43 protein-coding genes, 11 tRNA genes, 7 rRNA genes and 3 pseudogenes (1 of these 64 running past the window's edge) are annotated in these 57,671 nt (G+C 44.2%); 18 read left to right on the top strand and 46 right to left on the bottom strand.

The window, feature by feature from the left end:
* Positions 1-246 carry the 5' end (the start) of a fatty-acid peroxygenase gene (gene cypC / locus AC0OMA_RS01310; RefSeq protein WP_015382632.1) on the bottom strand. The gene continues 1,008 nt to the left of window position 1, outside the view, so only the first 246 of its 1,254 coding nucleotides appear in the window; it begins with the start codon at positions 244-246; its stop codon lies off the left edge, out of view.
* Between the two features lie 172 nt (positions 247-418).
* Between cypC and blaOXA the strand changes: the two genes are divergently transcribed.
* Positions 419-1,222: a class D beta-lactamase gene (gene blaOXA / locus AC0OMA_RS01305; protein ID WP_015382631.1), complete on the top strand. Its 804-nt coding sequence runs from the start codon at positions 419-421 to the stop codon at positions 1,220-1,222.
* 26 nt (positions 1,223-1,248) lie between these two features.
* Here blaOXA and AC0OMA_RS01300 read toward each other — a convergent pair whose 3' ends face one another.
* The 4 genes from AC0OMA_RS01300 to AC0OMA_RS01285 form a co-directional block, all read right to left on the bottom strand.
* Positions 1,249-1,440 (bottom strand): DUF5370 family protein, encoded by a 192-nt coding sequence (locus tag AC0OMA_RS01300; protein ID WP_003234886.1) that lies wholly within the window; start codon positions 1,438-1,440, stop codon positions 1,249-1,251.
* A 16-nt stretch (positions 1,441-1,456) separates the two neighbouring features.
* Positions 1,457-1,705 (bottom strand): sigma-G-dependent sporulation-specific acid-soluble spore protein CsgA, encoded by a 249-nt coding sequence (csgA, locus tag AC0OMA_RS01295; protein ID WP_003234887.1) that lies wholly within the window; start codon positions 1,703-1,705, stop codon positions 1,457-1,459.
* A 111-nt stretch (positions 1,706-1,816) separates the two neighbouring features.
* Positions 1,817-3,205 (bottom strand): amino acid permease, encoded by a 1,389-nt coding sequence (locus tag AC0OMA_RS01290; RefSeq protein ID WP_015482727.1) that lies wholly within the window; start codon positions 3,203-3,205, stop codon positions 1,817-1,819.
* 317 nt (positions 3,206-3,522) lie between these two features.
* Positions 3,523-4,707, bottom strand: coding sequence for a DUF4885 domain-containing protein (locus AC0OMA_RS01285; RefSeq protein WP_015382629.1), 1,185 nt, complete (start codon positions 4,705-4,707; stop codon positions 3,523-3,525).
* Positions 4,708-4,838: 131 nt separating this feature from the next.
* Here AC0OMA_RS01285 and AC0OMA_RS01280 point away from each other — a divergent pair, with 131 nt between their 5' ends.
* Positions 4,839-5,696: a hypothetical protein gene (locus AC0OMA_RS01280; protein WP_015382628.1), complete on the top strand. Its 858-nt coding sequence runs from the start codon at positions 4,839-4,841 to the stop codon at positions 5,694-5,696.
* Positions 5,697-5,781: 85 nt separating this feature from the next.
* Complete coding sequence (locus AC0OMA_RS01275) at positions 5,782-6,552, top strand: serine/threonine protein kinase (RefSeq protein WP_015382627.1); 771 nt, start codon at positions 5,782-5,784, stop codon at positions 6,550-6,552.
* Here the strand turns inward: AC0OMA_RS01275 and AC0OMA_RS01270 are convergent.
* The 4 genes from AC0OMA_RS01270 to AC0OMA_RS01255 are packed head-to-tail and all read right to left on the bottom strand — an operon-like array spanning position 6,537 to position 9,492.
* Positions 6,537-6,800 carry a hypothetical protein gene (locus tag AC0OMA_RS01270; protein ID WP_015482726.1) on the bottom strand — a complete coding sequence of 88 codons (264 nt, stop codon included), beginning with the start codon at positions 6,798-6,800 and terminating at the stop codon, positions 6,537-6,539. The two genes, AC0OMA_RS01275 and AC0OMA_RS01270, sit on opposite strands and share 16 nt — an antisense overlap.
* A 58-nt stretch (positions 6,801-6,858) precedes the next feature.
* Positions 6,859-7,845: a two-component system sensor histidine kinase YbdK gene (gene ybdK / locus AC0OMA_RS01265; RefSeq protein WP_015382625.1), complete on the bottom strand. Its 987-nt coding sequence runs from the start codon at positions 7,843-7,845 to the stop codon at positions 6,859-6,861.
* Positions 7,842-8,513 carry a two-component system response regulator YbdJ gene (ybdJ, locus tag AC0OMA_RS01260; RefSeq protein ID WP_015382624.1) on the bottom strand — a complete coding sequence of 224 codons (672 nt, stop codon included), beginning with the start codon at positions 8,511-8,513 and terminating at the stop codon, positions 7,842-7,844. The genes ybdK and ybdJ overlap by 4 nt, the downstream gene beginning before the upstream one ends.
* 1 nt (position 8,514) lies before the next feature.
* Entirely contained in the window at positions 8,515-9,492 is a 978-nt protein-coding gene (locus tag AC0OMA_RS01255) for an alpha/beta hydrolase (protein WP_015382623.1), read from the bottom strand.
* A 130-nt stretch (positions 9,493-9,622) separates the two neighbouring features.
* On the opposite strand from AC0OMA_RS01255, the pseudogene AC0OMA_RS01250 reads away from it, so the two are divergent.
* Positions 9,623-9,737 (top strand): annotated as a pseudogene (locus tag AC0OMA_RS01250) (MerR family DNA-binding transcriptional regulator); the annotation flags it as partial.
* A 156-nt stretch (positions 9,738-9,893) separates the two neighbouring features.
* Here AC0OMA_RS01250 and AC0OMA_RS01245 read toward each other — a convergent pair.
* From AC0OMA_RS01245 to adaA, 10 genes are all read right to left on the bottom strand, one after another.
* Entirely contained in the window at positions 9,894-10,145 is a 252-nt protein-coding gene (locus AC0OMA_RS01245) for a hypothetical protein (RefSeq protein ID WP_236822441.1), read from the bottom strand.
* A 300-nt stretch (positions 10,146-10,445) separates the two neighbouring features.
* Complete coding sequence (locus AC0OMA_RS01240) at positions 10,446-11,618, bottom strand: MFS transporter (protein WP_474221826.1); 1,173 nt, start codon at positions 11,616-11,618, stop codon at positions 10,446-10,448.
* 126 nt (positions 11,619-11,744) lie between these two features.
* Complete coding sequence (locus AC0OMA_RS01235) at positions 11,745-12,047, bottom strand: ArsR/SmtB family transcription factor (RefSeq protein WP_003234907.1); 303 nt, start codon at positions 12,045-12,047, stop codon at positions 11,745-11,747.
* A gap of 497 nt (positions 12,048-12,544) precedes the next feature.
* Positions 12,545-12,919, bottom strand: a complete 375-nt coding sequence (locus AC0OMA_RS01230; protein WP_063335968.1) for a Na-translocating system protein MpsC family protein — start codon at positions 12,917-12,919, stop codon at positions 12,545-12,547.
* Positions 12,920-12,976: 57 nt separating this feature from the next.
* Positions 12,977-13,267, bottom strand: a complete 291-nt coding sequence (locus AC0OMA_RS01225; RefSeq protein ID WP_474221825.1) for a DUF6407 family protein — start codon at positions 13,265-13,267, stop codon at positions 12,977-12,979.
* Positions 13,268-13,330: 63 nt separating this feature from the next.
* On the bottom strand, positions 13,331-13,858 hold the full coding sequence (locus AC0OMA_RS01220) for a carbonic anhydrase (protein ID WP_474221824.1): 528 nt from the start codon (positions 13,856-13,858) through the stop codon (positions 13,331-13,333).
* Positions 13,859-13,934: 76 nt separating this feature from the next.
* The gene (locus tag AC0OMA_RS01215) at positions 13,935-16,550 is read right to left on the bottom strand and encodes a DUF2309 domain-containing protein (RefSeq protein WP_474221823.1); all 2,616 of its coding nucleotides are present in this window, start codon (positions 16,548-16,550) and stop codon (positions 13,935-13,937) included.
* A 14-nt stretch (positions 16,551-16,564) separates the two neighbouring features.
* A complete protein-coding gene (locus AC0OMA_RS01210; RefSeq protein ID WP_047181998.1) occupies positions 16,565-18,082 on the bottom strand; it encodes an NADH dehydrogenase subunit 5 in 1,518 nt (505 codons plus the stop codon).
* 516 nt (positions 18,083-18,598) lie between these two features.
* Positions 18,599-19,141: a methylated-DNA--[protein]-cysteine S-methyltransferase gene (adaB, locus tag AC0OMA_RS01205; RefSeq protein WP_474221822.1), complete on the bottom strand. Its 543-nt coding sequence runs from the start codon at positions 19,139-19,141 to the stop codon at positions 18,599-18,601.
* The gene (gene adaA, locus AC0OMA_RS01200; protein WP_474221821.1) at positions 19,125-19,763 is read right to left on the bottom strand and encodes a bifunctional transcriptional activator/DNA repair enzyme AdaA; all 639 of its coding nucleotides are present in this window, start codon (positions 19,761-19,763) and stop codon (positions 19,125-19,127) included. The genes adaB and adaA overlap by 17 nt, the downstream gene beginning before the upstream one ends.
* Positions 19,764-20,035: 272 nt before the next feature.
* Between adaA and alkA the strand changes: the two genes are divergently transcribed.
* On the top strand, positions 20,036-20,947 hold the full coding sequence (gene alkA, locus AC0OMA_RS01195) for a DNA-3-methyladenine glycosidase II (RefSeq protein WP_474221820.1): 912 nt from the start codon (positions 20,036-20,038) through the stop codon (positions 20,945-20,947).
* Between the two features lie 276 nt (positions 20,948-21,223).
* On the opposite strand, the pseudogene AC0OMA_RS01190 reads toward alkA, so the two are convergent.
* The 12 genes and pseudogenes from AC0OMA_RS01190 to AC0OMA_RS01135 all read right to left on the bottom strand — a co-directional run bounded on the left by AC0OMA_RS01190 (position 21,224) and on the right by AC0OMA_RS01135 (position 29,289).
* Positions 21,224-21,365, bottom strand: a pseudogene (locus tag AC0OMA_RS01190) (hypothetical protein).
* Between the two features lie 46 nt (positions 21,366-21,411).
* Positions 21,412-23,214, bottom strand: a complete 1,803-nt coding sequence (gene glmS, locus AC0OMA_RS01185) for a glutamine--fructose-6-phosphate transaminase (isomerizing) (RefSeq protein WP_015252962.1) — start codon at positions 23,212-23,214, stop codon at positions 21,412-21,414.
* A gap of 433 nt (positions 23,215-23,647) precedes the next feature.
* Positions 23,648-24,994, bottom strand: coding sequence for a phosphoglucosamine mutase (gene glmM, locus AC0OMA_RS01180; protein WP_014112449.1), 1,347 nt, complete (start codon positions 24,992-24,994; stop codon positions 23,648-23,650).
* 18 nt (positions 24,995-25,012) lie between these two features.
* Positions 25,013-26,467, bottom strand: a complete 1,455-nt coding sequence (gene cdaR, locus AC0OMA_RS01175) for a CdaA regulatory protein CdaR (protein ID WP_474221819.1) — start codon at positions 26,465-26,467, stop codon at positions 25,013-25,015.
* Complete coding sequence (gene cdaA / locus AC0OMA_RS01170; RefSeq protein WP_003223651.1) at positions 26,460-27,281, bottom strand: diadenylate cyclase CdaA; 822 nt, start codon at positions 27,279-27,281, stop codon at positions 26,460-26,462. The genes cdaR and cdaA overlap by 8 nt, the downstream gene beginning before the upstream one ends.
* Before the next feature lie 160 nt (positions 27,282-27,441).
* Positions 27,442-28,068 carry an anti-sigma-W factor RsiW gene (gene rsiW / locus AC0OMA_RS01165; protein ID WP_015252964.1) on the bottom strand — a complete coding sequence of 209 codons (627 nt, stop codon included), beginning with the start codon at positions 28,066-28,068 and terminating at the stop codon, positions 27,442-27,444.
* 13 nt (positions 28,069-28,081) lie between these two features.
* Positions 28,082-28,645, bottom strand: a complete 564-nt coding sequence (gene sigW / locus AC0OMA_RS01160) for an RNA polymerase sigma factor SigW (RefSeq protein WP_003223646.1) — start codon at positions 28,643-28,645, stop codon at positions 28,082-28,084.
* Between the two features lie 230 nt (positions 28,646-28,875).
* Positions 28,876-28,947 (bottom strand) — tRNA-Gln (locus AC0OMA_RS01155).
* A gap of 4 nt (positions 28,948-28,951) precedes the next feature.
* A tRNA-Tyr gene (locus AC0OMA_RS01150) sits at positions 28,952-29,036 on the bottom strand.
* A 22-nt stretch (positions 29,037-29,058) separates the two neighbouring features.
* Positions 29,059-29,131: transfer RNA gene (locus AC0OMA_RS01145), tRNA-Thr, on the bottom strand.
* 4 nt (positions 29,132-29,135) lie between these two features.
* Positions 29,136-29,211 (bottom strand) — tRNA-Val (locus AC0OMA_RS01140).
* Between the two features lie 3 nt (positions 29,212-29,214).
* Positions 29,215-29,289 (bottom strand) — tRNA-Glu (locus AC0OMA_RS01135).
* Positions 29,290-29,468: 179 nt separating this feature from the next.
* On the opposite strand from AC0OMA_RS01135, the gene AC0OMA_RS01130 reads away from it, so the two are divergent.
* From AC0OMA_RS01130 to AC0OMA_RS01070, 13 genes and pseudogenes are all read left to right on the top strand, one after another.
* Entirely contained in the window at positions 29,469-29,924 is a 456-nt protein-coding gene (locus AC0OMA_RS01130) for a 2-thiouracil desulfurase family protein (RefSeq protein ID WP_047181996.1), read from the top strand.
* A 12-nt stretch (positions 29,925-29,936) separates the two neighbouring features.
* Positions 29,937-30,419: a GNAT family N-acetyltransferase gene (locus AC0OMA_RS01125; protein ID WP_174616577.1), complete on the top strand. Its 483-nt coding sequence runs from the start codon at positions 29,937-29,939 to the stop codon at positions 30,417-30,419.
* A 109-nt stretch (positions 30,420-30,528) separates the two neighbouring features.
* Positions 30,529-31,443, top strand: coding sequence for an N-acetylmuramic acid 6-phosphate etherase (gene murQ / locus AC0OMA_RS01120; RefSeq protein WP_047181994.1), 915 nt, complete (start codon positions 30,529-30,531; stop codon positions 31,441-31,443).
* 16 nt (positions 31,444-31,459) lie between these two features.
* Positions 31,460-32,311 (top strand): MurR/RpiR family transcriptional regulator, encoded by an 852-nt coding sequence (locus tag AC0OMA_RS01115; protein WP_015252968.1) that lies wholly within the window; start codon positions 31,460-31,462, stop codon positions 32,309-32,311.
* Positions 32,312-32,336: 25 nt separating this feature from the next.
* Positions 32,337-33,707, top strand: coding sequence for a PTS transporter subunit EIIC (locus tag AC0OMA_RS01110; protein ID WP_474221818.1), 1,371 nt, complete (start codon positions 32,337-32,339; stop codon positions 33,705-33,707).
* Positions 33,708-33,763: 56 nt separating this feature from the next.
* Positions 33,764-35,088: pseudogene (amiE, locus tag AC0OMA_RS01105) on the top strand (N-acetylmuramoyl-L-alanine amidase).
* A gap of 27 nt (positions 35,089-35,115) precedes the next feature.
* Complete coding sequence (gene nagZ / locus AC0OMA_RS01100) at positions 35,116-37,044, top strand: beta-N-acetylhexosaminidase (RefSeq protein WP_046340198.1); 1,929 nt, start codon at positions 35,116-35,118, stop codon at positions 37,042-37,044.
* A 13-nt stretch (positions 37,045-37,057) separates the two neighbouring features.
* The gene (locus AC0OMA_RS01095; RefSeq protein ID WP_015382609.1) at positions 37,058-38,302 is read left to right on the top strand and encodes an exo-beta-N-acetylmuramidase NamZ family protein; all 1,245 of its coding nucleotides are present in this window, start codon (positions 37,058-37,060) and stop codon (positions 38,300-38,302) included.
* Between the two features lie 189 nt (positions 38,303-38,491).
* The gene (btr, locus tag AC0OMA_RS01090) at positions 38,492-40,081 is read left to right on the top strand and encodes a bacillibactin transport transcriptional regulator Btr (protein ID WP_474221817.1); all 1,590 of its coding nucleotides are present in this window, start codon (positions 38,492-38,494) and stop codon (positions 40,079-40,081) included.
* A 90-nt stretch (positions 40,082-40,171) separates the two neighbouring features.
* Positions 40,172-41,125: an iron ABC transporter substrate-binding protein FeuA gene (gene feuA, locus AC0OMA_RS01085; RefSeq protein ID WP_014478641.1), complete on the top strand. Its 954-nt coding sequence runs from the start codon at positions 40,172-40,174 to the stop codon at positions 41,123-41,125.
* 18 nt (positions 41,126-41,143) lie between these two features.
* A complete protein-coding gene (locus AC0OMA_RS01080) occupies positions 41,144-42,148 on the top strand; it encodes a FecCD family ABC transporter permease (RefSeq protein WP_003234979.1) in 1,005 nt (334 codons plus the stop codon).
* Entirely contained in the window at positions 42,141-43,151 is a 1,011-nt protein-coding gene (feuC, locus tag AC0OMA_RS01075; protein ID WP_474221816.1) for an iron ABC transporter permease FeuC, read from the top strand. Before AC0OMA_RS01080 ends, feuC begins: the two co-directional genes overlap by 8 nt.
* Complete coding sequence (locus tag AC0OMA_RS01070) at positions 43,148-43,900, top strand: alpha/beta hydrolase (protein WP_063335958.1); 753 nt, start codon at positions 43,148-43,150, stop codon at positions 43,898-43,900. Before feuC ends, AC0OMA_RS01070 begins: the two co-directional genes overlap by 4 nt.
* Positions 43,901-43,909: 9 nt before the next feature.
* On the opposite strand, the gene AC0OMA_RS01065 is transcribed toward AC0OMA_RS01070, so the two are convergent.
* From AC0OMA_RS01065 to rrf (AC0OMA_RS00995), 15 genes are all read right to left on the bottom strand, one after another.
* The gene (locus tag AC0OMA_RS01065; RefSeq protein ID WP_181218379.1) at positions 43,910-44,830 is read right to left on the bottom strand and encodes a bile acid:sodium symporter family protein; all 921 of its coding nucleotides are present in this window, start codon (positions 44,828-44,830) and stop codon (positions 43,910-43,912) included.
* Positions 44,831-44,975: 145 nt separating this feature from the next.
* Positions 44,976-46,412 (bottom strand): SulP family inorganic anion transporter, encoded by a 1,437-nt coding sequence (locus AC0OMA_RS01060; RefSeq protein WP_046340197.1) that lies wholly within the window; start codon positions 46,410-46,412, stop codon positions 44,976-44,978.
* Positions 46,413-46,898: 486 nt separating this feature from the next.
* Positions 46,899-47,014 (bottom strand): 5S ribosomal RNA (rrf, locus tag AC0OMA_RS01055).
* 54 nt (positions 47,015-47,068) lie between these two features.
* Positions 47,069-49,996 (bottom strand): 23S ribosomal RNA (locus AC0OMA_RS01050).
* 170 nt (positions 49,997-50,166) lie between these two features.
* Positions 50,167-51,716, bottom strand: a 16S ribosomal RNA gene (locus AC0OMA_RS01045).
* Between the two features lie 186 nt (positions 51,717-51,902).
* Positions 51,903-52,018: ribosomal RNA gene (rrf, locus tag AC0OMA_RS01040) — 5S ribosomal RNA — on the bottom strand.
* A gap of 55 nt (positions 52,019-52,073) precedes the next feature.
* Positions 52,074-55,001: ribosomal RNA gene (locus AC0OMA_RS01035) — 23S ribosomal RNA — on the bottom strand.
* 170 nt (positions 55,002-55,171) lie between these two features.
* Positions 55,172-56,721 (bottom strand): 16S ribosomal RNA (locus tag AC0OMA_RS01030).
* 172 nt (positions 56,722-56,893) lie between these two features.
* Positions 56,894-56,969, bottom strand: a tRNA-Ala gene (locus AC0OMA_RS01025).
* A gap of 8 nt (positions 56,970-56,977) precedes the next feature.
* A tRNA-Pro gene (locus tag AC0OMA_RS01020) sits at positions 56,978-57,054 on the bottom strand.
* A gap of 27 nt (positions 57,055-57,081) precedes the next feature.
* A tRNA-Arg gene (locus AC0OMA_RS01015) sits at positions 57,082-57,158 on the bottom strand.
* Positions 57,159-57,189: 31 nt separating this feature from the next.
* Positions 57,190-57,264, bottom strand: a tRNA-Gly gene (locus tag AC0OMA_RS01010).
* A 60-nt stretch (positions 57,265-57,324) separates the two neighbouring features.
* Positions 57,325-57,397: transfer RNA gene (locus tag AC0OMA_RS01005), tRNA-Thr, on the bottom strand.
* A gap of 2 nt (positions 57,398-57,399) precedes the next feature.
* A tRNA-Asn gene (locus AC0OMA_RS01000) sits at positions 57,400-57,474 on the bottom strand.
* A 45-nt stretch (positions 57,475-57,519) separates the two neighbouring features.
* Positions 57,520-57,635 (bottom strand): 5S ribosomal RNA (rrf, locus tag AC0OMA_RS00995).
* The 16S, 23S and 5S rRNA genes sit together here with 6 tRNA genes alongside, the layout of an rRNA operon.
* Positions 57,636-57,671: the final 36 nt, after the last annotated feature.

The raw sequence follows: 57,671 nt of genomic DNA, 5'->3' as shown, positions 1-57,671 counted from the left end.
ATTAACACCAAACAGCGATTTCTGCACCCGCTTAGGCAAAGCGTTCTGCCGCTGGAATCGATCCGTATCATAAAACACCTTCGCCGCCTCAGCGCCAGTCATGCAAATAAAGTTTTTTCCCAACAAACGGGCCTGAAACAGATCTGAATTGTAGCGCTCTGTTCTGTTTTTAATAAATAAATACCCTTCCTTCAGCAGTGTCAGACTGTTATCGAGACTTTTGTCATGTGGAATCTGCTCATTCATCCGCTTACCCTGCCTTCCTTTTTACCCTCTATTTTCACGTTATCTTCCGAATATAAACCCAGTAACAGTATTTGTTTACAAAACCAAATTAAAGCGCTTTTTGATTATTTTTTAAAGGAAGAACAAACGAAATAGAGAAAAGGTAGTTAATCAAAACGAAGGGGAGAACAAAATGAAAAAATGGATATATGTTGTGCTTGTGCTGAGTATTGCAGGGATCGGCGGCTTCTCCGTCCACGCAGCATCATCTGCTCATGAAAAACACTTGAATGTCAGCAGAATGAATGTCGATGACGAATTCAAGGATACGGATGGAACCTTCATTCTTCACGATTTACAAAAGGAGCAGACATTTGTCTATAACAGAAAACGGGCAAATCAAAGACAAACTCCGCAATCCACCTTTAAAGTCGTGAACGCTTTAATCGGTTTGCAGGTCAAAGCTGTAAGAGATGAATACGATGTTAAACGATGGGACGGGGTCAAGCGTGAATTCGAATCATGGAACCGCGACCATACGCTTGGCTCGGCCATGCGCGAATCCGCAATCTGGTATTATCAGGCATTAGCGAGAGATATCGGCGAGGAAAGAATGAAAACATGGCTTCATACACTATCTTACGGCAACGAGGATATCAGCGGGGGAATCGACCAGTTTTGGCTGCAAAGCTCGCTCACAATATCTCCGCTGGAACAAGAAACCTTTTTGGAGAAACTATTTAAAGAGGAGCTTCCATTTGACAAGCCGGTAATGAAAACCGTCAAGCGCATGATGATTCAAGAGGAAGGCGATCATTACACGCTCTACGGGAAAACCGGAACCCGCCTGACAGATATGGGATTAGGATGGTTTGTCGGATTCATCAAAACAGAGCATGGCTCTTATGTCTTTGTCACCAATGTCGATGATTCCGGCACAAAAGCCAAAAACATCACCGTGGATATCCTGAAAAAGTATGGCCTGATCAGATCCTAAATAAAAGAGCCCTGCACGGCAGGGCTCTAAATCTCATGCTCAAAACAATAATGATTCACAAGCTCTTCAATCAAATCATGATCGGGATATTCCCCGTTAAATTCAAATTCGATTTCTTCCACAAATTCTCCTTGATGGTACACATGGATGGCTCCGTTTTGACGGACAACGCTAAACTCCGGCTGAAATGTATATCCGCTTCGTTCAATTGCTCCCATTTCTTACCCGCCTTTCTCAAAGCAGTAATTCATACACCTCGTTTAATTCCTTGGCCCGTTTTTGATCCTGTTCATTCTGGGCATACTTAATTTCTTTTTCTAATACATGATTCAAAAAAGACATTTCATTATCATCTAAGTCTTTTACAAATTCCTCTTCATTTGCATAACGCTTCGCCAGCATCTTCTTGCAAATACGCTGGCAGACTTCATTTTCTAGATGATTCGAAAGTGATTCGCGCAAATAACCGAGTGTAACATCCATTTTATGAACACCTTTCCTTCTGCTATCTTTACCCTATAGCTTGCTAAAATAGGGAAAATCCATACGTGAAAAATAAAAAAAGAGACATCCGTGAATGTCTCTTTTTTATCGTTATTCAGCTGCTTGTTCGCTTTTTATCAAATTGGCCTGCGTGCGTTTGCCAATCCCAAACACATAATAACTAATGACCACAAGCGCTAAGAAAATCACGCCTACAATCAGAGAGATACGAGTATCATCGTTAAACCACATGCCAACCAGAACCATCAGCAAGAAAGCAATCGTCAAATAGTTTGTAAAAGGAGCAAACGGCATTTTGAATGGATGTTTATCTAATGTAGCACCCTTCGCTTTTCTGAATCCGATATGGCTGATCAAAATGATAAACCAAGGAATCATCCCTGGGAGCACGCTTGCGCTGTATACATAGACAAAGATCTTCGGCGGCGCGATATAGTTCAGTACAACACCGACAGCCAAACCGATCAGCACCGCAATTGTGCCATACAGCGGCACACCATTGCGTGAAATCTTCTTAAAGAATTTCGGTGCTTGTCCATTGACACCCAGTGTATACAGCATGCGGCCCGCGCTGAAAATACCGCTGTTACAGCCGGACATTGCAGCAGTAATCACGACAAAGTTAATAATGCCGGCCGCTGCCGTAATTCCGATTTTCGAGAACGTAGACACAAACGGACTTCCGAGTGAGTTGAGCTCATCCCAAGGATACACCGTCACGATCACAAAAATAGCACCAATGTAGAAAATCAAAATACGCCAGATAATACTTTGAATCGCATTTCTTAGCGTGTTTTGCGGGTCCTTCGCTTCACCCGCTGTAATCCCGATCAGCTCAACTCCTTGATAGGCCGCAATGACAAGAGACAGTGCAAAGAAGAAACCTGAGAAACCTCCTGCAAAGAAGCCCCCGTGAGACCACAGGTTCGACAAACCGATCGCATCTCCGCCGTTGCCAAAACCGAAGAAAATAATTCCGATTCCCGCAATAATCATCAAGATAATCGTGACGATTTTAATCATCGCAAACCAAAACTCAAATTCCCCAAACGACTTAACAGAAATTAAATTCGCCGCACCAAGAATCACCATTGCCACGATACCAGGTATCCAAGCAGGCAAATCCGGGAACCAATACTTCATATAAGAACCGACAGCGATAATTTCTGACATGCCGACGATAATCCACTGGAACCAGTTGCTCCATGCTGTTATATAACCTGCCATCGGATGAATATATTGATGGCCGAACGTCGCAAAAGAACCTGTGCTCGGCTCGACATACAGCATTTCACCCATCGCACGCATAATAAAAAAGATAAAAATTCCGCATATTGCATAAGCCAGAAGGACAGATGGACCAGTCCATGAAATCGTGCTGGCAGAACCCATAAACAAGCCAACACCGATCGTACCGCCCAAGGCGATCATCTGAATATGGCGCGCACCCAGGCCCCTCTTTAATTCTTTATTTGCCACTCCTCTTCCTCCTCCTAACAAAATACTCATAAATGAGAAAACAGCAGACCTGCTTGCCTTCACATGAATCAGTGATAACAATCAGAAAATTCAAACTTAAAATTGTTATATAATCTCCTAAATTACTTATTTCATCATAATAAATTTCTCTGGAAAATACAATTGTTTTTTTCAGGTAAACACCTTTGTTCAGAGTTTTGAATCGTTCACTTCTTTTAAAATCTTTTATATAAAAATAATAAAATTGTTTGAATATTAAAATTAATACCCCCCTTAGATTCTCATAAAAAATAAGCTGTTCTACATGAACAGCTTACTTAATAATTCACACCCGTTTGACGCTTTAATGCTTCAAGCCACCCGGTATCTCCGGTCCCATAGCTCTTGCTTTGTCCCACATCTCTCAGAGATCCATTGCTGTAATCAATTGATAGGATGAAATCCGGAATGGCATTATACCCGGCTTCCGCGATTTTACTGAGCTCTGAACGATAGTAAGATATAGCATAAGAAGCCGTTTGTTTCTGCACTGGATCTTTTTCAAGCTCTTCCTTATATACATCTATTAAGTCACGTCCCTCAGGCGTGACGTACCGCCCATCAATCACTTCTAAATCCTTCAAATGGTAGCCTGTGACTTCGTACATCTCACGAGCTGCCTGATACTTTTGATAGGCCTTTTCGGAAAATTGTGTTGAATCACTGCTTTGGCTTTTCATGATGTGTAAAAATAGTTCTTTGCTGTTGTCTCCAGATTGCAGCACTTGCTCAATTTGCTTGATCAGATCCTGATCGTCTGACCCGCTCACCCGCACCTGATAGTCAATCGGCGTAATCGTAAACGTCAGCTCTGTCCCCTCTGGAATATGAATATGGTTTCGATTCAACAGCACTTGCAGCTGCTGGTTAACCTGTCCCCGCTGATACACCTTTTCATTCTCAGCTTCCACTTCCCCATGAAATGTGACATTCCGAAACGCAGCATCCTGAAGGTTATAGTTTTGCGCCTTCCCTTTGAATAACCATTCTGTTTCATTATCGTAAGCGGCCTGTCTTTCTGCAGCTGACAGATCACTTCTGAAATAAGGAGACTTTGAATTTTGGTACTTATCCTTAATATAGCCTAATGGATCAGACTTTGTTTTGTTAATCGCATTCATCCTGCTGTATTTTTCATCTAGTATTTTGATTCTGATATCACTCTCAGATTCATAGGGGTTTTGGGATTGAATCACTGTTTCTTCCCCTGTGTCTGTCACTGTTCGATCATTCACTGATTGATACACTTTGCTGAACGTCCCGCTGTTTCCCGACACGCTGGTTTTAGAATAATTGAACTGATTGATTCCCCCAGTTGAAGATTGTGACTTAAGCCTGCTGTATGCCTTTTCCAGAACTGCCGCTGGATTTTCAGTCGCATTCTCCCGTTTGGCAGGCGCATTCTTGCTCAATATGTTCTGTGCCATCAGCTGAGTGCGGATAAATTGCCGATTCAGACGCATTGAATTCCCTCCCGAGTATTCTCTCTTATTCTTTTTTATCGGCAAAGATAATGTATATATTAACCTCAAAAAACATTTATTTACACCTAAATCGTTATTATGTATGATGGAAATAAAAGGAGGTTGTTTGCATGGTGAAAAAATGGCTTATTCCATTCGCTGTTATGCTGTCTGTCTTATTCACCTTTACGTATTCGGCATCAGCTGTCGGAGTCACTGCTATCACAGGAAACAATTCATTTGATACCGCAATGCCGATCGGTTATTGGAAATATAAAAATATCGATACAACAATACTGGAAGCTGGTCAAGATGAAGCCTATTTCACTTTTACGGCTAATAAGGGAGAAAAAGTATACGTGAGGAGTACATACCAGAGCGCGTATACAGGGATGAAGATTGAAATTTATGATAAGAATAGAATACCTGTTTCTCAAGGGACAGAAGTCATTAACCCTAACACGTTTTCTTCTTTTATTTATGCAAATGCAGACGCCCAAAACACGACAGATACCTTTTATGTGAAAGTGTCACGAGGCACCTATACCGGAAACATGTATTTTACACTTTCAATTGAAGACCGAATCAAATCAGGCAGCGGAACATTCCAATTCAGCGGCGTTGCTGAAAATAAAGGAAATACAAGCCTTAGCCTCTCAGGTTCTGACTCCAGCGTGATCAAGGTTGATTTAACAAACCAATCTGGGATACCGCGTGATGCCATTGTAACCAGAGTTCAGACAACCGCCACTCAAACACCAAGCCAGGGAAATACACGCCACCTGATCATGACGAGCGAAAACAACGAATGGCGCCGTGCTCTTGTAAACAGCTCGACTTCAGGGTCTTATGATATCTCTTTGTCAGATCAACTCAGTGTGGCAAAGGTATGGAGTTTTAAATATAATACATTAGCGACTGCCAGATCGACGATGAGCAACGTAAAAGCAAAAATAGATTATGAATACGACGTGACAAAGCAGTTTTAACTTATACCGAGCCGGTTATCCGGCTCTTTTTTATTCTCCGTCTAGAAGGTAAACTATAATCAGTACAACCAAGGGAAGTGCAGACATGGCATTAAAACTTCTAAAAAAACTGCTTTTTGACCGCCCTCTAAAGAACGGCGTTATCTTAAATCATCAATACAAAATCGAAGAGTGCCTCGGTATGGGAGGCTACGGTTTGGTTTATTTGTGCACCGATATCCTAACTCAAACACCATATGTCTTAAAACAGCTTCGGAAGACAAAAGCGAAAAAGGAAAAAGAAAAAGTCCGGTTCCAGCAGGAAATAAAACTGCTCAAAAGCATTCACCACCCGCAAATTCCGGGCTTCATAGATGAGTTCATCATAGACGGACAGGCTTATTATGTCATGCAGTTCATTGAGGGAGAAAATATAGAAGAATTATTATTTTTTCGAAAACAGCCGTTCACAGAGCTTATGGCGTTACAACTGATTTCGCAGCTGCTTGAGATTATAGAATACCTGCATGATCGCCTTATTTTCCACAGCGACATCAGAACGCCTAATATCATCATCAATGACGGCAGGCTCTGCCTCATCGATTTCGGCCTTGCCAAACAATTGACGCCTGAAGAAATGGAGGAAATAAAGGTACGAAAACAGGATGACTTCTTCGATCTCGGAGAAACGCTGTTATTCCTGCTATACTCTCAATATAAAGGAAAAAAGAAGAAAAACGGCACTTGGCTGGAGGAATTAACACTGACAAAGGAAGTAACCCTGCTGCTGAAAAGATTATTGGGCATCGAGGAAGAGTATCAGCACACCGCTTCCATTCGCGAGGATCTAAACCGGGCCATTCAATCGGTCACATAAAAAAACCCTTGTCCCAAATAGCGGAACAAGAACTTTTTTCGATTAACTGCTGCTGTAGCTCCGGCGTTTGTAACGATGACTGCCGCCATAACGGTCGTAGTGTCTTCTTTTGCCTGAGCTGCTGCTGTAGCTGCGATAATGTCTGCGCCGGCTGCTGCTGTAATGCCGGTGTCTGCGATATCGGTCACTAGAACTGCTTGAGAGGTACTTAATCGTTTTGATGATTTTTTTAAACATATGATGTTCACCCCATTTCTTTCTCCCTATTATATAAATTTTATAGGAGAAAGAAAAACATCAGCAGGGTCACTCTTTTGAAAACAAGAACTCCGTTCCGTTATCATTTGTATGAAGCTCATAAGTAATCGCAAGCAGCCTGCATGTATCCTCAATAATCTTTAACCCAAGTCCCTCACTGCTCTCATTCCGATCAAATCCAATACCGTCATCACGAATAAAAACATCGCCATGTTCAATCGTGACTTCCATCTTTTCAGCTTTTGAATGCTTTAACGTATTTTGAAAAATATTATCAAACAGCCTTTGCATCCATAACGCGTTGCTCATCCATATCACATCTGAATCTGCCGGCTTATAGTGCAGCTCAATCCCACTCATACTGTATAAATAATCCCACTTTTTCACCGCTGTTTCTAATAGCTCGTTTAGACGCACTTCTTCATTTACAATATAAGAGCTTTCCAGCGTCTCAGCGGAATATAGATTGAATTCATTGGTTAATTCCGAGATATATTCGATTTGCTGATACAATGATTCGAATACAGCCTGACCATGACATTGATCTTCCAAATAAAATAACTGCAGCCTGAGAGCCGTTAAAGGTGTATTAATGTCATGCCGCAGTTTTTGCAAAAGCTCCTTTTTGATTTCCTCTTGCTGTCTCAGCTCCAGTTCACGATATGTCGTCCGTTCAATTAACAAATTGACCGACTTGATCAGTTCCCCGATTTCATCAGCACGCTTCACTTCAATTTTATCGGGCACCCTTTGATCACTCGCCAAATGCCGAATGGTTTGATTTAATAGATTGATTTTATGCAACAGAGAATGAATCGACTTTGAAAATAAAAAAGCTAACAATAAGAGCGATATCAAAAATACAACGATCATTGCCGGGTACGCAAACGACCTGTGAAAGGGCATACCATGATTCATCGTTTTAAACATGCTGTCATAAATCACAGACATCAAAACACTGACCGCCAGCAATAGCATCGGAACACTAATGACGGCCGTAAACAATAACAACTGATATTTTGTCTTGAGCTTCATTTCTTCACAACGGTATTCAGCCGATACCCTTCTCCATATATATTTTCAATCATCTCACCCGCTTGATCATTGATTTTAGCTCTGATTTTTTTAATATGCACATTGACAATATTCGGGTTTCTATCTTCGAGCTGCCATAGATATTCAAAGAAATGTTCCTTTGTCAGGATACTGTCTCTATTTTCATATAAATAAAAGAAAATTTTCCGCTCAATCGCAGTAAACAATACCTCATCATGCAGGCTTTCATTGAACACTTTTTTCGTTACCGCATCAATATACAAATGTTTGATTTGCGTAAAGGTGCCATAATGATGCTCAAGCATATTCCGCATTCTTAATAGCAGCTCTCTCGGATCAAAGGGCTTTACCATATAATCCTCGCCGATCTGCAAACCTTGAAGCTTGCTGTCCATGTCATTGCGGGCCGAGAGAAAAATAACCGGAATGCCCAGCCCCAGCTCTTTGATTTTTGCAGACATTTGATACCCGTCTTCACCCGGCAGCATCACATCCATAATGACCAAATCCACCTTCTGAATCACCGAAAGCACATCCGCTCCATCTGTTTTCCATATCACACGATATCCCTCACGCTGCAAAATCTTTTGCAGCAAATCACCAATCATCACATCGTCTTCAACGATTAAAATATGATAACCCTTCATCTTAGCGAACCTTTCTCATAAACTCCATGGACAGTTTATATATTTGATCAGGCTGATATAAATAAATACTGTGTGTTCCCCTCAGTTCCTTTATATCGGCAGTATTGAATTGAGCTGCAAACGCTTCATAGTCTTTTCGGTTTTGTATAGCATACTTTGAATGTCTATTTTGGTCAGAGACCGCATCTAAAATCAAGACGGGAGTTTCCTTTGGTGCCGGCAGATTCACAGATTTGCTGCCGTTTTGGTAAGACTGTAAAAGCTCATGCTCCATATCTGCATTAAAAAATTGCTTAAAGTTAATGGCTTTATAGATTTCTTTTTCTTCATCAGTTAAAAACGACTGCCGAATCGCCTCAGGATTATATACAGCGGAAGGCATAAACCGATGAAAACCAATCGAGGTTAACAGGTGGAACCCTCTCACTTTCAATCTGTCAACTCCGCTCAATTTATACGTGACGTACTGCTGGGGCAATCCAATATCCATCGCAATAATGGCCTTGATTTCCTTAGGATATTTCTGTGCCCAATACATCGCTTCAATCCCGGATATCGAATGAGGCATTAAAATATAAGGAGGCTTATTTCCGCTTTTCATAAGCGCTTTCCTCGTCTGTTCCAATACCGTATCAATATCTCTGTCATCGTGAGACACTTCACTGTATCCATAACCTGCCCGATCTACAACAGCAATCTTATTTTCTTTTGAAAACTTGCTGTACAGCCCCTTCATTTCATAAGCAGGCGCAGCAATCCCCGAACCGGACATAAACACAAACGTATCCTTCCCGCTTCCCTCTTGATACACATTCATCTTTTTACCGTCAACATCGACTAATGTGCCTTTACCTTTCAGCAGTGCCGCCTCCTTATTTAGCTGGAAATGGTGATAAATAAATACCGAGACGGATACAAGCAAAACCAAAGCAGCCAAGCTGACAAAAACAATTTTGAGGACTTTCCATAATGTTTTCATATAATGCTCCTTTCACGTGATACTGAAAGGATACGATATGAAAATAAATAACTGATTAACTTTGGAACAGTTTTATTTTCACATTTGACTTTGCCCTTACGGAAAGGTGTACATTTGGAGCATAGAGGTGATCACTCGGCTATCGATCGGCGAATTTTCAAAGATATGCAAAGTATCAACAAAAACACTGCGATACCATGATGAAATCGGACTCATCCACCCAGAAGACATTAATCCTGAAATGGATATCGGAGGGTCTATCCGCAAAGTCCGAGAATTTCTTATACGCAGCCTTCTCCAAGGAGAACGACATTGAGAAGGCTACCGCTTATATCAATCTTTCACAAAACATAATTCAGGGGTATTTAATCTATTTATTCCTATTTATTCACACAACAAAGTCACCACAAAGCTTTTTTCTCTTCTTCCTGCTCGATAAACAGATAATTTTCAGGACGTGCCAAAACAGAAAAAAGTGCCAAAAGCAACTTCCAACCTCGAAGCGGACTACCGCATCTAAACTTCAACACTTCTCCTTCCGCTAAAGTAAACCTCAAAGTTGGGCTTGTACACCAAGCAATCTTCACTTGAATAACATGCTCACCAGGCGGTAAATCAATTCGCAGCCTTCCTCCATCTTTGATAGTTCCCATCTCAGCCCCATCAATTAGCACTGAATACTCTCTCATTTTGTTGATGTACTGCGATATCCTCTAATTTCAATATACGTCTCTTGATTATTCACGATGACACATCCTCAAAGTAATGATCTTACAGGCGGGAAGCGCTAGAACCCTTCCGCCATACCGTTATTTCCCTTCCTAGTATATTATAACTTGCTGTGCTTCAGCTCTCTGTCGGCAAAAATCCCTTTCAGCTTCAGTGTGCCTTCTACTTGAGCTTTTTAAAAAAACACCCGCTTGTATAACGAGCGGATGTTAGATCTTTCGAAATTATTGATTGATATCTTTTAGCGCTTGTTTCGGTTGCGAATTGAAAATCAGCAATGATGCAATAATGGCAATCATAACCCCTAACGCACCAACCCAGGTAATCGAGGCCAATGATACGTTTTCCACAAAAACCCCTCCTATTCCTGCGCCGACCGCCATGGCGAATTGCATCATTGACTGATTCATGCTAAGTAAAACACCTGACATTTCCGGTTCTATTGTAGCCAGGTGAAATTGCTGTGTCGGACCGGTGGACCATGCGGCAAACGACCATAATATGAGAATCACCAACACTCCGATATAGAAATGAGTAACAAGTGACAGAAGAATCAGTGTGACGATATGCAACGTCATCCCGCCAACGAGTGTAAAGGACACTCCCCATTTATCGGTGCTATATCCCCCAAACTTTGATCCAACCAAACTGGCAATTCCAAATATAAGCAAAACACCACTGAGCAGCTTGCCATTTATACCTGAGATGTTCAAGAGATACGGTGACAAATAAGTGTAAGCAACAGAATATCCCCCGAGCCAGAAGAAAGTGATTGATAATCCCATAGCCACTTTCCGTTTTTTGAAAAGAGCAAGCTGTTGAAGCAAAGGCACAGGTTTATCCCCTTCAGTATGCGGAAGAGTAAAGAATATAACGACCATTGCGATCAATCCCAACAAAGCAATGGCACCAAATACAGACTTCCAGCCTAAAGCTACTGCTATCATTCTTCCAAGCGGAACACCTATGATTAAAGAAGCGGTAAAGCCCATCACGACCGTAGCGATGGCACTGCCTTGCTTCCCTTCCGATGCAATTTTAGCGGCAATCGTTAATGCGGTGACAACCACCACACCTGCTCCAATCGCCATAATGATCCGCGCTGCAATAAACCATCCATAACCAGGCAGTACAAAAGCCAGGACATTACCGAACACAAACAAACCTAGGGCATACATCATCAATTTGCGTCTATCCATACTTGCTGTCAACGCCATAAGTACGGGTGTAGAAAGAGCATATACAAGTGAGAAAATGGTAATAAGCTGGCCCGCGGCAGCCAAAGTGATCCCGAGAGTATGAGCAATTTGATCCAAAATTCCGGAAATGATGTACTCTGAGGTTCCAACTAAAAAGCTGACAATGGCTAAAATATAAATTTTCCAAGTGTTAGACATAAAACATTCACTCCTTAATTATTAATAAACATATCACGAATTATCGATATGTTATTATAAAAAATAAACACATCGTAATATGTCGATATGTATGGTGTAAAAATAAACATCTTTTGATGTTTATTTTTATATCTCTGTTTTAAGAAAGTCAGCAAGTTTCCCAATGGCTTCTTCATCTCTTTTGTAATACGTGTACTTTCCGATTCGCTCCGCCTTAATTAGGCCGGCTCTTAAAAGGATGGTAAGATATTGGGAAGCCGTCGATTGCGTCATTTTCAATTTGTCTGTTATTTGACTGACACATACCCCGATTGTGTTCATATCAATCCCTTCATGGGGTGCAAAATGACGATCCGGTTCTTTCAGCCATTGCAAAATTTGCAGCCTTGATTCATTTGATAAGGCTTTGAATACTTCAATTGGTTCCATATCGATTATTATATCGTTATATTTCGATATGTCAATCCGTTTTCTGGATATATTTAATTAAAGGTTTATCTCTGACTAATTCCGTGAAATGAAACTGAAGACAGCATATCAATTTTGTTCACCTCTTAAATTTATCATCAAGCTTTACGAAATTGGTCTCATAATCATGTCACTAAACACTTGGGGGAACCCGGCAGGTGACAAGGATGTTTTCAATTAAAATGAATTTAATATTGTTCAAGTGACTAATCACCAGCATCAAATTCATGTATTTAAAATAGATGTAAAAAAACATCCGCTCATAACAACAGCGGATGTTAGATCTTTCGACAGGAATAACAAGTCAGTGTACTATGAATTGACATCTCTTTATGTCCGCTTAGGTTATGAATAAAAGTTATCAATGATGCCATAATTGTAAAACAAAAGAAGCGGCAGTTCATTATGTTCAATTCACAACAGATTCCATACCGTCAAAACATTTTAATTTCTTTAGATTATAAGATCTTTTCCAAATTTTTCCCTAGATCATTACATAATTTAAATACCATCACTCGTTCACCTGTCCGGGAGCTTAAATCAGTATGAAAACTTTTCACTTTTTCTCCAGTTATTTTAAGGATAATATCCTTAAGGCCTTCTATACCTGATTCGACTAACTCCGAACGAGTTTGTTTGATAGATAACATACCCTCTTTTGATCCACAAACTACATATTCGGCTGGTGTTAAAATCCCTTTTAAATTGACGATGATCATGTCCCGCAGTATATCAGTCTTAACAGATACAGACCCCCGCCCAAGATAATCCTTCTCCCATTGAGTAATGGACTTACTGATCTCTGATTCAATAGAACCCTTCGACTTTTTCATATCTAATACATCTCCTGAGCAAAAAAATTGGCATATTCTATTTTTGATTTCGTCTCATTAATATTCTCTTACAACATATCCTTCATATACACCTTCAATATCCAAATCAGTTTTACCGTTTCTTGTGACCACTATCATTTTGGATAACATATTTTCTTCCATCATAGAGTGGACATGCAAAAATCGAACGTTTCCTGAATGGGTTTCCTCAACTTCTTCATAAGACTTTAGATGATAAAAATCAATTGCTTTTCTAATTAGTTTTTTCATACATTCCATATTTTCACGATCAAACGAGTTCATTTCCTTTATTGTTTTCGTGACAAAATCAGTTAAATTAGCGCTCATACAATCTCCTTAGAACTGCTTTCTCCATATATGGGTGCGTTTAGAAGTTGAACCTGTATTTCATCATGACAAGCAATGATCAGGTAAGGCTTGACCTGTTTTAACATCAGGAACCTCCACGATTGAGGGTTTTCCATCCTTATGATGAACGAATAAACCTCTAACTTTAACATATGACGGCACTAGGGGATGATGTCGAATCATATCAACACTTTTTTCAATGGTGTCACTGTTATTTTCATTTAGCCATTCATCGACCGTACCACCTAAAAATTCAGGCTTGCAATTTTGAAAGAGATAATCCAATGTTTGTATTTTATCTTTCATTGTTTCAAGTTGAGTTAGTCCATTACCTGCGGAAGTCTTCTTATCTTTTGTTCCTACTACAAAAATCTCCTCAACATCTTCCTGGTAAATCGCAAAAATAACAGACCTCATGATTTCTCCATAAGGATGTGAAATACCGGCACCATAGCTTTGTATAGTCAACATATTCTCTGCAGAAGTGTTAGTCGCTTCTTGTAAAATAGGCTCCAAACCGTTTTCAATATCCGTCAAAAATAATACTTTTTTATTTTGGTTTACATTCATACAGCACACCTCTTCCTTATGTTTATCATTTTTATTTTGAATAACAAATCCATTTGATAAATGCTTAGATTCATCATTACCAGCTTTCCCAACATCCTTCTGGATCAATATTAGCCAGTCGGACCCATCCATTTTGAACTTTTTGCAGAAATGCTGAGTCATGATTTAATAACCGTTCTACATATTCTCTAGGTGCTTGGATGAGTATCAATAAACGAAGAGGAGAATGATAGGCCTCGTGATCTGATTCCATGACCGATTGCCAAGGCAGTCCGGCTAACAAGTCGCTTGCATTCCCCTGCATAACGCCGAGACCTGCAGTAACGGTTTGAGTTGCTTTATTTCCGCTGCCGTAATAATGAGGCGCTACCGTTGATGCGTAATATTGTAAATTAATCCATTGGGCTACAGTTCCAGGTCCTGCAATAATATTTGCTAGGAGTTCACCGCTTTCATCCTGCTTCCAATCATAATTATGGAGAAAGGCTCTGCCTTCCAAATCACAATCCTGAGTTAGTTCACGTTTACCGATAATAAAAGCGGCATTACGAGCCAGTCCCCATTCCGGACGTATCTCACTCCAATCTTCCGCAAATCGGTTTGCCTCAGCCTTCGGATTTTTTAGCTTCGATTGGAAATTCGGTAATTGGGCCAGACGTTCTGCGTTTACATGATGTCTCACTTTCGGCATAACGGCTTCAATTTGTTCAAATGCTTCTTGTGCAGCTTCGGAAAGTTCTGGTACATAAAGCCAATGTAACTCATCCACTGTTGTATTATGTTCAGCTGCTGCAAAAACCGTATCCTCAGGAATTTTAATTCCTTCAGCTAAAAGAGCTTCTCGTACCTCTGATAGATTACATAAAGCAGCTAAAACTCTTGCATTGAATCCACCGGCCGCTCCACCGCAGGCACCACAATCAAGGGCTGCAGAATAAGGATTATTAGTGCTTTGACTGCCATGCCCGCAAATCACGACCAATGGTGCGATGTTTTCCGTTAATCCCATCATTTTTAATGCTTGGCGAGCATAGTTCACTTTTTCTTCATCAGTAAAACCCACAGGTATTTCTGCTTCTGTAGCATCATGATGAAGCGAGAGTTTTGTATCAGGTTTGCGCAACCAAGCCTCACGGAGATTACGAATGAAATAACCCGCCTTTCTTGGCACAAAGCTACGGGCTGCCATTTGCAGAGTAAGCCAAGGTCCGCTTAGCTCAGGCAGTAGTAAGCTCGAGAGCGCATTCTGCTTCATCGTTTTAAAGGTATGGCTTAAAGAATGAATTGCTTGCTTCCGTTGATTGTATTTTTTGAATACATCCTCATCTGCGAACTCTTTTATTTTATTTTGCGGTTTTTGTATGATCGGCAAGGAAGCATGACTGTGTTTACTGCCAAGTTCACAAGTTGCAATCGGCACCCCGAAGAAACCAGCAATACCAATCGTTTCAAACGGGCCTTCTTTTTCTAGTTGACGACGAAAAGGTTCTGATCGTACATCGATGCAGAATGCTAATTGAGCTAATGCAGATTTTTTACCGCCGGTTTCACGTTGTTTCGAGATGATCTTCTGGCTTAATCGATCAGTGTACGTTTGTTCCCAAGCTTCTAACCAAAGTTTCTTGCGAAGTTTCTCATCAAAGCTGTAGGCAAATGATAAATATTCGTTTTGTTCAATGGCCGTCATCTGTGACCATTCTTCTAATGTAAGCCCACCCCAATGAATCCAAGCTGCTATAAGGGGAGCAATTGAAATTGTTTTCTTAGATCGTTCATTAGTCAAAGGTAAATATGGCTTTATAAGAGCCCACTCCATGGATATTCGAACCGCTAAATATTCTGTTAGGAGTGCATGTTCGTGGCTCGATTGCTGAGAGCGCCAAAGCATCATCCCTGCCCATCCAGGTAATGAAAGTAAATGACCTTCAAGATAAGTCTGGATTTCTGACTCTGGGATTTCTAGTGCGAATAAAGCTTCCTGTAAAGCCAAATGTGCCTCTTTCGGCCAACCCTTTACCCTTTCTCGCTGCTTTTTGCTAAGTGCTGGATCATATTGAATGAGATGCTGCCAAGCACGATAGAAACCTTCCTCACGATTAGGCATTGTCCAGCCTGCTTGAGAGTCATCAAGATATAATTTACTCCACTTAATGACATGATGATCTAGTATATTGACTAGCCTTTCACCATCTTGATTCTCTATATGCGAACTTAGTGGCTGCATAAAAACATTCTCGATATGATCCAATCCACTACATTCATCTACTAATTTCTCCAGCTCATGTGATGATAAAAGGTCGGAAGGCAGGGGATCTAACTTTAATGCAGCATGACAAAATCGCTCTGCCACGTCCCGTGGGATGTGATAGGAATGTGAATCAAGCCAACGCTGCAGCCCCATTTCCACAAAATCTTCATCAATCTCACCTTTATTCTTTGCTGAACGGATCATAGACGCACTAGGGTATATATCAACATCGCGAGTGTTTTTCAACCAACTTGCAACCTGATCAAAAGGTTGGTTTTCAAGTCCCATCCACGGATTACGTGCAGCAAATGTAGAAATAGGCCAAAGTGGCGCAATCACCCGGCTGGCAGATGTAATGAAAACGTTAAGATCCCTTTCTTGAACATCAATATCTGTATCTATCTTTTTTACATTATCTTTTGTTAATACGGATGTAATGCCCATCTCAGATTAGCTCCTTATGAAATATATTGTTTAAGGTAGTCTGGGTGACTCTCTACTGACTTTGGTTTTGCTTCACCTAATCGAACTAACCAAAGATAGAGTACCGCGAAAAAAACGGAAGAACGATGACGAGCAACCCACGTACCTAAAGCACTGCCAAATAGTAAGAGACATACGACAATCATGACAGCTGACATTGGAGGTTGAACACTTTGAAAAATGGTTGTATGCAGCCACTTATAGAAAAGGTTATGAATGATAAAATATACGAGGGCTGCTCCTCCTAAAACAGTTAAGCCGGCAATTCGGCCAATTCGGCCCTCTCCAAAAGCGACAAGCTGAGTCCAAGAAACGGACAATGACCACCCTAAGATCAGCGCACTAATGAATTGATACCCCTCTCCAGGAGCAGCGAGCCAAAAAGCAACGCCTATAACTAAGGATAAAATCCGACCAGCCATGACCCATATATAGGATGTTCTTTCATTAGTACGAGCAGATACTTCATGACGCCCTACTGCTGAACCAGCTTGTAGAAACAACGTAGCTTTGAATAAACCATGTAAAATAAGATGAATAATGGCTGCTATATAGGCGCCTAATGCACACTGAATGAGCATAAACCCCATTTGTCCAATCGTGGAGCCTACTAACTGGCGTTTATAATCAACCTGGACTAAACTAATTCCAGTTCCAATCAATACAGAAATGCCAGCAAGCAGAAGTAAGATAATCGAAGCGATACCACCATGAAATAGCGGTGAAAATCGAGTTAGTATTATTCCTCCAGCATTTACTAAACCTGCATGCATAATTGCAGAAACAGGGGTTGGAGCAACAATAGACTCAACCAACCATCTTTGGAATGGCCATTGAGCTGCAGGAATGATCACCGCCAGTACAATCAATAGCTGAATCCCTGTTCTCTCCCATTCTCCCAGCCCAGCTAAACTTTCATTTGTTACAACCAATGATAACTGCCATTGACCTGTGGCATGAAAAAGCCACATCATCGCAAAAAACAAAGAAAACCAACTTAACAAAAATAACCGGCCAGAAATTTTGGCTGCTTCACTAGCCACTTGCCAAGCACTGTTTAACCTAATAAGTAAGGTTAAACCAACAAGAGTTGCTCCCCAAAATATAACCATCAAGCGGAGATCACCACTTAACCATGTCATTGAAGCAGCTCCTGTTGTGAAAGTAAAAAGCATAAAATATTTTCGATAAGATCGATCCCCCATTAAGTAACGTACAGAAAAACGCTGAATGATGAATCCAATTGCAAGAACAAAAAAAGTCATTAAACAAGCTAAGGAATCTAAGTGCCAAGGGCCAACATTTCCACTCACACCACTATTGGCAAGAATCAGTAAGGAAACCAAAAGTGGTAAAGCCAAGATCCCAATATGAATGCGAACAAAACTCAAGGGTACTCGCGGATGTAAAAACAATAGTCCACTAATCCCAGAAGCCATAAGCATAATAAAAAATAATGTTAATAATGATGACAAACTCAGCGAAACTAACATTCTAAATTCTCCCTTTTTTAAAACTCATTATTGGTCAAAAGAACTTTCAATCAGATCATATTTGTTTATTATTTATTTCAATTTTTATTTATCTCTATTTTTTTCCAACAAAAAAGCCGACAACTTCAAAATTTCAATGATTATGTTAGATCATTGAATCCTGAAAATTGTCGGCTTCACTTCAACTAACTTCTGGGAAGTTTTTTGAAGAGCTACCTTATTATTGGTCTTTACTTTATGCTATGATTTCATTTCCTTTAATACAGTCCTGATTATCAAATAAATCGACTCATGTTCTATTCCTTTTTTATTAGGATACTTTTTCATCCTATCAATATTTAAAATGAAATATGAAAAGAATGCTAAAGGCCTACATATTAAAAGGAAAAATAAACATCTGCATCGATTATTAAGTTACGTATAAGATATGCTAAATTTTAAAAGTTGTCAAGTTTATCAGTAAACTGGTCTTTACTTTCCTCTAAAAGAATCCAACCCATTATAGATGATTCACTTTCAATGAGGAACATCCATTACAGATGAAGCTCGCTTTTCCAGATCGAGGAGCAGTGTCTTCATTTCAAATCCGCCCCGATAGCCAGTTAATGAGCCATTCTTTCCTATTACACGGTGGCACGGTACAGTAATTAATACCGGATTAGCCCCAATAGCCGCACCTACAGCACGAACAGCTGCTGGTTTATTTATATCATTTGCAATGTCGGAATAGGATTTCGTCTGTCCATAAGGAATTTCACAAAGTGCATTCCAGACTGCTAGCTGAAATTGCGTACCGGCGTACTCAACTGGAACAGTAAAGTTTTTCCGCTTTCCTTCTAAATATTGAGTGATTTCAACGGCATAGGGTTCAAGCTTATCATCATCTTCAACAAGAAGACTTCCTGGAAAGCGTTTCTTAGCCCATTCGAACAATTCCTCGATTGGTTTGTTCTGTGAACCTACAAACACAAGCCCCTTTAAAGTTGAAGCAATATAAAAATTCCAATCCTTGAACATTAGTAAAGACCAATAAAGGGTTGGTTTATTCTTTGTTTCCATTGTACGTTTCCTCCATTTTACTCATTTCACGAAATTGTGCTGGTGTCTGTCCAGTTTTCTTTTTAAATAAAGTAATAAAATAAGGCGCGTTAGCTATACCCACACATATAGCGATATCTCCAATCGCTTTATTTGTCTGAATCAAATACTTTTTAGCCGCGTGTACTCTAACTTGTTGTATATACTCAACCAGCGTAATGCCTTTAATCTTTTTAAATGTTCGATGCATATGATACGGACTCCCATGACAAATATCTGCTAACGATTCTAGCGTTAATTTTTCTGTGAAATTTTTATCAATGTATTCAGTAATTAAATCAATCCACTCGCTATCAGGCATTTTTTCATTAGTGGGCTTGCAACGTTTACAAGGGCGAAAATTTGCGCGGAGAGCTTGTTCTGCGTTTGGAAAAATACATACATTTTCTTTTTTCGGAACGCGAGATTTACAGGATGGTTTACAGAATATCCCTGTCGATTTTACAGCGTAGAAAAATTGATTATTGTACGCTGCATCATTATTTATAAATGCTTCCCACTTTTCATCTGTTATCATTTCTGCATCATTCGAAATTCTATGATCATGGCTCTCTTTATGTCCGTTATTGATACTATCCGGCATTTATCTCACCTCTCCTTACATGGCTCATCTAATTCATTTTGAATTGAATCTCAATTTAAATTTTCGACACGCGTTTTTTATATCATGAGCCATTTTTATCTACTCCCGTTTAGCATTCTTGATAACTACACTATAACCTCATAAATAGAAAAAAATAAGGCGGTTAGAATGTAATAGCAAGATAACAAAATGAGTAAAGATGATTATGTGATAAACTAATTTCAACCAGCGTGAGTTTTCTTATAATTATTTAAGATAAGGAGAATGAAAAAGTGACATGGCATGAAGTCAATGATGTTATTGTCATTACATTACCTGAAATTTTCGACATGAATGCTAACCTAGGCTATCTAACCAGGGAAAAAAATGAATGCATGTATGAGATAGAGAACAATATCATTACAAAAGTTATAGCCATTGGGGAAATTCGGTGCTTAGTGCAGGTAAGCGTAATCAATAATAAACAAATGGTTGTTCAATTCCTAAACGATTCTAGACCTGTTGAGCAGTGGAAACGGGAAGAGATTGTAAAATATATTCATGACTGGTTTGATCTTGATAAGGATTTAACACCATTTTATGAAATGGCAAAAGCAGATCCATTACTTAAAATGCCTGCCCGAAAATTTTATGGGTTGCGAGTTATCGGCATTCCCGATTTATTTGAAGCTTTATGTTGGGGAGTTTTAGGACAACAAATTAACTTAGCCTTCGCGTACTCCTTAAAGAAGCAATTTGTAGAAGCATTTGGCGATTCTATTGAATGGAATGGTAAAAAGTATTGGGTGTTCCCACCGTACGAGCGAATTGCACGGTTAACCCCTATCGACCTGGCAGATATTAAAATGACGGTAAAAAAAAGTGAATATATCATTGGAATAGCCAGATTAATGGAAAGTGGAGAATTATCGAGGGAAAAATTAATGAAAATGAACTTTAAAGATGCTGAAAAAAACTTAATTAAAATACGAGGAATCGGTCCTTGGACAGCCAATTATGTTCTAATGCGCTGCCTTAGGTTCCCGACAGCTTTTCCAATCGATGATGTGGGTCTAATTCATTCGATAAAAATATTACGTAATATGAATCGAAAGCCTACGAAAGATGAAATCTTAGAAATATCGTTTTCATGGAAAAAATGGGAGTCATACGCTACCTTTTATTTATGGCGTGTCCTTTACTGAATCTTCAACTTAAACCGGAATGTACTCAATAAAAAAGAATGAACTTTAAAACTTAATCCCACAAGTACATTGTACGTACGACTTCAAGAATTCTTTGTCTTTATTAATTGTCAATAAAAAAACACGTTATCATTCCAATAGGCTCTTTGGTTTTCGGATTTCTAGCATGCTAAATTCCAACTGCTATCAAAAGCGTATCTTAATGAGGAACTGCTCTCTTATATCTGTATTAACATCAGAAAACTCAGTTAGGCAAAAGCAGTATCGCTCCAAGTCTTAATGCCTTTTAACCCCGTTGACCGACCTAATGAGGAAACATCTTGAATCTTTAGCCATGGCTGATAGTCTGTACCTGTTCCTGTACCACACCTTTATTAATCCATTTTTCCACTGTAGATGTTCTTTCTCTTTTGGACATAAAAACACCCCTTTAGACAATCTTATCCAAAGGGGTTAAACATTTATTACTCCACAGTAACACTTTTCGCAAGGTTACGCGGTTTATCAACATCACAGCCGCGATGCAGTGCAGCATAGTAAGCGATCAGCTGCAATGGAACAACAGATACCAACGGAGCAAGCGCTGGGTTTACTTCCGGCAGTACGAATCTGTCATCCGCATCGTCTAGGCCTTTCAGTGAGATGATGCATGTGTTTGCTCCGCGAGCGGCAACTTCTTTGACGTTTCCGCGGATGCTTAGGTTTACGTGCTCTTGAGTAGCCAATGCGAATACTGGTGTTCCTTGTTCGATCAAAGCAATCGTTCCGTGCTTCAGCTCTCCGCCGGCAAAGCCTTCTGCCTGGATGTAAGAAATCTCTTTCAGTTTCAGTGCGCCTTCGACACATACGAAGTAGTCAAGGCCGCGTCCGATGAAGAAAGCGTTTCTGGATACAGTCAGGTATTCACGGGCGATCATTTCCATTTCGTCTTTCTGGTCGCATAGAGCTTCCATTGCGTTTGCAGCGATACCGAGTTCTTTGACGAGGTCAAATCCGATATCGATGCCGTTTTTGTCAGCAGCCACAGAAGCAAGAACCGCAAGAACTGCAATTTGTGCAGTGTATGCTTTCGTTGACGCAACAGCGATCTCAGGGCCTGCATGAAGCAGCAATGTATAATCAGCTTCACGAGAAAGCGTTGATCCAGGTACGTTTGTGATTGTCAGGGCTTTGTGTCCGAGCGCCTTGACTTGAACGAGAACCGCGCGGCTGTCTGCTGTTTCTCCGCTTTGAGAAAGGAAAATGAAGAGCGGTTTCTTAGACAGAAGCGGCATGTTGTAGGAGAATTCACTCGCTACATGCACTTCAACCGGCACGTTTGCCCACATTTCAATATATTGTTTACCGACAAGTCCTGCATGGTAGCTTGTTCCGCAGCCAATGATATAGATGCGGTCCGCTTCCGCTACAGCGGCAGCGATATCGCCAGGCACAGACAGCTTGCCGTTTTCATCTTGATACGTTTGGATGATTTTGCGCATAACAACAGGCTGCTCATCCGTTTCTTTCAACATGTAGTGAGGGTACGTGCCTTTTTCGATATCACTGGCATCAAGCTCAGCAATATAAGACGCACGTGTAATCACGTCACCATCAAGGTTTTTGATGACGACCTGATCATCAGTGACAATAACCATTTCTTTATCCATCAGCTCTACATATTCGTTGGTTACTTGAAGCATCGCCATCGCATCAGATGCCACGACGTTGAATGTATCTCCAAGACCTACTAATAGAGGGCTTTTGTTTTTCGCTACAAAAATCGTTTCTCTGTTGTCGTTATCGAATAAAGCAATTGCATAAGAGCCTTTTAACAGTGTAAGTGTTTTGCGGAACGCTTCTTCTGTCTCAAGTCCTCCATTGACGAATTGCTCGATTACTTGAACGACTACTTCTGTATCGGTGTCACTTTTGAGCTCTACATCTTGCAAATACTCTTGCTTCAGCTGAACATAGTTCTCGATCACGCCGTTATGGACAAGTGTAAAGCGACCCAGTGCGCTTTGATGCGGGTGAGCGTTCAGATAGCTTGGTTCGCCGTGTGTCGCCCAGCGAGTATGCCCAATTCCGGCTTTCGCTTCTACATTGGCATCCACAACTTCACGCAGATCTGCAATGCGTCCTTTTTCTTTGAACACATGGATTCCCTGTTCGTTGGCAACAGCAATACCAGCAGAGTCATAACCGCGATACTCAAGCTTTTCTAACCCTTTTAATAAAATTTCCTTCGCATCAAGCTGACCGATATAACCTACGATTCCACACATATTTTTCTTCCTCCTAAGATTGTAAAAGGAGACGAAGAAAGTCAAATTTCAAGGGGACTTTCAATCGTCCCCTCCTACATGTTTTTTGGAAGATCATGTGATTTCTCTTTGTTCAAGGAGTCACCCCCTTGGTTTTAAGAAATCCTTACGGCTGTGATCTGCACACTCAGCCGGGAGGCATCCGCCGAAAATTCGATAACCTCCATCCTCGTCAACTAAGCCTTTTTCCGGGCGCTTAGTTCGGGCGCTATAATTATAGGTGAAGCAATAATCCCGTCTTCTTTTCCTATTGAGAAAATAAGAACAAGACAAGCTTGATTTTACAACATGTGGCATAAACGGTCAATTGTTTTTTAAACAACTTTGCCGTATGTCTCACAATTATCTTATGTTAACCTCGCTTGTCTTGTTCACTCTCTGATAATAGACTTCGTTACTCTAATCCCATTTCTGACCGGACGACTTCAACAATGCGATTGACATACTCATCGCACAGCTCTTTCGTCTTCGCTTCAGCCATGACACGGACGAGCGGTTCAGTTCCTGAAGGGCGCACCAAAATCCGGCCGTCGCCGTTCATTTCTTTTTCAACTTCAGAAATAACTGCTTTTACTTTTTCATTTTCTTCAACTTTATATTTATCAGTCACTCTCACATTGACTAACAGCTGCGGGAACTTCTGCATTTCAGCTGCAAGCTCTGACAGCGGCTTGCCTGTTGCTTTCAAAGTGTTCATCAGCATAATAGCAGACAATAATCCGTCCCCTGTCGTGTTGTAATCAAGGAAAATAAGATGTCCTGACTGCTCTCCGCCGACGTTGTAGCCGTCTTTTTTCATTGCTTCTACTACGTAGCGGTCGCCGACAGCTGTCTGCACGCTTTTGATGCCTTCTTTTTCGAGCGCCTTATAGAAGCCGAGGTTGCTCATCACGGTTGAAACCACTGTATCATCCTTTAAACGGCCCTCTGATTTCAGGTGTTTTGAGCATATGTACATGATTTGGTCGCCGTCTACAATATTTCCTTTTTCATCGACAGCAATCAGGCGGTCGCCGTCACCGTCGAACGCAAGACCGAGATCCGCGTTTTTCTCTTTGACAAACGCGCTGAGCGCTTCGGGATGAGTCGAACCGACGCCGTCATTAATGTTTAATCCGTTCGGGGAAGTCCCCATTGTCGAAACATCTGCATCTAAATCAGCAAACAGGTGTGTCGCCAAGGATGACGTTGCGCCATGGGCACAGTCCAATGCCACATGAATGCCTGTGAAATCTTCATCAGCTGTCTGTTTTAAGAATTGCAGATATTTTTGTCCGCCTTCAAAATAATCGTTTACAAGTCCAAGGTCTGCTCCGACAGGTCTTGGCAGCTTATCCTCAGGTTCGTCCATCAGGCGCTCAATTTCAGCCTCCTGTTCATCAGAAAGCTTAAATCCATCTCCCCCAAAGAATTTGATGCCGTTATCCTGCACTGGGTTATGAGAAGCGGAAATCATGACGCCCGCCTCTGCATCCATCGCTTTTGTCAAATAAGATACACCTGGTGTAGAAATGACACCTAGGCGCATGACTTCTGCGCCAATGGATAAAAGTCCGGCGACAAGGGCTCCCTCCAGCATATGGCCGGAGATGCGTGTATCGCGGCCTATCAGCACTTTTGGACGTTGTTTGTCTTTTGTCAGCACATAACCGCCGAAACGTCCGACTTTAAAGGCCAGCTCAGGTGTAAGCTCACTATTGGCGACACCTCTTACACCGTCTGTTCCAAAATACTTGCCCATTTTATAATCGCTCCTTTTTTATTCCGATGAGGATTGTGAATTCGCAGTGGATTCATCCTCATCCTGATCTTGGTTTTGATCTTTATTTTCGTCTTGGTTTTGATCGTTGCTGTTTTTATCAGTGTTCTTTGTATCTTCTTGCTGATTGTTCTTTTGATCATTTGTTTGTTTATCTGTGTCATCCTGATTCCCTGATGTATTGCTGCTGTTATCATTCGTTGATGTATTGCTTTTCTTAGACGTCAGCTTGATTTTGGCGTTTTTCCGCCCCAAGGACCAGGTTACATTCTGTGGCCCGTTCACTTCAAGCTTCACGCTATGCTCCCCGTCCTCTAAATCTGAAACATTCACATACAATTCAATATCTGATTTTTTCAGTTTTTTTATATTCGCGGGAGAGCCTTTAGCCGTTACATCTATCACTTGTGATTCAGGATCAAGAAATTCAATGTTTTGTGAGCTGCTCAGCCCTACAGTCTTGATGGGGACATTCTCGAACTTCTGATCCGCTTCACTATCGACTTCTATATGCAAAGTCACCTTTGACGGTGAGATTTTTTTGACACCGTCAGGAAGCGGAATATCTGCCTCGATATCGGAATCCTTGTTAATTTTACTTAAATCTAAGCTGACGCCGTCAATAAATTCAAGAGAATCCAACACATCCTGTGAGCCGTAAACCGTTACCTCACTGGGGCTGGATTCAATATTCGCTATGCTGACACCGTCAGGAAGGCTTCCTGTCCGTTCAATTTTAAAGGGCACTTTTTTACTCGGGCTTGTCACCGGAACGGTAATCTTGATAACCGAGGGCTCCACGTCGACAGGAAGCGCGTTTCCGTCTTTATCATAGACAGTCACTTTCGCTTCCTTTTCAATCGTTTCATCTGCGTTTTCCAAATTCACTGAAGCTTTTACAAGAGAAATATTATCGATCACATTTTTCGATCCGGTAATCTGCACATTTTTCGGACTGACAATCGGCTGCTCCGGAGAATAGCCTTTTTTCATCTTGCTTTTGTTGTAGTACTCCACTTCTACGGGAAAACTTTTGGTCGTCCGTTCCTGAATGGTCACTGTCGTAACAGACGGATTAATTGAGATTGTCAGCCCATCCGACACGTTTTTGGCCTTAAGCTCAACCTTATGTGTGCCGGTTTTCAAATGTTCCATATCGGCATATATTTCAAAGTTTTTGGTCTGCCGAGCCTTTTTCACGGCGCTTGTCGAGCCTTTTATCGTGACATTAACCGTTTGCGGAACACCCGTCACGACGTAATTTTCATCATCATAATACGCTTTAACCGGAATATCAGTCAGAGTTGCTTCATCAGTTGTTGATGTCGGAAAGAAAGATTCACCCGGTTTTTTCGGAGTCGGTGCTTGGTTGCTGTTAACCGCCACATAAAGCAAGAGCGCGAAAAGCAGAGCAATGATTTTCACAGCCCAGCGGTTGTTTAAGAATTTATCCATTTTTCTTGCCCCTCCAATACCAGCGGTTAGAAGAAGTGTCTCTGGTGTTTTTCTTAAACTCGGCTTCAAGCATTTCTTTCAGCGCTTCTTCTGTAAGCTCTCTGTGAAGGTCGCCGTTCTTTGCCACACTGACGCCGCCGGTCTCTTCAGACACAATAATCGTCAAACTGTCTGTTACTTCACTGATACCGACAGCTGCTCTGTGCCGCGTGCCCAGTTCTTTTGAAATAAACGGGCTCTCAGAAAGCGGCAGATAACAGGCGGCCGCGGCAATTTCATTATTTTTCATAATCACCGCACCGTCGTGAAGCGGGGTGTTTGGGATAAAAATATTGATCAGCAGCTCAGAGCTGACTTTGGCATTCAGTGGTATGCCGGTTTCAATATAATCCCCCATTCCAGTATCCCGCTCAATGGTCAGCAGGGCGCCTATACGGCGTTTCGCCATATAATTGATCGCTTTTGTAATGGCCTCAATCGTTTTCTGCTGCGCTTCTTCAACAGGCGTGCCGCTCCTCGAAAAAAAGCGGCCGCGGCCTAGCTGTTCAAGCGCTCTTCTCAGCTCAGGCTGAAAAATAATAATAATTGCTAAAAATCCCCATGTTATCGCTTGGTCCATCAGCCATTGAAGTGTGCTGAGGCCCAAATATTGGCTGGCCATACGAACAAGCACGATGACTACAATTCCTTTTAACAGCTGAACCGCTTTCGTGCCGCGTATCACCATAATCAATTTATATATCACATACCAAACAAGGAGAATATCAACGGCATTGCCGAGGTACTGCAAAAAAGGGATATCCTCAAAAGCCATTTCCTCGTCCTCCAAGATTTCAGTCATTTCGTATTTTGTGTTTTACGTGTTACGCATATGTACTTTACATAGCGAGCCCATTATACCACATTTCGATTTAGCAAGTGAAATGTGCCAGCCCTCTCAGCCCGCAAAAAAAGAGCAAAGCGGCTAACGCGCTTTACTCTTCTCCGTTCGGACTGAATGCATCGAGTACACTTTTCCCCGCAGACTTCATCTTGTACCATGTCCAGTCGAATAATTGATTGATTTCTTCAATCTGACCGGTGACTTGTCCAGCAGAGGCCATATACTTTTCGCCGTTTACGACGGTTACATCCCCGTCTATTTTGCCTTTAATAATCAGCTTGCCGTTTTTGACAGTGACATCACCTTTGACCGTCTCACCTTCTGGCACGGTCACAGTATGGTTATGAACCACAAGATTCGGCTGCTTGGATACGCTGAAATTGTGGTCATTATGCCAGCTGTTAAAAAAACCTCCGCCCATCAAAATGATGAATACCGCAGCAGCTGCGATAACGGGATGGGTTCTGAACCATCTTTTTACAGAAGCTCTTTTCTTCTCCTTAGGCAATTTTGCCATGACATTAGCGGTAAAATCCGCGGGGGCTTCGACATGCGATGTGCTCCGTACGAGCGCTATGGATTTCTCCATCTCGTAAAAATGCTTTCTGCATTTCTCGCATGTCTCCAGATGTTCATTTAATACGTGTTCATCTTTTGGAAGGATATCTCCATCAAGATGCATATGCATAAGCTGCACAATTTGTTCAGGACAGCTCATTTCATCACCCCACTTAAAGATCCCTTAATTGTTTTCTAAGAGCCTCTCTGCCTCTGTGAATCCGCGTTTTCACAGTCCCCACAGGAATGTTTAGAATCTCCCCAATTTCAATTAATGAGAGTTCGTCAATATACTTTAATACGATGACTGTTCTGTATTTGTCAGGAAGCTTTAAAATTTTCTGCTGTATCGTGTTTGAGAGCTCCAGCGACACAACTGCATCTTCAGGCAAAACACCATCTGCGGCGATTTGAGAATACATGGTCAAGCCTTCCGTACCAGCCACCTCTGCATCGAGGTAATAATCCGGCTTCTTTTTGCGAATGCGGTCAATGGTCAAATTGGTCGCGATTCGATAAAGCCAAGTTGAAAATTTCCGGTTAATATCAAAACTGTCGATATTAACGTACGCTCTGATGAAAGCTTCCTGTGCAATATCCTCCGCCTCATGCACATTGCCAAGCATACGGTAGCAAAGCTGATAAATTTTATCTTTGTAAATATCTACGATGTCCGCAAATGCATCCTGGTCGCCTTTTTTGACTTGTTTAATTCTTTTTTTAATCATCATTTCCATATTTATCTAACCTCTGCCTTCACCGGTCTGTATGTATACGAGCTTCGTTTCAAAAGGTTTCAATTTTTTTATAAAATAAGTTTATCAAATTTTTGGCAGGGTGTAGATGGTAATTCGTGAATAAACTACCTTAACATATTTTTAAAATTATTATACAGACTGAACAGTTAGAAGTTGGAATGATTTTTCCGAAAAGAAAAAAGACACCTTTTGATCAAAGGTGTCTGTGACTGGGCTAGCTGGATTCGAACCAACGCATGACGGAGTCAAAGTCCGTTGCCTTACCGCTTGGCTATAGCCCAATAATGGTGGAGGGGGGCAGATTCGAACTGCCGAACCCTGAGGGAGCGGATTTACAGTCCGCCGCGTTTAGCCACTTCGCTACCCCTCCACATAAAATTTTGAAAAAACAGTGCCGGCAAGAGGACTTGAACCCCCAACCTACTGATTACAAGTCAGTTGCTCTACCAATTGAGCTACACCGGCAAGATGGTGGAGGATGACGGGCTCGAACCGCCGACCCTCTGCTTGTAAGGCAGATGCTCTCCCAGCTGAGCTAATCCTCCAAATGGTGACCCGTACGGGATTCGAACCCGTGTTACCGCCGTGAAAGGGCGGTGTCTTAACCGCTTGACCAACGGGCCGTTGTGTTCTCGTCGAGCTGACAAAAGTTATTATATACAGGTCACCCCCTGTTTGTAAAGAGGAAAATTAAATTTTTTATTTTCAAACTTTTTAACTCCTTTTTTAACTGAAAAAGCCTCCCAACTAAAGCCATTTATTTTATGATAGAGACAAGCAAAGCAAGAGAGGAGAAACCAATATGATTCTAGTCAGTTCTTGCCTTGGAGGCATTGAATGCAGATATAACGGCTCTCACGCAGCGTCGGAGAAAATCAGAAAACTCGTCGATGAAAAGAAAGCAGTCATGGCTTGCCCTGAACTTCTCGGCGGCTTCTCTACCCCACGCGAACCCGCAGAAATCATAGGAGGCACCGGCGAGGATGTCCTCAATGGAACAGCGAAAATCGTGACAGCTTCAGGAGAAGACGTCACAGAACTATATATGGAAGGCGCCGCGAAAACATTGGCTTACGCAAAAGAAATCAACGCTTCTGCCGTCATATTAAAAGAAAACAGTCCATCTTGCGGAAGCGGGTTTATCTATAACGGCACATTCTCTGGCAAAAAAATCACCGGCAACGGAGTAACCGCCGCATTGTTAAAACAAGCGGGCTACCAGGTCATTTCGGAAAACAAGCTTGACGACATCTTGTAAGGAGGCCACCCCATGACTCAAGACATTTCTTTATCCTTCTATAAGCCTGAACACTTGCCCGAGCTTCAAGCATTCACGCTCACCAACGATGACAAACGCTTTACCTCCCTCCCGAAAGAGGTGCTGTCTCAGGCTCTGGGCATACAGGACCGATACCCGGTTGTCATCTTAAAAGACGACCTTCCAGTCGGTTTTTTCATTTTACATGCATCAAAAGAAACGCTTGCTTCCTATTCTAACAATCCATTTGCTTTACTGCTCAGCTCCCTGTCTTTAAACGCTGTGCACCACGGAAAAGGCTATGCGAAAAAAGCCATGATTTTGCTTCCCGCTTTTGTGAGCGGATATTTTCCATGGTGCGACGAAATCATCTTGGCCGTCAATCATCTGAACATACGCGCAAAACACCTTTATATGAAAAGCGGGTTCCTTGATAAAGGACGGCGAAGAATCGGGCCGCTTGGAGAACAGTTGATCCTTCATCATTTCTTATAGTCTTGGGTGAAATAAAATTTCAAAAATTAAAAAACATAGTTGAAATATCATAACAGAAATGAATATACTGAATATTGAGATATATCATTTTAAAACAGGGGGCATCCTCATGTCAGAACCATTAAACATTCACCGTCTTACAACGGAATCACGCAATAGCCAAACAGTTGAAATCCACAAAGCAAACACTCTCGGCATCCTCAAAATGATCAACAACGAAGATATGAAAGTCGCTGCAGCCGTTCAGGAGGTTCTCCCCGACATCAAAACAGCTGTAGACTGCGCATATGAATCGTTTCAAAATGGAGGCCGGCTCATATATACAGGCGCCGGTACAAGCGGCAGACTCGGCGTCATGGATGCTGTTGAATGTCCTCCCACCTACAGCGTAAGCCCAGATCAGGTCATCGGAATCATGGCTGGAGGCCCCAAAGCCTTTTTACAGGCAGCAGAGGGCATTGAAGACAGTGAAGAAGCAGGAGCTGAAGATTTAAGAAACATACAGCTCACTTCAAATGACACCGTCATTGCCATCGCAGCAAGCGGCCGCACACCCTACGCCGCAGGCGCCCTAAGATACGCCCGCAAAGTCGGAGCACACACCATCGCCCTTACTTGCAATGAAAATTCCGCCATCAGCAAGGATGCGGATCACAGCATTGAGGTTGTCGTCGGACCTGAGGCCATTACAGGATCAACACGTATGAAAGCCGCAACCGCTCATAAAATGATTCTAAACATGATATCTACCGCTGTAATGGTCAAAATCGGCAAGGTTTACGAAAACTTGATGGTAGACGTCAACGTCAGCAACAAAAAACTAAAAGAACGCGCCATCAGTATCATCCAAAGCCTTACAAATGCTTCATACGACACAGCCAGGCACACCCTGGAACAAGCCGATCATCACGTCAAAACAGCAATCGTCATGCTCAAAACAAGCACAGATCAGAAACAAGCAAAGACATTACTCGATGAAGCAAACGGTTTCATTGACAAAGCAATCGAACATTACCATCCATGATAAGGAGAGAACTAGAATGGCCACAGGCGGTTTAGCGATCATCCAATCAATGAAGCATAAGCTCCCTCCATCCGAGCGCAAACTTGCAGATTATATCCTAGCCCATCCCCACAAAGCAATCGAAAGCACGGTCAACGAAATTAGCGCCTTAGCCAATTCAAGTGACGCTGCCGTCATCAGGCTCTGCAAATCACTCGGTTTAAAAGGATTTCAAGATTTAAAAATGAGAGTAGCGGGCGATCTGGCAAAGCCTACGTTTCAGGGCTACCGGGATATTGTTCCCCACGAGCCGCTGCCCTCCATTTCCGAAAAAACGGCCGGCAATGCCATTCAAGCCATTCAGGATACTTCAGACCTGATGGACTACAAAGAGCTTGAACGAGCGGTTTCTCTGCTTCTCAAAGCTCATACCGTGCATTTTATCGGCCTCGGGGCTTCCGGCATTGTCGCCAAGGACGCCCAGCAAAAGTGGCTTCGCATTCATAAACAAGCAACCGCGTTTACAGACACTCATCTTGTGGCATCTTTAATCGCAAATGCAGATAAAGACGACATCGTATTTGCCATTTCGTTTTCAGGAGAGACACAGGAAATCATTGAACTGTTCGCCATGGCCAAGGAAAAAGGCATCACAACGATCAGCCTCACACAATTCAGTCAGACATCCGTCTCCGCACTGGCTGATGTCCCTTTGTATACAGCCCATTCCAATGAAGCCTTGATTCGAAGTGCAGCCACTTCCTCCCGCCTCGCCCAGCTTTTTATAATTGATGTTTTGTTTTTAGGCATGGCGGCTGAGCAGTATGAAACGACAACCGGTTATATCGATAAAACGAGAGCAGCCATACAATCTATGAGAATAAAATAAGGCATCTTGAAGGGGAGGGGTTTTAATGAGCAAAGAAAATAACTACCATCATCTCGCACAGAAAATCCTTGAGCTATGCGGAGGAAAATCCAATATTTCTTCATATACGCATTGCATGACACGCCTGCGCATTACGCCTTACGATGAAAGCAAAGCGGATGCTCAGGCTTTAAGAAAGCTTGACGGCGTATTGGGGGTCGTTGAAGCTGAAACCTTACAAATTATCCTCGGCACAGGAGTCGTCAATCATGTTACAGCTGTTTTCTCGAAGCTCGTGTCAGCAGCAGAAGAAGGTGCCGATGTCAAAGAAGCAGCGGCCAAAAAGAAAGCCGATATCAATCGAAAAAACGCCACTCCTTTTAAACTTTTCTTACGTAAAATTGCCAGCATTTTTATCCCTCTTATTCCCGCTCTAGTCGCTTCCGGTTTAATTACTGGGATTACCAAAGCAATTATTCAAGCAGGCTGGCTCTCTGCAGACTCACAAATTGCGGTTATCCTGACAGTCATCGGATCAGGGCTGTTCACTTATCTCGGCATTCTCGTTGGTATTAACGCTTCGAAAGAATTTGGCGGGACACCCGCACTTGGGGCTTTGGCCGGGATCTTGATTATCAATCCGGAGATCGCAAAAATCAGTTTATTTGGAGAAGAGCTTCTCCCGGGCAGGGGAGGTCTGATCGGCGTCCTTTTCGCAGCCATATTCATTGCTTACACCGAACAATTTATTCGCCGTTTTATTCCTCAATCACTCGATATCATTGTCACACCCACCGTTTCACTGTTAATCACCGGAATCGTAACGTATGTCGTATTTATGCCTTTAGGCGGATTCATTTCTGATGCCATTACATCCGGCCTACTGTCCATCCTGGACATCGGCGGCATCGCTGCGGGCTTTATTCTGGGCGCAACCTTCCTTCCTCTCGTCGTAACCGGACTGCATCAAGGCTTGACGCCTGTGCACATGGAACTAATCAATTCAATTGGCAATGACCCTCTGCTCCCTATTTTGGCTATGGGAGGTGCAGGACAGGTAGGCGCGGCCTTTGCCGTCTTCGTGAAGACGAAAAAAACAACACTGAGGAAAGCAATCGCCGGCGGGCTTCCATCGGGACTGCTCGGCATTGGTGAACCGCTTATTTTCGGAGTGACGCTGCCGCTTGGCCGTCCGTTTTTAACAGCATGTTTAGGAGCTGGAATCGGCGGCGCCTTTCAAGCTTATTTTCAAGTAGCCACCATTGCGATTGGTGTCTCCGGACTGCCGCTTTCCTTTCTAGTCCTGCCTTCGCAAATCATTTTGTATATCATTGGGCTCTTTATTTCCTACGCGGCCGGCTTTTTATTAACCTATGCATTCGGATATAAAGATGAAATGGCTTCACAGTTCGATTAAATTGTTTCTGTATTAGGGATAGTAAACGGGATAGAAGCACAGAAAGGGGCTAGCCTGTGAAAACAAAGACACTGTTCATATTCAGTGCCATTTTAACCCTATCGATATTCGCGCCAAATGAAACCTTCGCACAAACAGCAGACAACTTGGTTGAGCCGAAAACCATAAATGCAGAAACTGCACAATTCTCGACGAAGAAGCTAAGGAAGGTAGATCAGATGATAGAACGGGATATTGCAGCAGGATTTCCAGCGCCGTTCTTGTGGTGGTGAAGGATGGACGCATCATAAAAAAAGCAGCATACGGCTACAGTAAAAAGTACGAAGGATCAGAACTACTGCGCCGTCCGGCCAAAATGAAAACCCGCACGATGTTTGACTTAGCCTCAAATACAAAAATGTACGCAACAAATTTTGCATTGCAGCGCTTAGTCAGCCAAGGAAAACTTGACGTCTATGAAAAAGTTTCTGCATATTTGCCGGGTTTCAAGGATCAGCCGGGTGACCTCATAAAAGGAAAAGACAAGATACGTGTCATCGATGTCCTCCAGCACCAATCAGGGCTCCCATCAAGCTTTTACTTTTACACGCCGGAAAAAGCCGGCAAGTACTATTCCCAGGAACGGGACAAAACGATTGAATATTTGACGAAAATTCCACTCGATTATCAAACTGGGACAAAGCACGTATACAGTGACATTGGATATATGCTACTCGGATGTATTGTCGAAAAACTCACCGGCAAACCGCTTGATGTCTACACGGAGCAAGAGCTCTACAAACCGCTCAGGCTGAAGCATACCTTGTACAATCCGCTGCAAAAGGGCTTTAAACCGAAACAGTTCGCAGCTACTGAACGCATGGGCAATACACGTGACGGCGTTATTCAATTCCCTAACATCCGCACAAACTCGCTGCAAGGAGAAGTGCATGACGAAAAAGCGTTTTACTCAATGGATGGCGTGTCTGGGCATGCCGGATTGTTCTCAAATGCAGATGATATGGCCATACTGCTGCAAGTCATGTTAAACAAAGGTTCATACCGAAATATTTCTTTATTTGATCAGAAAACAGCCGACCTGTTTACAGCACCTTCAGCAACAGATCCGACATTCGCTCTTGGCTGGAGGCGGAACGGAAGTAAAAGCATGGAATGGATGTTTGGCCCTCATGCCAGTGAAAATGCTTACGGGCATACCGGCTGGACAGGGACAGTTACAATTATTGATCCAGCATACAATTTAGGCATCGCATTGTTAACAAATAAAAAGCATACACCAGTTATTGATCCGGAAGAAAATCCAAACGTCTTTGAGGGTGATCAATTTGCAACAGGCAGTTATGGAAGTGTCATAACCGCGATTTATGAAGCGATGGAATGAATGATTAGACGATAGGAGGAAGTTTCTATGAGACCTGTCTTTCCGCTTATCCTTTCAGCCGTTCTCTTTATTTCATGCTTTTTCGGGGCCAGACAGACAGAAGCCTCTGCATCCAAACGTGCAATCGATGCCAATCAGATTGTCAATCGTATGTCGTTAGACGAAAAACTCGGCCAGATGCTGATGCCTGATTTTAGAAACTGGCAAAAGGAAGGCGAGTCCTCTCCGCAAGCCCTTACAGAAATGAATGATGAAGTCGCCAGCCTCGTCAAGAAATATCAATTCGGAGGCATCATCCTTTTTGCAGAAAATGTAAAAACAACAAAACAAACTGTCCAACTGACAGACGATTACCAAAAGGCAAGTCCAAAAATCCCGCTCATGCTGAGTATTGATCAGGAAGGCGGCATTGTAACGAGGTTAGGGGAAGGCACTAATTTCCCAGGGAATATGGCGCTGGGCGCAGCCAGAAGCAGAATCAATGCGTATCAGACCGGCAGCATCATCGGGAAAGAGCTCTCTGCCTTAGGCATCAATACAGATTTCAGCCCTGTCGTGGACATTAACAATAATCCTGATAATCCTGTAATCGGCGTACGGTCATTCAGCTCCAATCGAGAACTGACATCACGCCTCGGTTTATACACGATGAAAGGGTTGCAGCGGCAGGATATCGCGTCTGCCCTCAAACATTTCCCGGGACATGGAGACACGGACGTTGACAGCCATTATGGACTGCCGCTCGTTTCCCATGGCCAAGAACGGCTTCGTGAGGTCGAGCTTTATCCTTTTCAAAAAGCAATTGATGCCGGTGCTGATATGGTAATGACAGCCCATGTTCAATTCCCTGCCTTCGACGACACCACATACAAAAGCAAACTCGATGGATCGGACATTCTGGTTCCAGCTACACTTTCAAAAAAAGTGATGACAGGTCTTCTTCGTCAGGAAATGGGCTTTAATGGTGTGATCGTTACCGATGCGCTCAATATGAAGGCAATCGCAGATCATTTCGGACAGGAAGAGGCTGTGGTCATGGCCGTAAAAGCTGGTGTCGATATTGCATTAATGCCAGCCTCAGTTACTTCAATGAAAGAAGAACAGAAATTCGCACGTGTTATTCAAGCTTTGAAAGAAGCCGTGAAAAACGGGGATATTCCTGAACAACAAATCAACAAATCAGTTGAAAGAATCATTTCCCTGAAAATAAAACGCGGCATGTATCCAGCGCGAAACAGCGACAGTACAAAAGAAAAAATAGCCAAAGCCAAAAAAATCGTAGGAAGCAAGCAGCACCTGAAAGCAGAGAAAAAAATAGCTGAAAAAGCAGTAACTGTATTAAAAAATGAACAGCACACTTTGCCGTTCAAGCCCAAAAAAGGCAGCCGAATCTTAATTGTGGCACCTTACGAAGAACAAACTGCTTCAATCGAACAAACCATTCACGATCTCATCAAGCGAAAGAAAATCAAATCCGTATCCCTCAGCAAAATGAATTTTGCCAATCAAGTATTTAATGCCGAGCATGCAAAACAAGTAAAAAAGGCTCATTATATCATAACCGGCTCCTATGTCGTCAAAAATGACCCTGTCGTCAACGACGGTGTCATCGACGACACAATATCAGATTCAAGCAAATGGGCCACCGTGTTTCCGAGAGCTGTCATGAAAGCCGCACTGCAGCACAACAAACCATTTGTCTTAATGAGCCTGCGCAACCCCTATGATGCCGCCAATTTCGAAGAAGCAAAGGCACTGATTGCAGTCTATGGCTTTAAAGGATACGCAAATGGCCGTTATCTTCAACCTAATATTCCGGCCGGAGTGATGGCGATATTCGGCCAGGCAAAACCTAAAGGCACACTTCCAGTTGACATCCCATCAGTCACGAACCCGGGGGACACCCTTTATCCATATGGCTACGGATTAAATATCAAAACGGGAAAACCGCTTTAATAAGGAGGGACACATGAGAAAAACAATATTCGCTTTTCTGACAGGGCTCATGATGTTCGGAACGATAACCGCTGCCTCTTCTTCACCCGATCCAAAGAATCAAACGGCTAAAAAGCTTAAAGTCCAAACTGGTATAGACACGCTCTTGCCAGACTATAAAAAACAGCTCAAGGGAAAACGTATCGGACTGATCACCAATCCAACCGGAGTAAACGCATCTCTGAAAAGCAGTGTCGATATTCTTTACGAGAACCCGGATATCAAACTGACAGCTTTATTCGGCCCTGAACACGGCGTCCGCGGTGACGCCCAGGCTGGAGACGAAGTAGGCTCTTACATTGACGAAAAAACCGGGGTTCCCGTATACAGCCTCTACGGAAAAACGAAAAAACCGACTCCAGAAATGCTGAAAAATGTCGATATTCTAATGTTTGACATTCAGGATGTCGGGACCCGTTTCTACACGTACATTTATACAATGGCATACGCAATGGAAGCCGCTAAAGAAAACGGCATTCCATTTATGGTGCTGGACCGTCCGAATCCTCAAGGCGGGAATCATATTGAAGGGCCAATCTTAGAACCTGAATACGCCTCATTTGTCGGATTGTATCCCATTCCATTGAAGCATGGGATGACGATAGGCGAATTGGCTTTACTGTTCAACAAAGAATTTGATATTGATGCCGATCTTACAGTGGTAAAAATGAAACACTGGAAACGAAAAATGGATTTTGACGATACCCGATTGCCTTTCGTCCTCCCTTCGCCTAACATGCCGACGGTGGAAAGCACATTTGTTTATCCTGCAACCGGGCTGATTGAAGGAACAAATATATCCGAAGGGCGAGGGACAACAAAGCCATTCGAATTGATCGGAGCTCCCTTTATCAAAAGCACAGAACTTGAAGAAACATTAAACAGCCTCCATTTGCCGGGCGTTACATTTAGGGCAGCATCCTTCACACCCACGTTTTCTAAACATCAAGGAACACTTTGCCACGGTGTGCAGCTCTATGTGACAGACAGAGATAAGTTTGAAGCCGTTAAAACAGGTCTTTCAGTCATTAAAACCATACACGATCTCTATCCTGAGGATTTTGAGTTCCTGTCAACAGGTTCATTTAATAAACTGGCAGGCAACGGCTGGATCAGGACAAAAATTAAAAATGGAACTTCGATTGAGGACATCATAAACAGCTATGAAAAAACACTCCAACAATTCAACAAAACAAGAAAAAAATATCTCATTTATTAGAACGTGAGCATTGTATGTTACACGTGTAACATATTCTTATCGAACGAAAGACCCTTACTTTTACACACGAGTAAGGGTTTTTTCATGCTAAAAACCCACACGCTTTATATAGGAAAACTTTCATTTATTTGGTACAATTTTTATTGAAAATGATTATCAATTGAACGTTTCTGAAAAGGTGGTCTACTCGTGCAAAATGCAGTGATTTATCAACCGGTACAAATTGAATATCTAAAAAAGACAAGTGATCTCTTCTCAGAACAGCAATTAGCCGATTCATTCGTGCTGATTTTTCATTTAAAAGGAAACGGCTATATTTCGATCGGAACAAACACCAATCCTCTGCAAAAAAAGACACTTTATGTTTGTCCGCCTAACGAGACCTTTGGCTTCACGCCAACAGCCGATGGACATATAGATGCCTGTCTGATCAGGCTTCAAAGCTATATCAAGGAAACCGGACAAGATATTTTCACACCGTGCACAGAATCGGAATTAGCCAACCTGAAGCTTATGAATGTTTCACATATCGAGAATCTTGCAGTCCGGCTTCAAGAGCTTGCCGCACTATGGAATGAATCGTCTCAGCTTTCTCAGCTAAAATGTGTGATTGAAGTACAAAGCCTGATTTATGACCTCTTTACTGCCAGTTTATCTGATCAAACGGATACACATTCAGCAATCGAAAAAACAAAACACTATATCGAAACCCATGCCGATACAAAAATCACGCTTGCCCAGCTGTCGCAAATGGCAGGAATCAGTGCCAAACACTACAGTGAAAGCTTTAAAAAATGGACAGGACAGAGCGTAACAGAATTTATTACGAAAACACGAATCACAAAGGCAAAACGGCTCATGGCAAAATCAAACTGCAAATTGAAAGAAATCGCACACCAAACCGGTTATCAAGATGAATTTTATTTCAGCAGAATCTTTAAAAAACATACAGGCTGTTCACCTACAAGCTATATGAAAAAACGCCGAAAGAAAATCGCCGCATACGGAAGGGGCACAATGGGCCATCTCATCCCTCTTCACCACATACCTTTTGCGGCCGCTCTGCATCCGAAATGGACGTCTTACTACTATCAGCATTATTCGACAGATATACCTGTCCAGCTCAGTGCATACCGGTTTAATGAAAAGTGGGAAGAAAACCTGTACACGTTATCACAGGCAGAACCAGATGTGATTGTCAGCATGGATTCTATTTCTCCAGAAGAACAAGATCGCCTGAATCGCATCGCAGAAGTCATGTACCTTCCTTCAGAAGAAAGCTGGAGAACCCACTTTCTGCAAACTGCCTCATTTTTAAAGGAGGAGTCCGAAGCAGAAAAGTGGCTAGCGGATTATGACCAGCAGACAACAGCCGCCAAAAAAACACTTCAGCACGTTCAAGGGCTGCGTTTTCTCTTTTTGAGGCTGCATAAGCAAAACTTCTATTTGGCACATAACCGAAGTGTCCGCGAAGTTTTCTTTGGGGATTTAGGTTTCAGCTCGGCAACAACGGCTGACACACCTTCAGAACAAGCGATTTCGTTAGAAAATATCGCAAATTACCAAGCTGACTGTATGATGCTTTTTCTTTTTAAAGAGCCGGAGACCATAGCTTACTACCAGCAATTACAGCAGACAGAAGCATGGCAAAACCTAAGCGCGGTACGGAATAACCGTGTTTATCTTCTATCCCTTGACCCGTGGAATGAATACTCAGCTTGCGGGCACGAACGCATCGTTCAGCAAACTGTTTCTTTATTATCCGGAGATTGTCCATGATAAATCAGGAATTTGTCCATGGTGTTATATCTGTTCATTCTCTATAATTCCAATTGATAATAGTTATCAATTGAACAGGAGGCTCTATAGATGAAAAAGATATCTCTTACCTTATTAATCTTGCTTCTCGCTCTGACGGCGGCAGCTTGCGGCAGCAAAAATGAATCAACTGCCAGCAAGGCAAGCGGCACAGCATCTGAGAAGAAGAAAATTGAATACCTTGATAAAACATATGAAGTAACTGTACCGACAGACAAAATCGCCATTACGGGAAGCGTTGAATCAATGGAAGACGCGAAATTGCTTGACGTTCATCCGCAAGGCGCAATTTCATTCTCCGGCAAATTCCCTGATATGTTCAAAGACATCACTGATAAAGCCAAACCAACCGGAGAAAAAATGGAGCCAAATATTGAAAAGATTCTTGAAATGAAGCCAGATGTTATCCTTGCTTCAACAAAGTTTCCGGAAAAAACGCTTCAAAAAATCAGCACAGCAGGCACGACGATCCCAGTTTCTCATATCTCTTCAAACTGGAAGGAAAACATGATGCTGCTTGCCCAGCTGACTGGAAAAGAGAAAAAAGCAAAGAAAATTATTGCAGACTATGAACAGGATCTAAAAGAAACAAAAACAAAAATCAACGATAAAGCGAAAGATTCAAAAGCGCTTGTCATCAGAATCAGACAAGGCAACATTTATATTTACCCTGAACAGGTGTATTTCAACTCCACACTATACGGTGATTTAGGCCTTAAGGCGCCGAACGAAGTAAAAGCTGCAAAAGCGCAAGAGCTGATTTCATTAGAAAAATTAAGTGAAATGAACCCGGACCATATTTTCGTCCAATTTTCTGATGATGAAAATGCAGACAAACCTGATGCCTTAAAAGATTTAGAGAAAAATCCAATCTGGAAAAGCCTTAAAGCAGTCAAAGAAGACCATGTGTATGTCAACTCAGTGGACCCTCTCGCACAAGGCGGCACAGCTTGGAGCAAAGTCCGTTTCCTGAAAGCGGCTGCTGAAAAATTGACACAAAACTAATTCAGAGTAGGTTTTTGTATGTATTCAAAACAGTGGACACGTATCATATTGATTACTTCTCCATTCGCTATAGCGCTGTCACTTTTGCTTTCAATCCTTTATGGGGCAAAGCATCTTAGCACAGATATTGTTTTTACATCTCTTATTCATTTCGATCCGGGAAACACAGACCATCAAATTATATGGCATTCCCGGATTCCAAGGGCTGCCGGCGCTCTGCTCATAGGGGCAGCCCTTGCTGTTTCTGGAGCGCTTATGCAGGGCATTACGCGCAATTATTTAGCTTCGCCATCCATTATGGGTGTTTCAGATGGTTCAGCGTTTATCATTACGCTTTGCATGGTTCTGCTCCCGCAATCATCTTCGATTGAAATGATGATATACTCTTTTATCGGCTCAGCGTTAGGAGCTGTGTTAGTATTCGGCCTTGCCGCCATGATGCCAAACGGATTTACCCCCGTGCAACTCGCCATCATCGGCACAGTCACAAGCATGCTGCTCAGCAGCTTATCAGCGGCCATGTCGATTTATTTTCAAATTTCTCAGGATCTCAGTTTCTGGTACAGTGCCAGACTTCATCAAATGAGTCCAGATTTCCTGAAGCTTGCCGCTCCGTTTTTCCTGATTGGCATCATAATGGCCATTTCTCTCAGCAAAAAGGTAACCGCTGTATCATTAGGGGACGACATTTCTAAAAGCCTGGGGCAAAAGAAAAAAACCATTAAAATCATGGCAATGCTTTCCGTCATCATTCTAACCGGCAGTGCCGTAGCGCTGGCCGGAAAAATTGCGTTTGTCGGGTTGGTTGTTCCGCATATCACGAGATTTCTCGTCGGCTCTGATTACAGCAGGCTGATTCCGTGCTCCTGTATTTTGGGCGGAATCTTTTTAACCCTGTGTGATCTCGCAAGCAGATTTATCAACTATCCGTTTGAAACACCGATTGAGGTCGTAACATCCATTATCGGCGTACCTTTCTTCCTTTATTTAATTAAACGAAAAGGAGGGGAGCAAAATGGCTAAAAAATATGCATTGTTCATCGCTTTGATTCTTGTTGTCAGCTATTTCAGCTTAACGAGCGGATCATTTTCTGTTCGTCCTGCTGAGCTGCTCTCCACTCTTTTTCAAATCGACCCGAATCCGCAGTATGAAATTTTGCTGTTCGATTTAAGACTGCCGCGGGTTGTCATGGCTGCTATTATTGGACTCGGTCTTGGCATTGCAGGCGCTGTTATCCAGGCCATCACGAGAAACGGGCTTGCTGATCCTGGAATTCTCGGAATCAACGCAGGGGCAGGAGCCGGCATTGTAGCGTTTATGCTCGTATTCCAAGGCCAGAAGGAAGTGACATCCATAGCGGCAGCGATGGGAATGCCGCTCTTTGGATTGATAGGCGGGCTCATCGCGGCGATCCTGATTTACATATTTGCATGGCACAGAGGCAATTTAGATTCAGGAAGAATTATTCTGGTAGGGATTGCGATCAATTCAGGATTCAGCGCCCTGTCTTTGTTTTTATCTTTAAAAATGGACCCGCAAGACTATCAAATGGCCATGGTGTGGAAAAACGGAAGCATCTGGTCTGCCAACTGGACGTATATCACAGCCGTACTCCCATGGATGCTGCTGTTTATACCGATTCTTATCGGCAAATCCCGCCTGCTCGACACCATTCGTTTTGATGAAGACACAGTCAGAAGCCTCGGCATTTCATCAAATAAAGAAAAAACCATCCTGCTCGTAGCCTGTGTAGCAATCATCAGCGCCTGTGTCTCCGTAGCGGGAAGCATGGCGTTTGTCGGCTTAATTGCTCCCCATATCTCACGGAGACTGGCTGGCGTCGAACATCGCTATATCCTGCCACTGAGCGGTTTAATCGGGATGCTTCTTGTGATAAGCGCAGACTTTGCCGGAAAACTATTTTTTCAGCCCGCAGAAGTGCCCGCAGGCATCATTTTGGCGATCCTCGGAGTTCCTTATTTCTTATATTTGCTTTTCAAGCAAAAAAAGGGGGAGAATGCTTGAAAGGATCTCTTTCAGAACACAAAGCCGGCAACAGGAGGTTCACGCTGTACCTCCCTCCTTCCTACAGCACAGACAGCGGGGGATTTCCTGCTGTTTATGTGCAGGATGGCAATTCTTTGTTTCACGACGAAATTGAATTTTTAGAAAGCATGTTTCAACAGCAAAGGCTCCCTGAACTCCTGCTAATTGGTATCGAACCCGAAAACCGGCTTGATGAATACACCCCATGGCCGGCTGCATCACTCAGTGATCGATTCACGGACTTCGGCGGAATGGGATATCACTATCTGTCTGATATAACGAACCAGTTCATTCCGCTAATCGAAGAAAACTGGAACGTCACCAGGGAACCGCAGTCAAGAGGAATGATCGGTGCCTCATTAGGCGGCCTCATCTCAATGTTCGCCTTATTAAAATATCCGTCAATGTTCGGGAAAATAGGCTCTATATCAGGTTCATACTGGTACGAGAACGCAGCGGAAACCATTCATATATCTTTTTTAAAGCCCGTCACTGCACGTGTTTTCATGTCTGTCGGGAGTGAAGAAGGCCGTGAAAAACAATCCATTCAGCGACATATGCTGAAAAAAACAAAGCAAGTTCATCAAAGTCTAAAAGAAAAAGGCTTCACTGAAGACCAGTTGTGTCTTTCAATTGAAAAAGGAGCGGTACACCACCGCAAGTATTTCTGCAAGCAGTTCATCAACGCGCTCGAATGGCTATACGGAAAAAACCGCTCAACCCTATGAGCGGTTTTTTTATGCTTTCTGCAACATTGGTTTTAATTCAAAACGATTCAGCATATAGCCAAACAAAGCAGCCAATATCTGCTGAAACAGCATGCCGATCACAACAGGAACGGCAACCTGAGACGGGAAGAACGTAACGGCAAGAACTGCGCCGGCACTAATATTCCTCATGCCTCCCGTAAATATAAGAGAGACTATTTCCTCTTGGCGCCTTTTCATCATTTTTCCGATCAGCCAAGCAGCGGCATAGCCTGTTAACGCGATAAAGAATACCGTTACAGCTATTCCTGCAAATCTCAAATCAATGGATTTGAAATAAGGAGCAATCGCTGAACTGTTAATCGCAATCACTGCCATCAAGCAAAGCTTTGAAAAAGGCGACAGCGCACTGCTCACAGACGCAGTTCTTTCTGGAGATGACACCTGATTAAACAGCATGCCCAGAAAAGAAGGAATCACGACCATTATAATCAGACCTTTCATCATTCCCCACACATCCATATGAACCTGAGCGCCGGCCAGCAATGAAAGACTCAGCGGTACGATTAGCGGTGACAGCACAGTATCAACTAGAATAATCGAAAGTGTCAAACCGACATTCCCTTTGTACATCGCTGCCCAAATCAAGCTTGTAATCCCCGTAGGAATCACAACAGCCAATGTTAAACCGGTAATCGTCAAAGGATCACCTTTAAAAATAAGATGGCCGCTGCCCCAAGCAAAAAGCGGCATAAAAATATGAAGAACGAATAGTGCAAGAATCATAGGGAGAGGGTGAGACAATGCATGTCTCAAAGATTGAAAGTTCGCGCTCAAACTGCCTGCAAACGTAATAAAAGCAAAGATCCAAGGCACAGCCCATTCATACCCATGTAAAAACTGAGACAGCAGCACGCCCAACACCACACTAGTCGGCGTCAACAGCGGCATAACCCTCCCCAATACACGGTTCAGCTTCTGAAGCATCATATGCAAGTCCCCTATTTAAAATTTCTCTTCTCTCTATTATATCAATGCTGCTTAAGTGTATGTTATATAAAAAAGCCCAGATCTCATTAATCTGGGCTTCTCTATTTTATGCCATCTGTTTCATTAGAGATTTACTCGCTTTATTCAAACCTTTTAACTCAGCTTCAATGCCTTGTTCCTTAAACTTCGCAACAATCTTATCAAGTGCGGCCGCACCAGAATCGTCCCATACGTGAGCTTCAGTTAAGTCAATCACAACCCGCTCAATATCCTCTTGATATATAAACGCATTTGCAAGATCCGTCACTGACGCAAAAAAGATTTGCCCCTTCACTTGATACGTTCTAAGCTTTTGATCCTCTGCATGAGAAACGATTTTCAGCTTCGAGATTTTTGCCACAAAGAACACGGCACTTAAAAGAACACCGACAAATACACCTTTAGATAAGTCATCCGTCACAACAACCGTAACCACAGTCACAACCATGACAATCGAGTCCGTGAGCGGCGCTTTTTTGAGACCTTTTAAGGAAGACCAATCAAATGTGCCGACAGACACCATAACCATTACAGCCACTAACGCCGCCATTGGGATTTTCACCACGACATGACTTAACACCGCAATTAAAAACATCAGAAAAGCACCGGCAACAAATGCTGACAAACGTCCGCGACCACCCGCTTTTGTATTAATGACAGATTGTCCGATCATAGCGCATCCTGCCATTCCGCCAAAGAATCCAGTCACGATATTCGCAATTCCCTGTCCGCGGCTCTCTTTATTTTTATCACTGTCCGTATCCGTCATTTCATCAATAATCTGTGCTGTCAGCAAAGATTCAAGCAACCCGACAAACGCTAAAGCAATTGAATAAGGAAAAATAATTTGCAGTGTTTCAAAGGTAAACGGAACATCAGGGATTAAGAAATGAGGCAATGAACTAGAAATATTGCCCATATCACCAACCGTCCGCACATCCACATGGAAAGTGACCGCAATAATTGTCATCACAATAATCGCCACAAGCGGAGACGGAACAGCAGTCGTAAACCTTGGCAGCACATAAATAATAACCAACGACCCGGCAAGCATCGCATACATACTCCAAGAAGCACCTTCAAACTGGGGAAGCTGCGCAGAGAAGATAAGGATCGCCAGCGCATTCACAAAACCGATCATCACAGAACGCGGGATGAATTTCATTAATCTTGCAATTTTACTGATACCTAAAATCACCTGAATAATACCTGTCAAAATCGTAGCCGCAAATAAATACTGAAGCCCATGATCAGCAACCAGCGACACCATAACGACTGCCATTGAGCCTGTCGCAGCTGAAATCATGCCAGGTCTGCCGCCAAAAAAAGAAATAATAATGGCTATACAAAATGACGCATAAAGACCGACCATCGGATCCACACCGGCTATAATAGAAAAGCCAATCGCTTCAGGTATTAACGCTAACGCAACTAAAATGCCAGCAAGAATGTCTTTTCGGATATTCCCGAACCATTGCTGTTTTAATGTAAAACTATTATTCAAATATAACGACTCCTTTTTAGTAAAAAATAAATCCGCACCATATCTTTTGTATTGGGAGCTTTTTTTATTTTACGGGAGAAAATGAAAAGAAAAACGACCGGGGAAAAAGGGGAAACGTTGAGTATATTGTATTGAGGCAAGGAGTTGTCATACAAAGAGTATCATAATAAATTTTTATCAATTACGCAAGATGAATGCTGAAGAAAAAAATGGCTCAAATATAGTCTGAGACATTTTATCATATCCGGATGAAACCAAGAATCGTTTTAATGACAGTAATATCTTTTCTCTCATTTGGCAACCCGAGCCGGTTTCCGAACAAACGACAGGCATGCTACTCGTTGCCAATGGATTGGCGGCTCTATCCTGCCAATCGCAGTCGGATGGAGTCTGGATGAGTCTCCCGTACAACCTGCATTTTGATTATTTATGACTCTCAACAGATATAAAATAAAAAACCCAGCTCAATGAGCTGAGTTTAAGCTTGCTTGGCGGCGTCCTACTCTCACAGGGGGAAACCCCCGACTACCATCGGCGCTGAAGAGCTTAACTTCCGTGTTCGGTATGGGAACGGGTGTGACCTCTTCGCTATCGCCACCAAACAAATTGAGAGTGTTCTCTCAAAACTAGATAACAGGTGTGACATCATTCAAAATGTGGTTAAGTCCTCGATCGATTAGTATCTGTCAGCTCCATGTGTCGCCACACTTCCACCTCAGACCTATCAACCTGATCATCTTTCAGGGATCTTACTTCCTTGCGGAATGGGAAATCTCATCTTGAGGGGGGCTTCATGCTTAGATGCTTTCAGCACTTATCCCGTCCGCACATAGCTACCCAGCGATGCCCTTGGCAGAACAACTGGTACACCAGCGGTGCGTCCATCCCGGTCCTCTCGTACTAAGGACAGCTCCTCTCAAATTTCCTGCGCCCGCGACGGATAGGGACCGAACTGTCTCACGACGTTCTGAACCCAGCTCGCGTACCGCTTTAATGGGCGAACAGCCCAACCCTTGGGACCGACTACAGCCCCAGGATGCGATGAGCCGACATCGAGGTGCCAAACCTCCCCGTCGATGTGGACTCTTGGGGGAGATAAGCCTGTTATCCCCGGGGTAGCTTTTATCCGTTGAGCGATGGCCCTTCCATGCGGAACCACCGGATCACTAAGCCCGACTTTCGTCCCTGCTCGACTTGTAGGTCTCGCAGTCAAGCTCCCTTGTGCCTTTACACTCTGCGAATGATTTCCAACCATTCTGAGGGAACCTTTGGGCGCCTCCGTTACCTTTTAGGAGGCGACCGCCCCAGTCAAACTGCCCACCTGACACTGTCTCCCCGCCCGATAAGGGCGGCGGGTTAGAAGGTCAATACAGCCAGGGTAGTATCCCACCGATGCCTCCACCGAAGCTGGCGCTCCGGTTTCCAAGGCTCCTACCTATCCTGTACAAGCTGTACCAACATTCAATATCAGGCTGCAGTAAAGCTCCACGGGGTCTTTCCGTCCTGTCGCGGGTAACCTGCATCTTCACAGGTACTATAATTTCACCGAGTCTCTCGTTGAGACAGTGCCCAGATCGTTGCGCCTTTCGTGCGGGTCGGAACTTACCCGACAAGGAATTTCGCTACCTTAGGACCGTTATAGTTACGGCCGCCGTTTACTGGGGCTTCAATTCGCACCTTCGCTTACGCTAAGCGCTCCTCTTAACCTTCCAGCACCGGGCAGGCGTCAGCCCCTATACTTCGCCTTACGGCTTCGCAGAGACCTGTGTTTTTGCTAAACAGTCGCCTGGGCCTATTCACTGCGGCTCTCTCGGGCTTGCACCCTAACAGAGCACCCCTTCTCCCGAAGTTACGGGGTCATTTTGCCGAGTTCCTTAACGAGAGTTCTCTCGATCACCTTAGGATTCTCTCCTCGCCTACCTGTGTCGGTTTGCGGTACGGGCACCTCTCACCTCGCTAGAGGCTTTTCTTGGCAGTGTGGAATCAGGAACTTCGCTACTATATTTCGCTCGCCATCACAGCTCAGCCTTATGGGAAACGGATTTGCCTATTTCCCAGCCTAACTGCTTGGACGCGGATATCCAATACCGCGCTTACCCTATCCTCCTGCGTCCCCCCATTGCTCAAATGGTGAGGAGGTGGTACAGGAATATCAACCTGTTGTCCATCGCCTACGCCTTTCGGCCTCGGCTTAGGTCCCGACTAACCCTGAGCGGACGAGCCTTCCTCAGGAAACCTTAGGCATTCGGTGGAGGGGATTCTCACCCCTCTTTCGCTACTCATACCGGCATTCTCACTTCTAAGCGCTCCACCAGTCCTTCCGGTCTGGCTTCACAGCCCTTAGAACGCTCTCCTACCACTGTTCGAAGAACAGTCCGCAGCTTCGGTGATACGTTTAGCCCCGGTACATTTTCGGCGCAGAGTCACTCGACCAGTGAGCTATTACGCACTCTTTAAATGGTGGCTGCTTCTAAGCCAACATCCTGGTTGTCTAAGCAACTCCACATCCTTTTCCACTTAACGTATACTTTGGGACCTTAGCTGGCGGTCTGGGCTGTTTCCCTTTCGACTACGGATCTTATCACTCGCAGTCTGACTCCCAAGGATAAGTCATTGGCATTCGGAGTTTGACTGAATTCGGTAACCCGGTAGGGGCCCCTAGTCCAATCAGTGCTCTACCTCCAAGACTCTTACCTTGAGGCTAGCCCTAAAGCTATTTCGGAGAGAACCAGCTATCTCCAGGTTCGATTGGCATTTCACCCCTACCCACACCTCATCCCCGCACTTTTCAACGTGCGTGGGTTCGGGCCTCCATTCAGTGTTACCTGAACTTCACCCTGGACATGGGTAGATCACCTGGTTTCGGGTCTACGACCACGTACTCATGCGCCCTATTCAGACTCGCTTTCGCTGCGGCTCCGCATCTTCTGCTTAACCTTGCACGGGATCGTAACTCGCCGGTTCATTCTACAAAAGGCACGCCATCACCCGTTAACGGGCTCTGACTACTTGTAGGCACACGGTTTCAGGATCTCTTTCACTCCCCTTCCGGGGTGCTTTTCACCTTTCCCTCACGGTACTGGTTCACTATCGGTCACTAGGGAGTATTTAGCCTTGGGAGATGGTCCTCCCGGATTCCGACGGAATTTCACGTGTTCCGCCGTACTCAGGATCCACTCAGGAGAGAACGAAGTTTTGACTACAGGGCTGTTACCTCCTATGGCGGGCCTTTCCAGACCTCTTCATCTACCTCGTTCCTTTGTAACTCCGTACAGAGTGTCCTACAACCCCAAGAGGCAAGCCTCTTGGTTTGGGCTAATCCCGTTTCGCTCGCCGCTACTCAGGGAATCGCATTTGCTTTCTCTTCCTCCGGGTACTTAGATGTTTCAGTTCCCCGGGTCTGCCTTCTCATATCCTATGAATTCAGATATGGATACCACTCCATTACGAGTGGTGGGTTTCCCCATTCGGAAATCTCCGGATCAAAGCTTGCTTACAGCTCCCCGAAGCATATCGGTGTTCGTCCCGTCCTTCATCGGCTCCTAGTGCCAAGGCATCCACCGTGCGCCCTTTCTAACTTAACCGTTAAAAAGAATCACTATGTGATATCTTGTATTACTAATTGAATGTGATGTCTACTGTTATCTAGTTTTCAAAGAACACGTTTCGAAGGAATGATCCTTCAAAACTAAACAAGACAGGGAACGTTCTGTTTATAAGACCCAAGGTCTTATATTCCGTATAATATCCTTAGAAAGGAGGTGATCCAGCCGCACCTTCCGATACGGCTACCTTGTTACGACTTCACCCCAATCATCTGTCCCACCTTCGGCGGCTGGCTCCTAAAAGGTTACCTCACCGACTTCGGGTGTTACAAACTCTCGTGGTGTGACGGGCGGTGTGTACAAGGCCCGGGAACGTATTCACCGCGGCATGCTGATCCGCGATTACTAGCGATTCCAGCTTCACGCAGTCGAGTTGCAGACTGCGATCCGAACTGAGAACAGATTTGTGGGATTGGCTTAACCTCGCGGTTTCGCTGCCCTTTGTTCTGTCCATTGTAGCACGTGTGTAGCCCAGGTCATAAGGGGCATGATGATTTGACGTCATCCCCACCTTCCTCCGGTTTGTCACCGGCAGTCACCTTAGAGTGCCCAACTGAATGCTGGCAACTAAGATCAAGGGTTGCGCTCGTTGCGGGACTTAACCCAACATCTCACGACACGAGCTGACGACAACCATGCACCACCTGTCACTCTGCCCCCGAAGGGGACGTCCTATCTCTAGGATTGTCAGAGGATGTCAAGACCTGGTAAGGTTCTTCGCGTTGCTTCGAATTAAACCACATGCTCCACCGCTTGTGCGGGCCCCCGTCAATTCCTTTGAGTTTCAGTCTTGCGACCGTACTCCCCAGGCGGAGTGCTTAATGCGTTAGCTGCAGCACTAAGGGGCGGAAACCCCCTAACACTTAGCACTCATCGTTTACGGCGTGGACTACCAGGGTATCTAATCCTGTTCGCTCCCCACGCTTTCGCTCCTCAGCGTCAGTTACAGACCAGAGAGTCGCCTTCGCCACTGGTGTTCCTCCACATCTCTACGCATTTCACCGCTACACGTGGAATTCCACTCTCCTCTTCTGCACTCAAGTTCCCCAGTTTCCAATGACCCTCCCCGGTTGAGCCGGGGGCTTTCACATCAGACTTAAGAAACCGCCTGCGAGCCCTTTACGCCCAATAATTCCGGACAACGCTTGCCACCTACGTATTACCGCGGCTGCTGGCACGTAGTTAGCCGTGGCTTTCTGGTTAGGTACCGTCAAGGTACCGCCCTATTCGAACGGTACTTGTTCTTCCCTAACAACAGAGCTTTACGATCCGAAAACCTTCATCACTCACGCGGCGTTGCTCCGTCAGACTTTCGTCCATTGCGGAAGATTCCCTACTGCTGCCTCCCGTAGGAGTCTGGGCCGTGTCTCAGTCCCAGTGTGGCCGATCACCCTCTCAGGTCGGCTACGCATCGTTGCCTTGGTGAGCCATTACCTCACCAACTAGCTAATGCGCCGCGGGTCCATCTGTAAGTGGTAGCCGAAGCCACCTTTTATGTTTGAACCATGCGGTTCAAACAACCATCCGGTATTAGCCCCGGTTTCCCGGAGTTATCCCAGTCTTACAGGCAGGTTACCCACGTGTTACTCACCCGTCCGCCGCTAACATCAGGGAGCAAGCTCCCATCTGTCCGCTCGACTTGCATGTATTAGGCACGCCGCCAGCGTTCGTCCTGAGCCAGGATCAAACTCTCCGATAAAGTAGTTTGACTGACTACGCACATCGCTGTGCGATTTTTAAAAACTGAATTAACAGGTACGTTTTGTCTTGTTTAGTTTTCAAAGATCATTTTGTTTGTCCGCTTTGTTAAAGCGACTTTATTAGTATACAACGTCACTTCTTCAAAGTCAACAACTTTTTTTAAAAATTACACTAACGTGCAATTGCTTGGCGGCGTCCTACTCTCACAGGGGGAAACCCCCGACTACCATCGGCGCTGAAGAGCTTAACTTCCGTGTTCGGTATGGGAACGGGTGTGACCTCTTCGCTATCGCCACCAAACAAATTGAGAGTGTTCTCTCAAAACTAGATAACAGGTGTGACATCATTCAAAAATATGGTTAAGTCCTCGATCGATTAGTATCTGTCAGCTCCATGTGTCGCCACACTTCCACCTCAGACCTATCAACCTGATCATCTTTCAGGGATCTTACTTCCTTACGGAATGGGAAATCTCATCTTGAGGGGGGCTTCATGCTTAGATGCTTTCAGCACTTATCCCGTCCGCACATAGCTACCCAGCGATGCCCTTGGCAGAACAACTGGTACACCAGCGGTGCGTCCATCCCGGTCCTCTCGTACTAAGGACAGCTCCTCTCAAATTTCCTGCGCCCGCGACGGATAGGGACCGAACTGTCTCACGACGTTCTGAACCCAGCTCGCGTACCGCTTTAATGGGCGAACAGCCCAACCCTTGGGACCGACTACAGCCCCAGGATGCGATGAGCCGACATCGAGGTGCCAAACCTCCCCGTCGATGTGGACTCTTGGGGGAGATAAGCCTGTTATCCCCGGGGTAGCTTTTATCCGTTGAGCGATGGCCCTTCCATGCGGAACCACCGGATCACTAAGCCCGACTTTCGTCCCTGCTCGACTTGTAGGTCTCGCAGTCAAGCTCCCTTGTGCCTTTACACTCTGCGAATGATTTCCAACCATTCTGAGGGAACCTTTGGGCGCCTCCGTTACCTTTTAGGAGGCGACCGCCCCAGTCAAACTGCCCACCTGACACTGTCTCCCCGCCCGATAAGGGCGGCGGGTTAGAAGGTCAATACAGCCAGGGTAGTATCCCACCGATGCCTCCACCGAAGCTGGCGCTCCGGTTTCCAAGGCTCCTACCTATCCTGTACAAGCTGTACCAACATTCAATATCAGGCTGCAGTAAAGCTCCACGGGGTCTTTCCGTCCTGTCGCGGGTAACCTGCATCTTCACAGGTACTATAATTTCACCGAGTCTCTCGTTGAGACAGTGCCCAGATCGTTGCGCCTTTCGTGCGGGTCGGAACTTACCCGACAAGGAATTTCGCTACCTTAGGACCGTTATAGTTACGGCCGCCGTTTACTGGGGCTTCAATTCGCACCTTCGCTTACGCTAAGCGCTCCTCTTAACCTTCCAGCACCGGGCAGGCGTCAGCCCCTATACTTCGCCTTACGGCTTCGCAGAGACCTGTGTTTTTGCTAAACAGTCGCCTGGGCCTATTCACTGCGGCTCTCTCGGGCTTGCACCCTAACAGAGCACCCCTTCTCCCGAAGTTACGGGGTCATTTTGCCGAGTTCCTTAACGAGAGTTCTCTCGATCACCTTAGGATTCTCTCCTCGCCTACCTGTGTCGGTTTGCGGTACGGGCACCTCTCACCTCGCTAGAGGCTTTTCTTGGCAGTGTGGAATCAGGAACTTCGCTACTATATTTCGCTCGCCATCACAGCTCAGCCTTATGGGAAACGGATTTGCCTATTTCCCAGCCTAACTGCTTGGACGCGGATATCCAATACCGCGCTTACCCTATCCTCCTGCGTCCCCCCATTGCTCAAATGGTGAGGAGGTGGTACAGGAATATCAACCTGTTGTCCATCGCCTACGCCTTTCGGCCTCGGCTTAGGTCCCGACTAACCCTGAGCGGACGAGCCTTCCTCAGGAAACCTTAGGCATTCGGTGGAGGGGATTCTCACCCCTCTTTCGCTACTCATACCGGCATTCTCACTTCTAAGCGCTCCACCAGTCCTTCCGGTCTGGCTTCACAGCCCTTAGAACGCTCTCCTACCACTGTTCGAAGAACAGTCCGCAGCTTCGGTGATACGTTTAGCCCCGGTACATTTTCGGCGCAGAGTCACTCGACCAGTGAGCTATTACGCACTCTTTAAATGGTGGCTGCTTCTAAGCCAACATCCTGGTTGTCTAAGCAACTCCACATCCTTTTCCACTTAACGTATACTTTGGGACCTTAGCTGGCGGTCTGGGCTGTTTCCCTTTCGACTACGGATCTTATCACTCGCAGTCTGACTCCCAAGGATAAGTCATTGGCATTCGGAGTTTGACTGAATTCGGTAACCCGGTAGGGGCCCCTAGTCCAATCAGTGCTCTACCTCCAAGACTCTTACCTTGAGGCTAGCCCTAAAGCTATTTCGGAGAGAACCAGCTATCTCCAGGTTCGATTGGCATTTCACCCCTACCCACACCTCATCCCCGCACTTTTCAACGTGCGTGGGTTCGGGCCTCCATTCAGTGTTACCTGAACTTCACCCTGGACATGGGTAGATCACCTGGTTTCGGGTCTACGACCACGTACTCATGCGCCCTATTCAGACTCGCTTTCGCTGCGGCTCCGCATCTTCTGCTTAACCTTGCACGGGATCGTAACTCGCCGGTTCATTCTACAAAAGGCACGCCATCACCCGTTAACGGGCTCTGACTACTTGTAGGCACACGGTTTCAGGATCTCTTTCACTCCCCTTCCGGGGTGCTTTTCACCTTTCCCTCACGGTACTGGTTCACTATCGGTCACTAGGGAGTATTTAGCCTTGGGAGATGGTCCTCCCGGATTCCGACGGAATTTCACGTGTTCCGCCGTACTCAGGATCCACTCAGGAGAGAACGAAGTTTTGACTACAGGGCTGTTACCTCCTATGGCGGGCCTTTCCAGACCTCTTCATCTACCTCGTTCTTTTGTAACTCCGTACAGAGTGTCCTACAACCCCAAGAGGCAAGCCTCTTGGTTTGGGCTGATCCCGTTTCGCTCGCCGCTACTCAGGGAATCGCATTTGCTTTCTCTTCCTCCGGGTACTTAGATGTTTCAGTTCCCCGGGTCTGCCTTCTCATATCCTATGAATTCAGATATGGATACCACTCCATTACGAGTGGTGGGTTTCCCCATTCGGAAATCTCCGGATCAAAGCTTGCTTACAGCTCCCCGAAGCATATCGGTGTTCGTCCCGTCCTTCATCGGCTCCTAGTGCCAAGGCATCCACCGTGCGCCCTTTCTAACTTAACCGTTAAAAAGAATCACTATGTGATATCTTGTGTTACTAATTGAATGTGATGTCTACTGTTATCTAGTTTTCAAAGAACACGTTTCGAAGGAATGATCCTTCAAAACTAAACAAGACAGGGAACGTTCTGTTTATAAGACCCAAGGTCTTATATTCCGTATAATATCCTTAGAAAGGAGGTGATCCAGCCGCACCTTCCGATACGGCTACCTTGTTACGACTTCACCCCAATCATCTGTCCCACCTTCGGCGGCTGGCTCCTAAAAGGTTACCTCACCGACTTCGGGTGTTACAAACTCTCGTGGTGTGACGGGCGGTGTGTACAAGGCCCGGGAACGTATTCACCGCGGCATGCTGATCCGCGATTACTAGCGATTCCAGCTTCACGCAGTCGAGTTGCAGACTGCGATCCGAACTGAGAACAGATTTGTGGGATTGGCTTAACCTCGCGGTTTCGCTGCCCTTTGTTCTGTCCATTGTAGCACGTGTGTAGCCCAGGTCATAAGGGGCATGATGATTTGACGTCATCCCCACCTTCCTCCGGTTTGTCACCGGCAGTCACCTTAGAGTGCCCAACTGAATGCTGGCAACTAAGATCAAGGGTTGCGCTCGTTGCGGGACTTAACCCAACATCTCACGACACGAGCTGACGACAACCATGCACCACCTGTCACTCTGCCCCCGAAGGGGACGTCCTATCTCTAGGATTGTCAGAGGATGTCAAGACCTGGTAAGGTTCTTCGCGTTGCTTCGAATTAAACCACATGCTCCACCGCTTGTGCGGGCCCCCGTCAATTCCTTTGAGTTTCAGTCTTGCGACCGTACTCCCCAGGCGGAGTGCTTAATGCGTTAGCTGCAGCACTAAGGGGCGGAAACCCCCTAACACTTAGCACTCATCGTTTACGGCGTGGACTACCAGGGTATCTAATCCTGTTCGCTCCCCACGCTTTCGCTCCTCAGCGTCAGTTACAGACCAGAGAGTCGCCTTCGCCACTGGTGTTCCTCCACATCTCTACGCATTTCACCGCTACACGTGGAATTCCACTCTCCTCTTCTGCACTCAAGTTCCCCAGTTTCCAATGACCCTCCCCGGTTGAGCCGGGGGCTTTCACATCAGACTTAAGAAACCGCCTGCGAGCCCTTTACGCCCAATAATTCCGGACAACGCTTGCCACCTACGTATTACCGCGGCTGCTGGCACGTAGTTAGCCGTGGCTTTCTGGTTAGGTACCGTCAAGGTACCGCCCTATTCGAACGGTACTTGTTCTTCCCTAACAACAGAGCTTTACGATCCGAAAACCTTCATCACTCACGCGGCGTTGCTCCGTCAGACTTTCGTCCATTGCGGAAGATTCCCTACTGCTGCCTCCCGTAGGAGTCTGGGCCGTGTCTCAGTCCCAGTGTGGCCGATCACCCTCTCAGGTCGGCTACGCATCGTTGCCTTGGTGAGCCATTACCTCACCAACTAGCTAATGCGCCGCGGGTCCATCTGTAAGTGGTAGCCGAAGCCACCTTTTATGTTTGAACCATGCGGTTCAAACAACCATCCGGTATTAGCCCCGGTTTCCCGGAGTTATCCCAGTCTTACAGGCAGGTTACCCACGTGTTACTCACCCGTCCGCCGCTAACATCAGGGAGCAAGCTCCCATCTGTCCGCTCGACTTGCATGTATTAGGCACGCCGCCAGCGTTCGTCCTGAGCCAGGATCAAACTCTCCGATAAAGTAGTTTGACTGACTACGCACATCGCTGTGCGATTTTTAAAAACTGAATTAACAGGTACGTTTTGTCTTGTTTAGTTTTCAAAGATCATTTTGTTTGTCCTCTTTGTTAAAGCAACTTTATTAGTATACAACGTCACTTCTTCAAAGTCAACAACTTTTTTAAAAAACTTTTGGTGGAGCCTAGCGGGATCGAACCGCTGACCTCCTGCGTGCAAAGCAGGCGCTCTCCCAGCTGAGCTAAGGCCCCATAAAAAATGGTCGGGAAGACAGGATTCGAACCTGCGACCCCATGGTCCCAAACCATGTGCTCTACCAAGCTGAGCTACTTCCCGATTCCCTATCTATTCTATTAAAAGATATGGCGCGCCCGAGAGGAGTCGAACCCCTAACCTTTTGATCCGTAGTCAAACGCTCTATCCAATTGAGCTACGGGCGCAATTCAATTTACAATATCCCGTTGGGATAAATGGAGCGGAAGACGGGATTCGAACCCGCGACCCCCACCTTGGCAAGGTGGTGTTCTACCACTGAACTACTTCCGCATATCGCAATAAAAAAAGCTTTCTCCTTATGAGAAACCTTGGTAATAATACATTTAATAAAGCTTCCAAGCGGGCTCGAACCGCTGACCTCTTCCTTACCATGGAAGTGCTCTACCTGCTGAGCTATGGAAGCAATGGCTCCGCAGGTAGGATTCGAACCTACGACCGATCGGTTAACAGCCGATAGCTCTACCACTGAGCTACTGCGGAATAATATAAAGCTTCATAAACAAACATGGTAGAATTAATAAATCTGCTTGGCGGCGTCCTACTCTCACAGGGGGAAACCCCCGACTACCATCGGCGCTGAAGAGCTTAACTTCCGTGTTCGGTATGGGAACGGGTGTGACCTCTTCGCTATCGCCACCAAACAAATTGAGAGTGTTCTCTCAAAACTAGATAACAGG

The sequence above is a fragment of the Bacillus sp. AMCV2 genome (genome assembly GCF_056033925.1).
This window is presented reverse-complemented; position numbering and strand designations above follow the sequence as displayed.

Bases quoted from the DNA above. Each gene is read 5' to 3' on its own strand.
- blaOXA (WP_015382631.1), top strand. From the start codon at position 419: ATGAAAAAATGGATATATGTTGTGCTTGTGCTGAGTATTGCAGGGATC.
- AC0OMA_RS01300 (WP_003234886.1), bottom strand. From the start codon at position 1,440: ATGGGAGCAATTGAACGAAGCGGATATACATTTCAGCCGGAGTTTAGC.
- csgA (WP_003234887.1), bottom strand. From the start codon at position 1,705: ATGGATGTTACACTCGGTTATTTGCGCGAATCACTTTCGAATCATCTA.
- AC0OMA_RS01285 (WP_015382629.1), bottom strand. From the start codon at position 4,707: ATGCGTCTGAATCGGCAATTTATCCGCACTCAGCTGATGGCACAGAAC.
- AC0OMA_RS01280 (WP_015382628.1), top strand. From the start codon at position 4,839: ATGGTGAAAAAATGGCTTATTCCATTCGCTGTTATGCTGTCTGTCTTA.
- AC0OMA_RS01275 (WP_015382627.1), top strand. From the start codon at position 5,782: ATGGCATTAAAACTTCTAAAAAAACTGCTTTTTGACCGCCCTCTAAAG.
- ybdK (WP_015382625.1), bottom strand. From the start codon at position 7,845: ATGAAGCTCAAGACAAAATATCAGTTGTTATTGTTTACGGCCGTCATT.
- ybdJ (WP_015382624.1), bottom strand. From the start codon at position 8,513: ATGAAGGGTTATCATATTTTAATCGTTGAAGACGATGTGATGATTGGT.
- AC0OMA_RS01255 (WP_015382623.1), bottom strand. From the start codon at position 9,492: ATGAAAACATTATGGAAAGTCCTCAAAATTGTTTTTGTCAGCTTGGCT.
- AC0OMA_RS01245 (WP_236822441.1), bottom strand. From the start codon at position 10,145: ATGGGAACTATCAAAGATGGAGGAAGGCTGCGAATTGATTTACCGCCT.
- AC0OMA_RS01240 (WP_474221826.1), bottom strand. From the start codon at position 11,618: ATGTCTAACACTTGGAAAATTTATATTTTAGCCATTGTCAGCTTTTTA.
- AC0OMA_RS01235 (WP_003234907.1), bottom strand. From the start codon at position 12,047: ATGGAACCAATTGAAGTATTCAAAGCCTTATCAAATGAATCAAGGCTG.
- AC0OMA_RS01230 (WP_063335968.1), bottom strand. From the start codon at position 12,919: ATGAAAAAGTCGAAGGGTTCTATTGAATCAGAGATCAGTAAGTCCATT.
- AC0OMA_RS01225 (WP_474221825.1), bottom strand. From the start codon at position 13,267: ATGAGCGCTAATTTAACTGATTTTGTCACGAAAACAATAAAGGAAATG.
- AC0OMA_RS01220 (WP_474221824.1), bottom strand. From the start codon at position 13,858: ATGAATGTAAACCAAAATAAAAAAGTATTATTTTTGACGGATATTGAA.
- AC0OMA_RS01215 (WP_474221823.1), bottom strand. From the start codon at position 16,550: ATGGGCATTACATCCGTATTAACAAAAGATAATGTAAAAAAGATAGAT.
- AC0OMA_RS01210 (WP_047181998.1), bottom strand. From the start codon at position 18,082: ATGTTAGTTTCGCTGAGTTTGTCATCATTATTAACATTATTTTTTATT.
- adaB (WP_474221822.1), bottom strand. From the start codon at position 19,141: ATGGAAACAAAGAATAAACCAACCCTTTATTGGTCTTTACTAATGTTC.
- adaA (WP_474221821.1), bottom strand. From the start codon at position 19,763: ATGCCGGATAGTATCAATAACGGACATAAAGAGAGCCATGATCATAGA.
- glmS (WP_015252962.1), bottom strand. From the start codon at position 23,214: ATGTGTGGAATCGTAGGTTATATCGGTCAGCTTGATGCGAAGGAAATT.
- glmM (WP_014112449.1), bottom strand. From the start codon at position 24,994: ATGGGCAAGTATTTTGGAACAGACGGTGTAAGAGGTGTCGCCAATAGT.
- cdaR (WP_474221819.1), bottom strand. From the start codon at position 26,467: ATGGATAAATTCTTAAACAACCGCTGGGCTGTGAAAATCATTGCTCTG.
- cdaA (WP_003223651.1), bottom strand. From the start codon at position 27,281: ATGGCTTTTGAGGATATCCCTTTTTTGCAGTACCTCGGCAATGCCGTT.
- rsiW (WP_015252964.1), bottom strand. From the start codon at position 28,068: ATGAGCTGTCCTGAACAAATTGTGCAGCTTATGCATATGCATCTTGAT.
- sigW (WP_003223646.1), bottom strand. From the start codon at position 28,645: ATGGAAATGATGATTAAAAAAAGAATTAAACAAGTCAAAAAAGGCGAC.
- AC0OMA_RS01130 (WP_047181996.1), top strand. From the start codon at position 29,469: ATGATTCTAGTCAGTTCTTGCCTTGGAGGCATTGAATGCAGATATAAC.
- AC0OMA_RS01125 (WP_174616577.1), top strand. From the start codon at position 29,937: ATGACTCAAGACATTTCTTTATCCTTCTATAAGCCTGAACACTTGCCC.
- murQ (WP_047181994.1), top strand. From the start codon at position 30,529: ATGTCAGAACCATTAAACATTCACCGTCTTACAACGGAATCACGCAAT.
- AC0OMA_RS01115 (WP_015252968.1), top strand. From the start codon at position 31,460: ATGGCCACAGGCGGTTTAGCGATCATCCAATCAATGAAGCATAAGCTC.
- AC0OMA_RS01110 (WP_474221818.1), top strand. From the start codon at position 32,337: ATGAGCAAAGAAAATAACTACCATCATCTCGCACAGAAAATCCTTGAG.
- nagZ (WP_046340198.1), top strand. From the start codon at position 35,116: ATGAGACCTGTCTTTCCGCTTATCCTTTCAGCCGTTCTCTTTATTTCA.
- AC0OMA_RS01095 (WP_015382609.1), top strand. From the start codon at position 37,058: ATGAGAAAAACAATATTCGCTTTTCTGACAGGGCTCATGATGTTCGGA.
- feuA (WP_014478641.1), top strand. From the start codon at position 40,172: ATGAAAAAGATATCTCTTACCTTATTAATCTTGCTTCTCGCTCTGACG.
- AC0OMA_RS01080 (WP_003234979.1), top strand. From the start codon at position 41,144: ATGTATTCAAAACAGTGGACACGTATCATATTGATTACTTCTCCATTC.
- feuC (WP_474221816.1), top strand. From the start codon at position 42,141: ATGGCTAAAAAATATGCATTGTTCATCGCTTTGATTCTTGTTGTCAGC.
- AC0OMA_RS01065 (WP_181218379.1), bottom strand. From the start codon at position 44,830: ATGCCGCTGTTGACGCCGACTAGTGTGGTGTTGGGCGTGCTGCTGTCT.